We start from the raw sequence: 49622 nt of genomic DNA on the forward strand, positions 1-49622 counted from the left end.
ACATGTAAAAAGAGACCCATCGCTGGGTCCCTCTTACGTTAGCCGACTTGTTTAATTTTGTTAGGCTGTTCTGCTTCTCGCTTATGAAATCCTTTCAGATAATATACTGCAACTAATAAAAGCAAGAAGATTGGACCAATAATAACGGCAATTCTGGTATCAGGACTATAACCCATGATACCAATAACAAATGCTAAAAATGCAAGTGCTAAGTAAGATGAAAAAGGATATAGCGGAAGCTTATATTTCAATACCTTAACCTCAGAAGAATTTAAGCCCTTTCGATATTTAATCTGAGATAAAAGGATAACTCCCCAAGTCCAAATTGCACCAAAGGTTGCAATACTTGATAACCATGTAAATACCTTTTCAGGAACAATGTAATTTAATACAACGCCGACTAATAGAACGACTGAAGAAGCTAAAACAGCTTTTCCAGGAACACCACTTTTTGTTACTTTTCCAAATTCTCGTGGTGCCTCTCCATGCCCTGCTAAGTTAAATAACATACGTGCCGTACTAAAAATGCCGCTATTACATGAAGATAGTGCTGCAGTTAAAACAACAAAGTTAATAATTCCAGCAGCACCCTTAATCCCAATTTGTTCGAATGTTAAAACAAACGGGCTTCCCTTTGTACCAATTTCTTCCCAAGGGTAGATGGACATAATGACAAATAATGCCCCAACATAAAAGATAAGAATACGCCAAAAAACGGTATCAATCGCTCGTGAAAGAGATTTTTCCGGGTTTTTGACCTCACCCGCTGTAACTCCAATCATTTCAAGCCCAAGATAGGCAAACATAACCATTTGTAGGGATAATAATACACCTTTCATTCCGTTAGGGAAGATCCCGCCATGTTCCCATAAGTTAGAAATCCCAGTTGCAATACCGCCATTACCAAAACCAAAGAAGATCATCGCCGCTCCAACAGCAATCATAGCTAGAATCGTAACGATTTTAATGAGGGCAAACCAAAATTCTAATTCGCCATATGCTTTTACTGCAAGGAAATTGATTGTTGCCATAATGACTAATGCTGCAAGTGCCCAAATCCAACGTGGAACGGTTGGAAACCAATATTCCATATAGATTCCAATCGCAGTAATTTCAGCCATACATGTGACAATCCATAAAAACCAATAATTCCATCCCGTAATAAATCCTGCAAGCGGACCTAAATAATCACGAGCATATGCACTAAAAGAACCAGCTACGGGTTTTTGAATAGCCATCTCCCCAAGAGCTCTCATAATAAAAAACATGATTAGACCTGCAACTGCATATCCCACTAAGATACCAGGACCGGCCATCTTAATGGTAGTTGCAGAACCAAGAAATAATCCAACCCCAATGCAAGCCCCTAATGACATTAAAGCAATATGTCTTTCTTCTAAACCACGATGAAGTGTTTCCCCTTTAGTGTTGTTACCCATATATTAATCTCCCCCTTTGATTAATAAGTTCATTTCCCATCCAGACATTTGTTCGTAACCACTATTTTCTCCTATAAAATAAGGGAAAATATTATTAAAGCTTTCTTAGGATAAAAATAATACTTTCAATAATACAACACTTAAAAGTATTTTTCACCTTCCTCCTCTTGTTGTGAGCGCTTTCAAATTAGAATAGTTCAACTTATTCCTTTTTTGAACTTTACATGAAATTATTTTAACATTATTGTGAACAATCTTTTTTTGTTAAAAAACGAGAAATTATTATTTTTTTTTTGTAAAATTAAACAAAGACAAACCTTATAAATTTAATTTTTCTCAAAAATAAACTAAAATAGTTTTATATAGATTGTGGAGGTTATCATTTTGAATGCTAAACAACCAGACCCCTTTAAAACAGCTTTTGAAAGTTTAGATGAATTCGCAGATCTCATTAGTCAGGTATTAAAATGCCCGATTACGATTGAGGATGCCAACCACCGTCTTCTTGCTTACAGTACACATGATGAACGTACCGATCCAGCGAGAATTTCGACAATTATCGGACGAAGGGTGCCGGAAAAGGTCATCAATCAATTATGGAAAGAAGGAACCATTCCAGCACTTTTAAAGGCACGGGAACCGATTCGCGTGAAAAATATGAACGATATTGGTCTAAACCATCGAGTGGCGATTTCCATTTGGAAACAGGATGAGGTACTGGGATTTATTTGGGCAATCGAAATTGATAAAAGATTGACGGATGAAGATTTTGATTTACTAAAAAAAGCGGCAGATGCTGTTAAAAATAAATTGTTGCAGCTGCAAACGAGGAAAAATAAGAAGGAAGAACACTCACAAGAATTCTTCTGGAAACTTTTAACGGGACACATGAAGGATGAAAAGGAAATAATCGACAACTTTCAATCATTGCAGATCCCGCCGGCCTCCTCTTTTGCAGTAGCAGTATTTCAATTTCAGCAAAATATCACCAGTAAAGAGGAGCAGTCCATATCCTATTTGTTAAAAACAAGCCAACGTCTGAAAATAATGCTTTATACAATTGACTGCAATCAACTGATTCTATTAATATCTGCGGCCAATACAGATGACACCTTTCAAGACCTTGACCATTTTGCGCAGACATTTGTTAGTAAAATGAATGAGCGGTACGGAATAACCGATATCATTCCCGTATATAGCAGTATTTATAAGGATTATCAAATAATTGATAAAGCATATAAAGAAACATTGGCGGTATTGTCGATTAAAGAGAAATTCCCATTAGAAACAAAAGAGATTTCCAATTACCAAAAACTAGGGATCTACCAACTGTTTGAGATTATTCTTGAGAAACGACAAAAGGAAGAATATGAAAATTTCTCGTTAAAGAAACTCCATTCTTATGACCAAAAGCATAATAGTAATCTAGTTGAAACCTTAGAGGTATTTTTAAATCTGGATAACAATATTAATGACGCTGCTAAAGAATTAAATGTTCATGCCAACACATTAAATTACCGGTTAAAGCGGATTTCAGAAATTGGGGATGTTAATTTTAAAGATCCGAATCAAAAAATGATGTTATATCTTGATTTAAAGCTGGAAAAATATCAGGGGATTTGAACATTTTGTGAAAATCCCCAAAAACTATAAAAAAATTTCTCCGTTCTTAACAAAGAAATTCTGTGGCAGGCATTTTATACTTTAGCCATAGCAAAACATTACAAAGGTTTGGGGAGGAATTAGGGATATGTTTATTGGTGTACCTAAAGAAATTAAAAACAATGAAAATCGTGTAGCACTTACTCCAGCTGGAGTCGTTTCATTAGTAAAAGCGGGTCATACAGTTTTAGTTGAAACAGAGGCCGGTATTGGAAGCGGTTTCACTAATGAAGATTATTCAAAAGCTGGCGCGGAGATTCTTGAAAGCGCTAACCTTGTGTGGTCTAAAGCAGAAATGATTATGAAGGTTAAAGAACCACTTTCAAGTGAGTATCAATACTTCCGTCCAGGATTAATTTTATTTACCTATTTACACCTTGCAGCTGAGCCTGAGCTGGCACAAGCGCTGAAAGAGAAAGGTGTTATTGCAATTGCTTATGAAACAGTTGCGGTAAACAGAACTCTCCCACTTCTTACGCCAATGAGTGAAGTGGCTGGCCGGATGGCTGCGCAAATTGGCGCACAATTCTTACAAAAGAATAATGGCGGTCAAGGAATTCTGCTTGCTGGTGTACCAGGAGTAAACCGCGGCAAGGTTACCATTATCGGTGGTGGAATTGTTGGTACAAATGCTGCTAAAATGGCAGTTGGTTTAGGTGCTGATGTGACAATCATTGATCTAAGTGCTGACCGTTTGCGCCAACTTGATGATATTTTTGGAAATCAAATCAAAACATTAATGTCTAACCCATTCAACATTGCAGAAGCAACAGCAGAAGCAGACCTTTTAATCGGTGCTGTATTAATCCCTGGTGCAAAGGCTCCTAAGCTTGTTTCAGAGGAAATGGTTAAATCAATGAAGCCTGGTTCTGTTATTGTCGATGTTGCGATTGACCAAGGTGGAGTGGTTGAAACTTCTGACCACGTTACTACACATGACAACCCTACATTTGTAAAACATGGTGTTGTACATTATTCAGTAGCAAACATGCCAGGTGCAGTTCCAAGAACTTCAACAATGGCACTGACAAATGTTACTGTTCCATATGCATTACAAATTGCCAATAAAGGCGTGTTTAAAGCTATTTCTGAAAATGCTGCTTTAAAACTTGGCGTGAACGTTGCTAATGGGGAAATCACTTACGAAGCGGTTGCAAAAGATCTTGGTTATGAGTATGTATCAGTAGAAAACGCTTTAGAAAAAGAACTTGCTGCCCTTTAATCAACAGCTTAAAGAGGATGTTTCCAAAAGGAAACATCCTCTTTTTTAGCCGTTGGAAAATATTACTTTCCCATCCGGTATAAGTGCAACTACGCCTCTGTCTTCGTCCTGACGGGCTCGCCAATCTGCGAGTTTTCTTTATAAATACTTTCTATGAAGGCCCTTTCCGTCATATGAAAACAGCATTTTTCTTTCTTCGATCATCGTTTCAATATGAACCGGTCTGCCCCACAACTGTTGAATATAGGGTAGAACTTTTTCAAGATATTTAACATCCAGCTCAACACCCTCATACCAGTGTTTTAAGTAGAGTTCTCCATTTTTTAAATAGTCTCCGTCATTGACTGTGATATACGGGAATCCGCCGTTTACCCGCATATTAACAAGCTGATCACGGATATGCTCCCATTCTTTATCTACAATTTTATAATCCCGTCCCTGTTTTTGAAAAAGATACATATCTTCTCTCATGACAAGATCCTTATTTAAGTAATTTCGAAGAAAGGAGATATCCGATTCGACTTCCCGTACTTCAAACATTTTCTCCCTGCCGGAACCTGGCTCGACGCCTCGGCGCTTCATTTCATCGGTTGGGTTGTTATATCGTTCTTCAATATCTTCAAAGATTTTTATGCCAAGATAATATGGGTTAATACCTGTTTTCGATGGCTGCACGACCCCGGCATTCAATTTAGCAAATTCGATTGATTCACCGCTTGTCAAATCCATTTCCCGTAAAATGCGTTGATGCCAATAGGATGCCCAGCCTTCATTCATAATCTTTGTTTCCAGCTGTGGCCAAAAATAAAGCATTTCTTCGCGCATCATGGTTAAAATATCCCGTTGCCAATCCTCCAGTTCCCTGCTGTAAGTTTCGATAAATAGTAATAAGTCCTTTTCAGGCCTTGGCGGAAATTTCTTCTTCCTCGGCTGATCGCTTTTCTTTTTGTCTTTTTCGTCCAGTTTCCAAAGGTCATCATATGGCGTTATCACATGATGTTCTTCATTTTCATCCTCTTCATCATCACCGATGGACCAAGAAAGCTTCGGCCTCATAAGCGATGGGTCAATATGTTCATCAATAGCTAACACAGCATCTAGGAAAGTTTCTACTTCCCTTTTCCCATATTGGATTTCATATTGGTGTATCCGATCTGCAGTCGCTGCCATACTTTCAACCATATCCCGCTTTGTATTTTGAAAGCGGACATTGTTTTTAAAGAAATCACAATGGGCCAGGACATGAGCAACGATTAGTTTATTTTGAATAAGGGTATTGGAATCGAGCAAGAAAGCGTAACATGGATTTGAGTTAATGACAAGTTCATATATTTTACTAAGTCCCAGATCATAGTGCAATTTCATCTTATGAAACTGCTTTCCGAAGCTCCAATGGGAAAATCGTGTTGGCATTCCATATGCACCAAAGGTATAAATTATTTCAGCAGGACAGATTTCGTATCGCATCGGATAAAAATCCAAACCAAAGCCGCTTGCGATCTCAGTAATTTCGTTAATGGCATATTCAAGCTGCTTGCGCCCTTCTACATTCATTCACCACTCCCCCTTTTCCTCTTACCACAATGTATGAAGGAAACGCGGGAATGATGAGGAAGAAGCAAAAAAACAGTAACCAATCCTTCGGTGATACGATTATCTTCCCCTTGGGATGCTGCATTATCAACTTATTCAGCCAATTTCTTGGCCTCTTCTGCCAGCTTAAGCCCAACATATTGATTTCGGATCCATTCCTTTTTAAAAATGATCAATGGCGGGCTTGTTTCGCCAACAAGATAGCTCAATTCAATCGTCATCGCCGGTCTGCGATATGTCGTGATAAACCAATCGGTAAATCCTCCACCTACTGCATCCGGATCAGGTTTCGCTAATCTATATCCGGTTAATTTTGCAATCTTTTTAGCAACTTTATAATCACGGCTCAGATGTTTGCCATTTTTATAATTCCAAAAAATCTCTCTTCCAGCTGTATGATAAGCGACAGCAATAGAGGGGTTAATTTCTTTAATAAATTGTGTTAAAGCAATTACCTCTTTAGCTTCCAGGGGTTTTTTTCCTTTAAAAAATTGATAATAAGGTTCGCTTGGTTCCTGATTAAGCCCCTCCCAGCCGGCTGGGTATTGCCTGTTTAAGTCTATACCAAGCCCATTTGCCTTCCACCTTTCAAAATTGGCCAATCCTTCATTCATGCTCAAAAGTCGTTTTTGATGATTGACAGGAAAATATGTAAGGTTATTTTGTTGGATGGCGACTCCGTCAGGATTTAACATCGGCACAAACCAAATTGACACATCATTAAGGATAGAGGTATTTTTAGATCCGAACATTTTCTCCTGTTGATAGGCCTCGGCATAAGTCTCAAGCATCTTCATTAAAAGTATGCTGGTCAGCCATTCACGTCCATGGTGTGACCCAATCAAGACAATATTCTGTTCCCCTCTTCCCAGTTTTACAGCCCATATCGGTTTTCCAAAGTGCGTGGTTCCAATCGATTTCAATTCAATTTGGTCATTATATTTTCGCTGAATTATTTTTAGGTCATGTTCAAGCTGCACCTGTGAATAGGGTTTATCCGTTTTTACTATGTTTGCTTCCGCAGTTGTTTCAAATAAAAGAATTAAAATCAAAAGCACCCAACAATATTTAGCCATCCTACCACCACTTTTTATACAGGTAAATGTTGAAAACAGCGTAGTAGCAAGGTGCCCAACATTTTCTGTGAAAGTTATCTTCAGAATGTCATACAATAATCACAACTCCTAAATAAGGAGGAGAGAAAACAAATGAATAAATTGGATTATGACAGGGCGTTATACTATACGCACCGGTCGGAATGGGATAACTTACTGATCTTAATGGTAAGAACGAAAGACCAATTTTTATCTAAAAAGATTGAACAATTCCTGCATGCCTACAATTTTGAAAAGGACTACACAGTACTTGAAGCGAAACTATATAATCTTCTTCGTTACATCGACCATGCTAACGAAACTGTTGAACCTGATGAAAATGGGATACCGATGTATAGTCTTTCCTGAAAATACAAGCAGATACCGATTTTGTTGAGGAATATTTTACCAACCGGGCCAAAGAATTCCACCAAAAAACGGCTTCCAGATTGGAAGCCGTTTTTCTTATGCAATAGGATATTGTTGTACGAAGGGATGTAAGACGATTTCATCGATCAGCATATGCTTTGGTGCCGATGCCATATATACAACTGCATTTGCGATGTCCTCGACCTTCAGCCAATCCTTTTTCTCCGGTAAGCCTTGAGTTGATTCTGCAAAATACGTATCGACCATGCCAGGATTGATCGTGCCGACGCGAATTCCATATTCACGTACCTCCTGGGCGACTGAGCCGGAAAAACCTTGAACCGCATATTTAGTGGCGGTATACGCAGCACCATTCGGAATCGTATAACGGGCAACATCGGAGGAAATGGTAATAATCGTTCCTGTCTTCCGCTCCTTCATATGTGGAAGGACGGCCTTCGTAGCCAAGAACACCCCTTGGACATTCACCTCAAATACCTTTCTCCACTCTTCTACCGTGACGTCTTCTGTTAATTTAAAGAAACCGACACCTGCATTATTTACAAGAACATCGACTTTACCGTATGCTTCAATCGTTTTCTTAACGACTTCCTGCATGTCCTCTTCTTTCGAAACGTCTGCTTGAACAGGGAGAATATTAGCGTATCCCATCTTCTTTAATTCATCTGCCGTTTCTGATACTTGTGATGAACTGCCTACGATTGTTACTTTCATTCCTTGTTCAGCCAGTTTAATGGCGATTTCTCTCCCAATACCACGAGATGCGCCCGTGACTATAGCAGTTTGTTCATTTAACATATTCTTCCGCTCCTTCGTGATGACATACTAATATGTTTTCAAGGCTATTTTTCCTGAACCATTTTCACTTTCTGATCAACGAGCCCCATAAAGGCCTTTTCAATAGATACAAGCTTCTCTTTACTTTTTGCAAGACTTTCACTATTAACCCCAAAGTAGAATTTTACTTTTGGTTCCGTTCCCGATGGTCTTAAACAAACCCATGAGCCATCTTCAAAAATATATTTTAAGACATTTGATTTTGGTAACTCAATTTTTTCTTCCCAGTTTTGTGTTACCCGAATTCTTGTTAAATAATCTTCTGTTGCAGTCGTTTTTACTTCCCCAAGCTTTACCAACGGCTCATTTCTAAAAGAGGCCAAAAGAAGCTGAATCATTTCCGCTCCTTCTTTGCCTTTTAATGTTAAGGAACGAAGACCTTCTTGGTAAAAACCATACTTTTCAAATACTTGCAGCATTCCATCATAAAGGGTCATGCCCTGTTTTTTATAATATGCGCAGACTTCTGCCGCTAATAAAGCCGCTTGCACTGCATCTTTATCACGGGCAAAGTCGCCAATTAAATAACCGTAGGACTCTTCATAACCAAATAGGAAAGTCCGCTCACCTGATTCTTCATATTGCTTAATTTTTTCAGCAATAAACTTAAATCCGGTTAATACATCAATCGTTTCTAATTGGAAAGCTGAAGCAATTTTCCGCCCTAATTCAGATGTTACGATTGTTTTTAATACAACTCCATTTTGCGGCAGTATGCCTTTCTCCTTTTTCTGAGATAGGAGATAATCAAGTAATAAAGCACCAGTTTGGTTGCCTGTAAGAACAACATATTCACCTTCATGATTTAAAACAGCAATTCCTAAGCGATCGGCATCTGGGTCTGTTGCAATTAAAATGTCAGCTCCCACTTTTTTACCATCGCGTATGGCTAGTTCAAAGGCAGCATGCTCTTCCGGATTTGGACTCTTCACAGTAGAAAATTCCGGATCCGGCTGTTCCTGTTCCTTTACCACCGTTACATTTTGGTACCCTAATGCAGCAAGTGCCGCCCGAACGGGTTTATTGGCCGTTCCATGCAGCGGTGTAAAAACAATGTTAATATCCGTTTTAGCCGCAAGACCGGGATTTACTGAAATAGTTTTTAGATTTTCAATATAAACTTGGTCAATTTCTGATCCAATGGTTTTAATTAACCCTAATTCCCTTAAATGTTCTTCACTGTCGACCTCAATTAATAATTCATTTTCAATTTCGTTTACTTTTGAAATAACCAAATCCGCAGCCTCAGGTGGAAGTTGACCGCCATCTGAACCATATACCTTATACCCGTTATATTCCGGCGGATTATGACTTGCGGTCACGACAATTCCGGAAAAGGCGTTTAGGTGCCTTAAGGCAAAAGAGAGTTCCGGTGTTGGTCTAAGTTCATCAAAGACATATGTTTGAATCCCCTTCGTCGCAAGAGTTTTAGCAGCCTCCAATGCGAATTCGGGAGATTTATGACGTGAATCATAGGCAATGACAACACCACGATCTTTCGCTTCCTTGCCATATTGTTCTATGTAAGCAGCCAGACCTGCCGAAGCTTTACGAACGGTGTAGATATTCATTCTGTTTGTTCCAACACCAATTTCTCCACGCATTCCGCCTGTACCAAACTCTAAATTTTTGTAAAAGGACTCTTCTAGGTGCTTCTCATCCCTCATTAATTCCGATAATTGTTCTTTTAATTCCAAATCCAGTCCATCGAAATCAATCCAACTTTTTGCAATTAACTTCCAATCCATAAGGTGTCCCCTCCAATTTCTGTCTACTATGTATTGTTTCTAAGTTCTAAATAGTTACTCCTGCTAAAATCACGCGAAAAAAGCCGACAATTTCTGCAGAATGTAAGTGAATACAATCACATTCTATCATACAATATATTTCCATCCTTTAAGAGTAAAAAATAGAAAAAAGCCTGAAAAAAAACAGGCTTTCCTTTTTTCCTATATTATCAGTTCATTATCTGCCTTTGTGTATACACTGAGAATTGTGTTTTTCAACCTTTTTGCCTCTGCAAATTGTTCAAATTGAAACGGAAAAAACACCCCAAATTCCTTCAGTGTGGCAGCATTTTTGTTAAATACTGCTTCGTACTGATCATCCAGTTGTGCAGACTCAAGAATCGATATTAATGTTTGCATACAGGTCATCACCTGAAATGCATCTTTTAATGTGCTATAATCCTCAGAAGATCGCAACACCTTTAACTGTTCAAATTCACAGATATCCTCATCGTTAAAATAGACCGGAAAAATATTAGAATAAATATACCTCACCAGTCCATTAATTTCTTGTTCCTGACTTGGTGTCGAGGCAAACACTATTTTCACTTAAAAACCCACCTTTGCCATCGCTTTTTTCTGACGAATTTTATATCATAAGAATACCATAACTACCGGGAAATTTACGGTGGTAATTAGTGGATGACAGAAGGAGTAATTATGTTAAAAACAGTACGTAAAGGTGAATGGTTTCACATAATTGTCCCTATAGAGTGGGAAGGAAAATCGATTGATGAGATATTTCGTTCTGTTTGGGAAGCCCCTAAAAAGATGATTCATCAATTCCGGATGGAGGACAAGGTTCTGGCAGAAAGCAGTCGTGTTAATTGGAATTTGCCCCTCACAGCTGGGGTTCAGCTGCAAGTTAAGCTATTTGAAGAAGAAACACTCCCGGTTACCCCAAATTTCCATGACATTGACATCCTGTTTGAAGATGATCACGTTATAGTGATTAATAAACCGCCATTTATGAACACGCATCCAAATGACCCTTTGACTGAGAGCAATACACTACTTAATGCTGCAGCTTTTTATTTACAATCCAAAGGAGAATATCGAAATATACGTCACATTCACCGCTTAGACCGGGATACATCTGGGGCGATTTTATTTACAAAGCATGCGTTGGCAGGAGCTATTTTAGACAAGATGCTTGAGAGACGCGAAATCAAACGGACCTATATTGCCGCAGTCCATGGATGTTTCAAGCGAAAAAAAGGAACAATCCATCAGCCAATTGGCCGGGACCGGCACCATGCAACAAAAAGAAGAGTTTCACCAACCGGCCAAGATGCCTTAACCCATTATCAGGTGATAATGGAAGATAAAAAGAAGGAGCTCTCATATGTAAAATGCTGGCTTGAAACGGGAAGAACTCATCAAATTAGGGTCCATTTAAGCCATTTCGGGCATCCAATCATTGGAGATACATTATATGGCGGACAGCCAGTGGTCAATAGACAGGCCCTGCATGCCGCCAAACTGGAATTTATTCATCCCATGACGAAAGAAAGTATTGTATGTCATGCGCCTTTTAACGATCTATTAGGTGTTTTTAACAAAATTGACGTTAATTCAATATAACTTCTGACCATTGGAAAAGCCTCCCGAAACGGAGGCTTTTTACATCCAAGATTTTATTTACACGATTTAGTCTGCTTTTCTAAAGGCTCGCATGATGAAGCTTAGCAGAAGAACCAATACGGCTGCACCAATGATTGCTGGTATAATAGCAAAATCGGCCACATGCGGCCCCCAATTACCTAAAACAGCTGTACCGAGCCATGCGCCAACAAAACCAGCAATGATATTACCAATAATGCCACCAGGTATATTCCTTCCAACAATAAGACCTGCTAACCAGCCTATAATTCCACCTACAATTAATGCCCAAATGAAGCTCATTTTAGAACACTCCTTTTTAGTATTCATCATTCATTCATTAGCATTTCCTCAGGCAGTAGTGGAAAGTGCATTTTCTTGCTGCCTGTATCTATAAAGTACCCTTATTTTTTTTTAATACTCCTTTTCGGGCATAAAATATCAAAAAAAGCTTTAAGTTTACATAAATTCTTTATTCTAGGCCAAAGTAAAACAGTAATTGGAACGAAAAATAGTTTTCTGAAAATTCTAATGTTAAGTTTTTGTAAATTTCGTTAAGATTTATATCTTTTTTCGACATTTTTCATATAAAATTATTGAGTTGATTCACAACTTTGGATGAAAAAAATGGGGGTAAAATCAATGGCATTTAAAAAAGTGGATAAATTCTCGGCACTTTTAAGTAAAATTTCCGGAAATTTAAATGAAGGAACAGATTTCTTTACTGAATACAAATTAAAAAACATTAGTGACTTGAAAATTTTTTCAGAGAAAATGAAAGAATATGAAACACAGGGAGATTCTTACGTTCATGAAGTGATAAAAGAACTAAATGATGCCTTCATCACACCGATTGAACGGGAAGATATCCTGCACCTTGCAATGAGCATGGATGATGTTTTAGATGGCCTGGAAGCTACTTCGGCATTATTTGAAATGTATTCGATTACCCAAGCGGATGATTTTATGAAGCAGTTTGTTGCCGCAATTCAAGGAAGTGTCCATGAAATCGAAAAAGCAATTGAACTATTATCAAATAAAAAGCTGCAGCAAATAAGAGAACATGCCATTAAAATTAAGGATTACGAATCAAATTGTGATAACATTTTACGCCAATCTATTAAGAATTTATTTACAGTTGAAAAAGATCCAATCCGGATCATTCAATATAAGGAAATATATGAAAATTTAGAGGATATTGCTGACTATTGCCAAACTGTCGCAAATACTCTTGAAACCATTATCATGAAAAATGCCTAAGGAGCAAATATATGAGCATTCTATTAATACTAACGATATTAATTGTTATTTGTGCCCTTGCATTTGACTTTATTAATGGTTTCCATGATACGGCAAATGCAATCGCAACATCAGTGTCAACAAAAGCATTAAGACCGCGTCAGGCAATTCTTTTAGCTGCTATCATGAACTTTGTCGGTGCGATGACGTTTACAGGGGTTGCCAAAACAATCTCAAAGGATATTGTTGATCCCTTTAATCTTACCAACGGATCAGTTGTAATTCTGGCTGCCTTAATTGCGGCGGTTGCATGGAATTTAATTACCTGGTATTTCGGGATTCCGAGCAGTTCTTCCCATGCCCTTATCGGATCGATCGCCGGAGCAGCAGTTGCTTCTAAAGGTTTAGGTGTACTTAACTACGCCGGATTTATAAAAATTCTTGAAGCCCTTATTCTTTCACCAATTTTAGCGTTTGTAGTTGGATACATTGTTTACAGTATTTTCAAAGTGGTATTTAAGAATTTCAATTTAGCAAAAACAAATCGAAATTTCCGTTATATCCAGATCGCTACTGCTGCATTACAATCTTATTCACACGGAACAAACGATGCCCAGAAATCAATGGGGATTATCACCATGGCTTTAATTGCCAGTGAATATCTTCCCCATAATGCAGATGTGCCATTTTGGGTTCAGTTTTCCTGTGCATTAGCAATGGGGTTAGGTACTTCCGTGGGCGGATGGAAAATCATTAAAACGGTTGGCGGAAAAATTATGAAGATCCGTCCGATCAATGGTGTTGCGGCAGATTTAACAGGTGCCGGGATTATTTTCGGAGCAAGCTTAATTCACCTTCCAGTAAGTACAACACATGTTATTTCTTCCGGAATACTTGGTGTTGGATCTGCACACCGTCTTAAAGGAGTCAAGTGGGGTACGGCCCAACGCATGCTGATTACATGGGTTATTACTCTTCCCATCACTGCATTACTAGCAGCCATTTGTTATTTTGTTTTGAATCTAATCTTTTAAATACTAAACCAGGGAACTCATTTCTCTGGTTTTTCTCTTTCATAATGACAAACCACCAGTTTACAGGCTGGTGGTTTGTTTTTTATCATACTTCCTTTATTCCTTCAAATCGGTTGTCCGGAATGTCTCTGCCATGATTTCATATGATTCCTTTAATCGTTCATGGAATATTGGATGATCCCAGTTTTTCCAGTTAAATAAATAAACATTTTTCTTTTGGAGCCGGCCATTTACTGTTTTTGGAAATGTTTGTTGAACCTTACCGGCTTCTGTCATGACAACGGCAAGCTGAATTCCTTTCGTTTCCACTCCAGTTGATAACCCACTTTTCCACAAATCATCCATTACTTCCTTTAAGCTGGGATCCTTAAAATTCATCAGGAGCCACGGAATTCTACCCTCAATGGCCTTTTTATCGCTGCTCATACTTAGATCAGTTAATGAATCAAAAGTTTCACTTTCTGGATTGGCATTCCCGAACCTTAATAGTCCTGTTTCATAATCCTGAAAGGGGATCGCTGTTTTGGTGACGGGGTCTGTTAGTTTTTTATTAAGAGCCAGCCGGATGGGATGAAACACGCCATTATTCTTTTGCGATGCATGAGGCACTTCAGGAATCATGTGTAAGCGTTTCGCATACATGAAATAGAATGAATCATAATAACTATCAACCATTATTCTGGAATCCGTTTGCCCTGCCAATTTGATGAAAAAATCAATTCCATAATCCGTTTGAATGGTTGTTTGATCATTTAAGGGGATTGTCATTTGTCCTTGATTCTCAATTGTATCCAGCAATAAGTAGACAGCCTGGTTTGTCAGTTCCACCGGACGATTATAGGTAAGCAAAAAATATAAATATCCACTGTTAGATGTGATTCGAAGTTCTTTTATAAGATCCTGATTATTTTGAGATCGATAGCCCATTTTTACACCTGCCATATCCCAGTCATTTGCGGTGCCGTCCACCAGTATCCCCGATGATTTTTGGCCGGGTTCAAAACTAAGCAGTCCAAAATGCTGTTCATTTGTTTGCTGATTATCCCAAAAGGGACGGCGATCAGGATTATCTAAATCCATCGTATTCCAAGTACGCTTAAACCATTCATCCTGCCACGAAAAAACAAGCCCTCCTGCATACCCTTCTGAGACAATCGAATGGTACAAATGACGATCAATTTGCCCCTGTTCTTTTTCTGAATGAAAACCTTGGTTCATCCCAAACGGATTTCTATGCGTTAACCCCCTTGATGATGGCACACCAAATTCGGCAACCAACACAGGCATGTTATGGACCGCTCGGAGCTCCTGGAGGTAACCCGCATAATTGTTTTTCTTACCATTTGCATCGACATAATCAAGATAATTTTGCTCGTAATTCAGAAAGTCAGGGTAGTATGGGTAAATATGATAAGAGGCAAACAGCCCGGCTTGAAAGGAGCTGGCAGCTTGTATATGATTAGGATCAATTGAAACCATATCCTCAGTCTCAAGCAGCTCCGCCGGATGGTTCAACAAATCGGTTGTTACCCAATTCGTAAAGCTCAATGAATGCTGCCAATTATATTGCTTTGCTTCGTAGGCTGTAGCATATTCCATCAGGCCGGCAAGCCAAACCTCAAACGGGCTGCCATCCTTTGTTTTAAAATAATCCCCTTTAAAAGGGGGCATTCCTGCATGCTGTACATTCGTATTCTTCACCATCGCCGGATCCCATTCCGTTCCAATGATCATCCCAAGTACATACTTGGAGATATCATAATGATACACTCCTGATGCATGTCCAGGACGTTTGGTAAGATTGGCATTGCCGTGGATGATATCAATCATACTTTTAATTTCCAGCTTTGCATCATCCACATTCACTTTGGCAAATGCATCCTGTGTCCGGATTAAATTTTCTTCATTTACCCAAGTCCCATGAAACAAATATAAAGGCTTTTTCGCAATTTGATTGTATTCATAAAATGCTTCGTAAAACTGCGGCGGGTGAAGCGTATAAATTCGGAGGGCATTAGCATTCATCGCTCCAATATGCTTGAACCAGCGGAAATACTCTTCTTTCGTAATTGCTGTTTCCCCGGGAAAATACCCCGGCTTCCCAATCCCCATGTTAACTCCCTTGATTAAAAAGTCCTCCCATTTTCCATTCCTTTGAATTTGGATATAAGAATTACCAGTTTTACTATTTGTTTTAATACCGTTTTTTTCAACTGTTTCAACCTTTTCTTGAGTTTTGACATGCTTCAGTCCATTTTTTAAAATATCCTTCATCAGCGGTACATAGGCTTGCCAATAAAAGGAATCCTTTGCACCTAGTGTTCTTTTCCACGTATCAAAGCCCTTTGTTTGATAAATTTCTGGTACTTCCGCTTCATCAGCATAATCCCCGGAGAAATAATAGGAAGAATATTTCACATTCTTATGATAAATAACTGCCGGAAAATGTGTGGGAATCCCGTATCCTTTCAACTTTTCTTTGGCGTCCGCAGAAACCGGCAGAGTATATGATGCCAAAACTTCATTCTTATCTCTTGGGGTGATAAGATCAAACCAATACTGGTACTTTCCTTTTATTTCACGTGTAAAATGCTTCTTTCCCCTATCTGTTAATTGAAATAGAAGTCCATCATCCTTCACATCCTCTTTTCCAATTACCACTATGTAATTATTTCTGCTTATAAAAACAAACCCTTCTCCATTAAAAGTCCATTTCTTGTTTTGCTCCAGATATTTTTCCTTTACCCATTCTGGTACCTCAAGACTGTTAAGATCAGAAAAATATCGGCCGATCCAGCCTGTCCATTCAACATTTAGTAAATTTGAGATAGCCGCCTTTGCCGTCTCTGTCGTTGGGCTTGCAAACGTATTAAATTCCGCAATCAGCGTTTTTCCCTTGGATTCTATAAGTGCTTTTTCCATTTGCTTAACCTCTTGGGATGTAAGGCCGCCATAAATTTTAGCTGACTGTTTACTAGAAGAATTCTTACTATTAAAATCCTTTTTATATACACCATATTGGTCGGTTAAATAAATGACATCATACTGTTTTAAATCCTTTGGTAAGGGGTTAATCGAATATTTCTGTCCTTTTTGAGGTGCAAACCCCTTATAATCTTGTTTCGCCGAATAAGGGATTGTTCCATTTTTAAAGTATTTTTCATTGTTTAATACCCATACCAGCCCTTTATGTTCACGGTAGGTTTGTGTAGGCACCGTTTTATCTACAATTAGCATGTTTAATTTTTTGGAAGGCTGAAACGTCCATAACCAAAAAGGACTGGTCAAAAATAGGATGAATAAACAAGCATAGATGATTAAGTTGGTTTGTTTCTTCATTCTGATACACCTTTTCTCTTCATTTCTCCCCAGCTTGTATCCCCTTTTAACATTTGCCATACTCCCTCACATCGCCAAAGAACAGTCATCGGCCTGTACCATATCGTTTCTGTTAAAGAGTATAAGAAAAGCTTAATGATATCTGAAACCTTTGGATACTTGGTTAAACTCCATTCTTCTAGAAGCACAGCGGCCATCGAAAAAATTGATCCATATAAACAGGATAATAAAAATAATAAAATAGCAAATTCAATATAAATTCCACCGAGAAATAAACAGAGAATCATAAATATGTAACCAGATAATTCGATAATCGGGCCAAGAAATTCAACAATCCAAAAATAGGGAAATGCGAGGAGTCCAATTGAACCGTATTTAGGATTAAAAGTAATTTTTTTATGAATCCATAGGCTTTCGAATAGCCCTCGATGCCATCGTCTTCTCTGTCTTCTTAAAAACTTCATATCTTCCGGGACCTCAGTCCAACATACCGGATCAGGGACATAGACAATTTTCTTCTTTTGGCCTTCTTCCTTTAATAGGCGGTGCATTCTCACCACTAATTCCATATCTTCACCGACCGTATCGGTTCGGTACCCTCCTGCAGCAACTACCCAATACTTTGAAAAAACACCAAAGGCACCGGAGATAATCAACAAGAGGTTATGTCTGCTTAGGCCAATTCTTCCCATCAAAAAGGCTCGTAAATATTCAATAATTTGCATGACCACTAAAGGTTTATCTGATAAGCCTACTTTTAAAATACGTCCATTTTGAATTTGACAGCCATTCGCAATTCGCACACTGCCGCCTGAGGCAATCACTTCCTCATTCGAATCGATAATCGGTTTCATTACCTTTAAAAAAGCATCCTGTTCCAAAACTGAATCTCCATCGAGTGAACAAAAATAAGGATAATGAGAAAAGTTAAGCCCTACATTTAGTGCATCTGCCTTTCCACCATTCTCCTTATCAATAAGAAAGAGCTGTGAGAAAATAGCTGATTGATAAATTTTTTTGATTGGTTTTGTGTGAATTTGTTTTCGAACTACTTTTTTTATTTCTTTCATATCATAATGGTCTATCATTTTATTGAAGGTTTGATCCGTTGAACCGTCATTTACAACAATCACTTCAAATACAGGATAATTAACACTTAAAAGAGAACGAACACTATGAATAATTCCCGCTTCTTCATTAAAAGCCGGAACAATTATTGAAACCGGCTTTGTAAAGACCTCCTCCATGTAATCTTCGTAGACTTGAACCCGATCGAGCTGGTATTCCTTTCGGAGCTGAAACATGGAGATAACCAAAATAACTGTGTAAAACAAAATAACAATCACCATATAAACCGCAATGAAAGAAGCAAAAGCCGTTACAATGTCACCCCACTGAAAAAATGGCATCTCTTAAACCCCTTTATGCAGCCATTCCCAGGCCATATCTTTTGCGAAAGCATCCTTAGATGTTTCTAATACCTTCCGTAAAACATCTTTCCCATTAGCAAATTGGCTAATAGACTGTCCTGCTTGGGAACGAACCCACCACGCCTGATCATGCAGGAGCTCAATTAATCTTGCCAAAGCTTTTTCTTCCTTTAATGATCCAACTAATTTTGCTGCAACCAGTCGTTCCTCCCATTTAGTAGAATATAGGAGGTCTAAATACGGATCAATATTTTTTACATAACCAATTTGCGCAACTGCTTTTAAAGCCCTTAGCTTGATTTCTCCTAAATAGCTGGAAATAATATTTTCAATGAACGGTAGATAGGTTAGCTCTCTTTTAATAGAGATTACTTCAAGAACGGCTTTCTGTAATGAGAGCTCCGCTTTATGGAAATAAAGAACTAATTGATCAAATTGATCAAATTGATGCTCATGTAAACGGAGTAAAATATGACGGTAATCATATTCAGTTAGATGCCGATATTTAGTCGTAAGCAAGTTCAATATTGATTCAAATTTAAATAAAGCCAAAATTCTCAAACTATGTACAAGCTCTTCATGGGAAAGCTGCTTCTTTTTCGTTAACAAATACACATCATCTAATAAAGAAATCATATGGAAATCCTCAATATGATAAAGGGTATTCATTCGTGTACTCCATTTTATGCTATTCAGTCTCTTCCGATAGTAATCAGATAAATACATTGAAGCTAATTCGGATAATCGTTCCTTTTCTTCTACCCCTTCTATTACTTTGATATAGCGGCTGAGAAGCTCTTCAAATGCCTTCTGCTGAAGGCCAGTCTCCGGCTTCAGTTTTCTGGAATAGGTGCCTTCTGTCAACATGCGATAAATATGAGGATTGTAGGTTTCTTTATAGTTTTCAATTTTTTCTCTATTCCTTAAATCGAGTGTTTTCCGTATGATTAAATATTTTAATAAAATAACCAAAATACATAAAATAGTAATAGTTAAGACGGAAAGGCTAAATAACTCATTTTTCAATATGTTTTACCTTCCTAGTACAGCTCTCCATTGCGGCCATAATTGCCCCCCGAAATTGCTTCTCCTCAAGAGTTGCCACTGCCTCTATAGTTGCGCCTCCAGGCGTGCAAACATGATCTTTCAGTTCTCCCGGATGTACACCTGTCTCAAGAACCATTTTCGCTGCACCTAAAACCGCCTGCGCAGCAAGCCGGTAAGCCTTGGCTCTGGGTATTCCCTGACGTACGCCCCCATCAGCCATTGCCTCTATTAACATGTAAACGTATGCCGGAGAGGAACCGCTTATAGAGGGTATGGCATCCATTAATTTTTCCTGCAAACGTTCGGTTTTTCCGAAGCAACTGAATAAAGTCTCCACTTCAGCTATCTCCGCTTCGCTAAGATAATCATTTGCACAAATTGCACTCATCCCTTCGCCAACCAATGAAGGGGTATTTGGCATAGTCCGGACAGCCTTTACTTGAAAGCCAAATGCTTGTTCAATATCCAGTAAGGTAATTCCTGCTGCAATAGTAACAAGGATTGCACTTTGTTTCATATCCTCTTTTATTTCTTCAATGACCGATAGATAAAGCTCCGGTTTCACCGCCAGGATTAAAATGTCTGCAAACCTAACAACATCTTTGTTATGTAAAGTTGTAAAAATCCCGTGGATCCGATCAATTTTATTAATTGTTTCCTCTGTTGCAGCACTTGCCATAATCTTTTCTTTCGGAATCATATTAGATGTTACAATCCCTTCAATCATGGCTTGAGCCATTTTCCCCGCTCCAATAAAACCTATTTTTTTATTCATTTTTGCTCAACACCCTACCTTTTCTACTTATACATTTCATTTTCTAATATAATGACATTTTCCGCAAAGGTTGTCCCCCCTATTTCTTTCGTATTTTCAACTAAACGATAAATATTATCACAGCAGCGTTTGGCACCTTTCACTAATAACGGTACACCAATCACATCAATTTTTAACCCTCTAGAGAAAAATCCCCCCATTGACATGGCAAATGGAACAGTCGGTGAGGTATTGGAAAAAACAATTTTTTCATTGAACTGATGTTTTTCTTGCAGTAATAAAACCATTTCTTTTAATGCTGGAATGACATATTTATTTCGTTTTCGTCCGATGGTGTAAACAGAATTTCCTTTGTCATCAACTCCGTGAAAAATCAACTTCCCAAAGTCTTCTTTTGCTAATTTATTGAAGTATTTCACATTCAATATTTCTTCTCGTGTAAGTTTCCGTTCAGATTGTGGAAGCTGTTTCAAATGATACGCCGCTGCTAATGAAGTAGTATGTGTCCCGCCATAATCATTATAAATATAAATCATAGTATCATTCCTTTTTAAAGATCTTAGTATATTATGTTCGTATATCCTTCCTTCAATTCTTAAGATAATCTCGAGCAGCAAAAGACAATAAAAGAGAAGCTACAATGTTGATAGCTTCTCTTTTTCATTCATATATTTAATTAAATCTTTAGGAAAAAAACTCATAAGGAACGCTTCGCCTAAGTATTAATGCTGGATTAACTTCATAATCCAATCAAGTACGACTCCGCCGAAATACACACCGAACACACCTACTACTGCCGAAAAAACCGGGGGTGCAGGCAATGGCAATTTTAAGAATTTAAACAGCATACCAACAACTAATCCAGCCACTAATGCCAGTAAAACTTCTTTCATTCGAGTTCCCTCACATTTAGATAATTAATAGTTACTTAATGAAAGCTCTCCATTTGCAATCGAAACACCAGAACTTGCACCAATTCGGGTTGCTCCTGCTTCGGCCATTGCCAATGCATCTTCACGGCTGCGAACACCACCCGATGCCTTCACACCAATTTCAGGGCCGACTGTCTGACGCATTAAACGGATATCCTCCACAGTTGCTCCACCTGTTGAAAATCCGGTTGATGTTTTCACAAAATCTGCTCCTGCTTTTACAGAAAGCTCACACGCTCTAACCTTTTCTTCATTCGTTAACAAGCAGGTTTCGATGATGACCTTTACTATTGCCTTGCCCTTTGCGGCTTCGACAACAGCACGGATATCTTTTTCAACTAAATCATCCTGCTGATCCTTTAATGCCGCAATATTAATAACCATATCGATCTCATCTGCGCCGTTTTCAATCGCATTGCTAGTTTCAAATGCCTTCGTTTCCGGTGTAGATGCACCCAATGGAAACCCAATAACAGTACACACTTTTACTTCTTCAGTGTCTTTCAGCATTTCTGCAGCTGTCTTAACCCAAGTTGGATTAACACAAACAGATGCAAATAAATATTGCTTTGCTTCCTCAACAATTTTTACAACTTCTTCACGAGTAGCATCAGCCTTTAATAATGTATGGTCAATCATTCTGACAATGTTTTGTGTCATTTTTAATATCCTCCCCATATAATACAAATTTATAAATTAGATTCAAGCTTCCTTTATCCAATGTAACTATATCAAATAACTTGAACATTTGTAAATACATTTATGAACAAATGTAAAAAACTAATTTAAAAAGTGCTCACTGCTGTGATGCCGGCTATTCCTTTTTATCAAGTAAAAATTTTGCTGTAAATTGATCTGTGATTAGCACATTCGCATATTTACCTTTTAATGCCCCATAAATTCCGTCAATTTTATTGGGTCCGCCTGCAACAACTATCGAATATTCCTTCTTTCTCAATTCATCAAGATTGACACCAAGGGTTCTTTCATTCAAGCTTTCATTACATATTTCACCATTCTTATCAAAAAAACGGGAACAAATATCACCTACTGCTTTTCCCTTAAGGGATTCCAAATCACTCTCAGTAAAATAGCCTAACTGAAATAATAAAGAGTCTGTTTTAATTGAACCAATGGTAAACAAGGCAATATTTGCTTGTCTTCCCAGCTCTAATATGTTTCGAATATGGCGGTCCACCTCCATCGCCTGCTTGACGACAACATGGTCGACAATAGCCGGTAATGGAAGGTGGTTTGGAGTAGTGTTATAGGCCTTGCCAAACAGGTACAATATTTCGGAAGCATATGTGTTCGTTTCGGCATAACTTACGCCTCCCTTTAATTGAACCACCTTCACGTTTTTCACAAATTTCTGTTGTAACTCAATCGCAATATGATAGAGAGTCGTTCCCCATGTCACTCCGATAATATCATCATCTTTCACAATGTCATTAAGGTAATGGGCAGCCTTTTCTCCCAAGTAATTTTTAATAATATGATTTTCATATTGAGGGATGGAAGCGATCACCGCTTTTTTTAAATTGAATTTTTCTTCTAATTGCACAGCCAAATTTTCAGCATCTTCTGTCGGATCCATGATATTAATCTGGACGATGCCGTCACTTTTCGCCTGCTGTAATAATCTTGATACAGTTGGGCGGGAAACCCCCAGCATCTTAGCAATCTCATTTTGGTTATAATCCAATAAATAATATAATTTAGCCGCTTCAATCACCTTGTTTAATTTTTCTCGATCCACTTAATCTCACCTGACATACGTTTATTTTTCTACATTGTATCAAAAAAGGAGCACCAATTCACAATATCTTTACATTTGTAAAATCTAATTTGAACATTTTTACCTTCTTTCCATTCCTTCCGTTAAAGTGAAGTGAATTTTCGTGTTGGATTAGGGGGAAAATTTAACGAATGATACCTCAATTTAGCCTCAAAAATGAAATAGTCACGAAAAAGTTATCCGAATCACTTGCATTCTTCTGTATACTGAAGGAAGGGAATCTGATTTCTTAAAGGAGGGGATATTTTTGGAGAAATTTGGAGGATACATTTACCGAAATCGGAAATGGGTGCTGATGATTTGGGTTATCATCATTTGTTTATGCGGGTTTTTCGCACTGAAATTACCCTCTGTTTTAAGCGGTAATGGCTTCGAATATAAAGGGGAATACAACGAGACAAGAAAACTTCTGGAAGAAAACTTTGGACATGCTAAATCATCAATTATCCTCGTCTTCGAAAAAGATCAATCAGTTAGTAACACTGATTTCAGGAAATTCATTAAGGTTACCATTGAAAAATTAGATGACTTTGATGGTGCAAAAAAAATCACCTCCCCTTTCGAACGGGAAGGAATGATTAAAGATCAAAATGCTTATGGACTCATTACTTTTGATAAAAAGGCAGAAAACCTTAGCAAAGAAATTGAAAAATTAAAGACTCTTCTCAAAAATAAACCTGGCTTAAAAGTCACTATGACCGGAGAGCCCATTATTGTTCAGGACTTAAATGTGGCAAGTCAAGAAGATTTAGCCAAAGCGGAGATGATTGGTCTGCCAATTGCCTTACTAGTTCTCGTCCTGGCTTTTGGCAGTCTTGTCGCGGCATCTCTGCCGCTTGTTATTGGGGTGGTCTCCATACTAGCAACAATGGGGACGGTATATTTTTTTAGTTATAGCGCTGATTTGACCATCTTTATTTTAAATATAGTCCCGATGATTGGCCTTGCGCTAAGCATTGATTTTGCTTTGTTATTTATCAATCGTTACAAAGAGGAGTTACAATCAAAATCAATCCGGGAATCCCTTGAAATTACAGTGGCAACCGCAGGACGGTCCATTATTTTTTCAGGACTTTGCGTATTTATTGGATTATCAGGGCTTTGGTTTATCAAAATTGATATTTTTCAAAATGTTGCTCTTGGCGGGATGATAGTAGTATTGATTTCTGCCTTATGTGCTTTAACCTTCCTTCCTGCCTTACTTGCCATTCTTGGAAAGAAGATTAACAAGCTAAGTGTCCTTAGAATATCTGATAAGCAAACGAGCATATGGCATAAATTTGCTAAGCTTGTGATGCGCCGTCCAGTCATAATGGCTGCCGCGGCACTTGCCATTCTGTTAGTTGGGCTCATACCGGTGAAGCAAATGGTGTTAGCAATTCCCGGAACAGATTCCCTACCTGCTAAATATCCTTCAAGAGTGGCATTAGAAACCTTTCAAGAACATTTTATTGCGGAGGAAAAGCGCGATGCGAAAAAAGTGACGGTTGTCCTCCAAACGAATGGTAAGGTTATTGAAAAAAACAACTTAGAAAAAGTGTCTAAGGTAATTGATAAACTTGAGAACGATCAGCTTGTGAATACAGTTGACTCACCCTTTTCAGCAACAGGGATAACGAATGTTGAACAGCTTTATCAGTTGCTTAATCATGGCAACATGACGATGACTGCTCCAATTACTGACTATTTTATCAGGGACAATCAAATGCTTCTCGAAGTGTATTTAAATACGGACGAACATTCCGCAAAAGCAAGACAGTGGGTTAGTGAATGGTCAGAAAAGGATATCGGAGTAAAGGCATCATTTGGAGGTCCAATTAAATTCGAGCAAGAAATTTTTGCAGAAATTTATCAAAAAGCCCCCTACGGATTATTATTAATTATGGTTTCTACCTTTATCATTCTCATGGCAGCATTCCGGTCCATTCTTATCCCAATAAAAGCTATATTAATGAATGTTTTAAGCCTCGGCTGCACATTCGGGATTGTCGTTTGGATATTCCAACAGGGTCATCTCGGTATAACACCTGTCGATATCGCCTTAATTTTGCCTGTATTTGTGTTCACTCTCGTGTTTGGACTCTCTATGGATTATGAGGTATTTCTTATTTCAAGGATTCAGGAGTTTTATATAAGGACCGGTAATAATAGTGAAGCGACCATTTCTGGTTTAACTTACACGAGTAAAATAATTACCTCTGCGGCGGCCATCATGATTGTGGTTACAGGGGCGTTTGCCTTCACAGGAGTAATGCCTGTCAAACAGCTGGGCGTAGGAATTGCCATCGCCATTTTCATTGATGCAACGATCGTGAGGATGGTTTTGGTTCCTGCTTTAATGAAACTGCTTGGTGATTGGAATTGGTGGTTTTTTGGCTATAAGAATAAACATCAGCAGGATAAAAGAAAGAAGCCGGCCTAATTCATATCAGGCTGGCTTCTTTCTTAAGTGGTTATATATTTTTTGCATATTGTTCGCTTGGGATTTTACTTAACACTACATACAAGCTTAGCGGTTCACTTCCGCTATTTTTAAAGGCCATTTCTTCTTCACTGTTAACATGTATAAGATCTGCTTCAGAAACTTCTGTCTCTAAACCATCAATCATAATCGTTCCGTTTCCTGTCACAACATATAGGTACACCTCTGTACCCGGATGTTTATGTGTTGGAAGCTGCTGCCCCGGTAAGAAGTTTAAGACAAATGCAGTTGTTTCACCTTTTTTATAAATAACTCTTTTTGTAAATTTCTCTTCACTATATTCCATATATGCTTTGACTGAATTTTTTTCCACTCTACATTCCTCCTTTTTTATTATTATGATTTACATACCCCAATTAAAGATGCACCCTTTTCCAGTGCCTGCTTATTAATCTCTAATAAATGATGTTTATCAGCTGATAGAACTTTCTTTAATGACTCAATAATGGACTCATTTGAAACAATTTTTCTGGACTCTAGAAATGCACCTAATAAAATCATATTGGCAACACGGGGATTTCCTAAGTCATTGGCTATGTCGGTTGCACGTATTTCGATTACCTTGATGTCCTTCCGCCCGGTTGCTTTGACAACCAATGAAGAATTGAGAATTAATATTCCTCCTGGTTGAACACGCGGCTCGAACTTATCAAATGAAGGATTATTCAATACAATTGCTGTTGATGGTCTTGATACAAGCGGAGAGCCAACAGGCCCATCACTGACAACAACAGCACAATTGGCTGTACCTCCCCGTTGTTCCGGACCATAGGAGGGAAGCCATGAAACACCCTTTCCTTCAAGCATCCCTGCATAGGCAATCAATTGTCCCATCGACATGACACCTTGCCCGCCGAAACCGGCAATGATTATCTCTTCATGCATCAGCTAGTTCACCCCCTCTTTGTTTTTATAAATACCAAGAGGATAGACAGGGACCATATTGTCCTTTATCCATTCAAGCGACTCCGCCGGGTCTAGTCCCCAGTTTGTTGGACATGTCGAGAGGACTTCAATCAAGGAAAAGCCTAATCCTTTTTTCTGTGTTTCAAATGCCTTTCTGATCGCTTTCTTTGCTTTTTGAACATGCTGAACATCATGGGTGGAAACCCGCTCAATATAGGCAGCACCATCAAGTGTTGCGATCATTTCACATACTTTAATGGGTGAACCTTGTATACCGGCATCCCTGCCGAATGGGGTGGTTGCCGTTTTTTGACCAATCAGTGTCGTAGGGGCCATTTGTCCACCTGTCATCCCATAAATGGCATTATTAACAAAGATAACGGTGATATTCTCCCCTCTTGCCGCAGCATGAATGACTTCACTGATTCCGATTGAAGCGAGGTCCCCGTCCCCTTGGTACGTAAAAACAAAGCGATCAGGCAACACCCGTTTCACTCCTGTTGCGACTGCAGGAGCACGCCCATGTGCTGCCTGTGTCATATCACAATTAAAATACTCATACGATAACACCGAACATCCTACCGATGCGACCCCAATCGAATCTTCTAAAATATCCATTTCTTCTAATACTTCACCAACAAGACGGTGAATCACGCCGTGCGTACAGCCTGGACAATAATGTGTTGGTTTGTCGGTCAGACCGCTAGCTTTTTTAAAGACTGTCTTCATTGTCATACCGTTGCACCCCCGGCGGCAGACATAATCTTATCGTAGATTTCCTCTTGTGCAGGAACAACCCCGCCTGTTCTGCCATAGAAGTCTACAGGTGCGTGCCCATTCACAGCAAGTCTAACATCTTCTACCATTTGGCCTGCGCTCATTTCAACAGATATATAGGACTTAACTTGGTCTCTTGTTTCAATAAAGGGCTTTTCAGGAAATGGCCAAAGGGAAATAGGTCTAATCATTCCAACCTTGATCCCATTCTGTCTTGCTTTAGTAATGGCATTCATAGTGATCCGAGCAACCGTGCCGAAAGCAACCATTATGTAATCTGCATCATCGATTTGATATGTTTCATATCGAACTTCTTTTTCTTTCATCAAAGCAAATTTCTGCTGCAGATGAATGTTTCGCTTTTCTAAACTTTCTGCATCGAGTTCAAGTGAGGTAATAATTTTGGGACCGCCGTCGCCGCGAGTGCCTGTTGTCGCCCATTCCTTCTTCAACCATTCCGTTTCCCGACATACTCCAAATTCCACCGGCTCCATCATTTGCCCCAGCATGCCATCTCCCATTAAAATCACTGGCGTTCTGTAACGGTCTGCAATGTCAAAAGCATCCTGTGTCAATTCCACAATTTCTTGTAAACTTGCCGGCGCTAAAACAGGGATATTGTAATCCCCATGTCCGCCGCCTTTGGTGGCTTGGAAATAATCTGATTGGGCAGGCTGAATATTCCCAAGTCCCGGTCCCCCGCGAACAATATTACAAATCACAGCCGGAAGCTCTGACCCGACTAGATAGGAAATCCCCTCTTGCTTCAAGCTGAACCCAGGGCTTGAGGAGGAAGTCATGACCCTTACTCCGGTACTTGCTGCACCATACACCATATTAATTGCCGCTATTTCACTCTCAGCCTGTAAAAATAATCCTCCAGCTTCAGGAAGTCTTCTTGCCATATAGGCGACAAGTTCACTTTGTGGTGTAATCGGGTAGCCAAAAAAATACTTACACCCTGCATGTACTGCAGCCTCTGCAATGACTTCATTTCCTTTCATTAATACTTTCACCATGAGAATAACTCCCTTCACATTACACTGTTTGCAAAATTTTTACCGGCCTATATACGGCAATTACAGCATCCGGGCAAACTTGGGCACACTTTGCACAACTTATACAATTTTCTTGATTTATAACAGTTGCCGGCCGGTAGCCCTTCCCATTTAAATAATCTGCCAGATAAATTATGTTAGTTGGGCATACATGAACACATAAACTGCATGACTTACAAATCTCTTCATTAAAAATTACTCTTTTCTCCATGTGAATGCTCCTTTTCCCAAGGTAGTTTCATATACCGTTGAATAAAAACAACTTCATGGCGGCTAGAAAAGTTTTCTGCAACTCTCTTCAAATGGCTTGAAATGGTGGTATACAAAACAGGAACTTCCAGCTTTTCTGCCAAGCGGCAGCTCAATTCATACCCTTTTTCAATATCTCTTATGGTTGTCTCCAAGCCAATATTTGCGTTATTAATAATGCCGTTTACCTTTAGACGAGAGACCTTTTCAATCTGTCCGACCGTGTCAAGAGCTCCCTCCAATGTGCTGACATATGGCCGGTTCCCATTTAGAACAAAAAGTAATTCCGGTCTTAAATCCTTCCATTCATGATAGTATTGTCCTAGAGCCGTTGCCCCGTCTTGATCTCCACCGGCATCAATAATGAATCGATATCTACGGTCATGCAGGATACGATAGATTTCACCGGACACGATCGGCAGATCCGCTGCCGCCAAATGATCCTTTGGTGCAATTAATTCAACATCATGTTGCTGCAGAATCCTCGCAATATCCCGTGTACGAAAATATGGGTTTACAATATCTAAATCATTTATGGCTACCTTTTCGTGTGTTAATCTTTCAGTTAATGCAAGATTAATGGCAACTTCCGTTTTTCCACTTCCGAAGTGACCGGTCATGATGGTTATCTTATTTTTCGAATTCAAAATTTTGTCACTTCCCCCTTGTTATGTATGAGTTTCCATGACGCGCTTGAAAATTATTCCACCTCTATTATAAAACACAATGTGTCTATACCGCCTTGAATAAAGTCACACTTCACTGAATTGTAATAAATTATCAAGAATAACAAACACTAAGCTTACCTTGGTTTAAGAATAGGTTGGGGGGTAATCTTAGTGGACAAAAAAAGAATTCCTTTATTACTAATCCTTCTCACACTATTTTGGCTTTCTAGTTCTTTCTTTTCAAATGCAGCAGAAACCATTCCTAAATACGAAGGATTGGTTGATTTACGCATTCTTGAAACAACCGATTTACATGCAGATTTAGTCAATTATGATTATTATCAAACAAAAACAGACAACCGAATTGGCCTTGTCAAAACCGCGGAACTTATACGTGAGGCTAGGAAAGAAGTGAAAAATTCCTTATTGTTTGATGATGGTGATCATTTAAAGGGAAATCCACTCGGGGAATATCTAGCCAGAATTAGGGGCATGCATAAAGGAAAAACACACCCGGTATATCGTGCCTTCAACTACTTACGATATGATGCCATTGCCATTGGAAATCATGAGTTTAACTATGGGTTAGAGTTTTTAAATGCAGCTTTGAAGGGTTTAAAGATGCCGGCATTAAATGCCAATGTATATTCGGTCAAAAAAAATAAACCGTATTTTACTCCTTATGTCATTTTGAGAAGAAATCTGGTGGATCAAAGCGGCAGACTGCACGAACTAAAAATTGGTGTAATTGCGCTCATGCCAACCCAAATAATGAAATGGGATAAAGCAAATCTTGAAGGTAAAGTGATAGCTAAACCTATGGTAGAAACTGCGAAGGAATTTGTACCGTTGATGAAGAAAGAAGGAGCGGATATTATTATTGCCCTTGCCCATACAGGCATTAGCAGCGAAACGTATAACCCTGATACCGAAAATGCGGTCTATTATTTGACAAAAATACCTGAGATTGATGCTATTTTGGCCGGACATTCTCATAGTGTCTTCCCCGGCCCAGTTTACACTAACTTACCAAATACAAAAATGGAAACGGGACAAATCAATGGCAAGCCGGTTGTGATGGCAGGTGCCTTTGGTAACCATCTCGGAATTATTGACCTTCAGCTTTCGGTAACGGAAGGAGAATGGAAGGTTTTAAGAAGCACTTCATTTACAAGGCCAATCGTAGATGAGAATGGCCATTCACTTGTAAAAAAAGACAAGAAATTATATAACCTGATTAAACCCGAGCACGAGGAAACAGTGGATTTTATAAAAAAATTAGGATTATGATGGGCTAAAGCTCTCCTCTGTTTATTTATCGACACAATTTTCAGATTTCCACTTTACATCTCAAGAATAGTCTTATAAAATTAAGTATAAAATACATATGCTGAACATAGGCGGAGTCTGTCAATCGGGCTCCTTTTTTCGATGATATGTATAAAAACTTGGGAGAAGAGGTCGATATATGTCAACACAAGCAATCATCGCAATTGGTGTATTTCTCGTTACCTACGCTTTTATTGTCACGGAAAAGATACACCGTACTATCATCGCAATGGCCGGCGGAATCATGATGGTAATCCTCGGAATTGTCGGTCAAGAAAAAGCATTACACCATATCGATTTTAATACACTGGGTTTGCTGACTGGAATGATGATTATAGTTGCCATCACAGCTGAAACAGGCTTGTTTAAATTCATAGCCATTTGGGCTGCAAAAAAAGTGAAAGGTGATCCCTTAAAAATTTTACTCGTCCTTGGAGTTATTACCGCACTAGGATCAGCTTTTTTAGATAATGTCACAACTGTTCTATTAATGGTGCCTGTAACCTTCAGTATTACAAGGCAATTACGAGTAAACCCAATACCATTTTTAATCACTGAAATCATTGCATCGAATATTGGAGGAACCTCTACACTTATCGGTGACCCACCTAATATCATGCTTGGAAGTGCTGTTAAAGAACTAACCTTTATGGCATTTATCAATAACCTTACTGCTATTTCATTTTTTATCTTATTTGTTAATATCGCAATCCTGGCTTTCATCTATCGGAAGCAGCTCCGGACATCTTCCGAATTAAAAGCAGCATTAATGGACATGGATGAAAAGGAAGAAATTACAGACAAAACTCTCTTAACTAAGTCATTAATTGCTCTTACTATTACCATAGCAGGGTTCTTCCTGCATCAGCTGCTACATATTGAATCGGCGACTGTCGCATTAACTGGAGCATTTCTGTTACTTCTATTAACAGGCGAAGAATATTTGGATAAAGCCTTTTTAAAAGTGGAATGGACAACCATTTTCTTCTTCATTGGGCTATTTGTACTCGTATCCGGATTGATTGAAACCGGTGTCATTTCGTTATTAGCCGATTATTCCGTCCATTTAACTGGTGGAGATGTGACTTCTACATCGCTTCTCATTCTTTGGGTGAGCGCCATTGCATCTGCATTTATTGATAATATACCGTTTGTTGCCACTATGATCCCAATGATCAAAGATATGGGTGAACTAGGCATAAATAATTTAGAACCGCTTTGGTGGAGTCTCTCTCTTGGTGCCTGTCTTGGCGGCAATGGAACTTTAATAGGTGCTAGTGCCAATGTCATCGTTGCAGGGCTTGCCGCAAAAGAAGGACATCATATTTCATTTGGAAAATTCTTGTTAATCGCCTTTCCATTAATGATTCTTTCGATCATCATCTGTACGGTTTATATTTATTTAAGATATTTAATCTAGGGGGGCTATGATGAAGGTCACTTATAAATATGACGAAAATGTTCTAGGGATTAAGGAATCAGCCAACGGGGATGATATTGAATTCTCGATTACATTATTAAATAGTGAGTTAAAGAAAAACATGAAAAAAGTTCGTGATTTTTTTGATGAAAATAAGGTCCTAACCGATATCCATTACTACCTTCACCCTAATAACAAGTACCAGGTGATTGTCAGAAGCGATTTTTATAATGAATTTTTAATCCAATTATTTAAGCAGCAGCTTTTAACAGAAATAGCTTGGGTATAAAAGAATGAGCTGCATAGCATAATGCTAAGCAGCTCATTTTTTTATCATCTTTTATCATCTGTCTGGTTATCTTGTCCCATTGCCTTCCAAACCTGTGCATAGACTTGCTTTAAAGGGATTTTATGATACTCGGCAATCTTTTTACATTCCTCATACTCGGGGGCTCTTTGCACAACTTGCCCTTCAAAAATCCCCTCTTTTATGGTTACCATTCCCCATTCAGTAGGGACTCTTCGAAATATTCTTTCTAAACGATGAACAGTTATCGGATAATAGCGAACACCAAGTGTCGTGGTTTCCTTAAAGAGAATCTCTTTTATTCTATTAATATTTTTCTGAGAGCAAAGCAATTGAAGTAATACAGCCGGTCTATTTTTTTTCATAAAAATGGGCGTATAAAATACATCATTTGCCCCTGCATCAAATAGCAAATCCATGACGTAGCCAAGCCATTCACCTGGTATATCATCTAAATTCACTTCCATTTTGACCATTTGGTCATCGAAATGTTCATGATTAGGAGGATGTGACACCACTTGTAAGGCCCCTTTCATATATTTTATGGAGGGAATACTTATTCACCGATGATAACACGAAGGACATTTGGATGATTTTTAAACGTTTTTGTTCCTGCCCCGTAGCCAATTGACTTAATTCTCATAGATGGTATGGAACAAAATTCTTCTGCGAGTACAGCGACGATTGCTGCACCAGTTGGTGTTGTCAGCTCTGCTTTAACATCGGATTGTTCTATCGGTACCCCTTTTAATATTTCTAGGGTTGCTGGTGCAGGTACCGGATAGAGACCATGGTCAATTTGAATTTTCCCTTTTCCAAGAGGAATCGGCGATGATTTGATGACCTCGACACCTAATTGATCAATCAAGATAGCCGCACCAATAATATCTATGATTGAATCAACAGCACCTACTTCATGAAAATGGACCTTTTCTAACGGAATACCGTGAATATGCCCTTCAGCTTCACCAATTCGTTTAAATATTTTTAAGGCTGTTTCCTTTACTGATTCAGAAAAACCGGCCTCCTCAATCAACGCAACGATATCTTTATAGGCACGATGATCGTGATGATGGTGATGGCCGTGATTGTGGATATGATCATGGCTATGTCCTTGGTTATGTTCATGATGGTGACTATGCTCATGTTCATGGGTATGACTATGCTGGTGTTTATGCTCATGTTCATGCATCTGTTCGTGGTCATGATGGCTATGTATATGAATAGAATCATTAAGCAGATCGACATCAAACTTCGTACTGGTAATACCATTCTTTACAAGCTTTTTCCATTTCAATTCATATTCGTCTTCAATTTGGAGCTTTTTTAGTTCTTCTACTAACCGATTCGGATCGGCTCCTGCATCGATTAGCGCCCCAATGACCATATCTCCGCTAATACCGGAAAAACAATCAAAATAAAGTGTCCTCATTATTTTCCCCCGCCCCTTTTTGTGCTAGTTGATGAATTAAGACCGCGTTATACCCCCCGCCAAAACCATTGTCGATATTAACAACACTAATTCCGGATGCACAAGAGTTTAACATCGTAAGCAACGCAGATAAGCCATTAAAATTCGCGCCATAACCAATGCTTGTTGGAACAGCGATAACTGGATGGGAAACAAGCCCACCCACTACACTTGGAAGAGCTCCCTCCATTCCTGCTACAACAACAGACACAGTTGCATTTTGAATTTCCTCGGCATGACTTAGTAAGCGATGAATCCCAGCAACACCAACGTCATAGATACGATGCACCTTGCTGCCCAAAACTTCTGCAGTCACTGCCGCTTCTTCTGCAACAGGTAAATCAGAGGTACCTGCAGCAACAACGGCAATGTATCCTTCTGAGGTTTTCCTAACTGCGTTCTCCTTCTTCCAAAAAAGAATCCTTGCCGTTTCACTATACGTTAGGTCAGGAAGAGTATTCAGGATATTTTCAGCTTTTTCTTTCGTGACTCTAGTAACAAGGATCTCGTTATTTCGTGCCCTTATAGCCTGAACAATCGAAATGATTTGCGGAGCTGTCTTGCCTTCCCCATACACCACCTCTGCGAAGCCTTGCCTTTTTTTTCGATGGTGGTCAACTTTTGCAAACCCCAAATTTTCAAACGTTGCCAATTGTTCTTTCGCTTCAGTTATACTAAGGGTTCCATTTTGAACTTGCTTCAAAATTTCCTCAAGCATTCGCTCTCCCCCTTTATTTAGAAATAAGAAAGTATAAATTTTGACCTTAAGAAATGTCCAGCTCCAGGCCATACGCCGATGACCATGGCGCTTGCGCTTTTCCTATTAAATAAAATACTTCACCATATCAGCAGCTAAGCTTTCATAGTTCGCATAAATTTTCTTATATTTTTCACTGTTTTCCTTATTCGGAATAGTAGCTTTTCCCATCGGGATATTCTTTTTAATTTCTTCAAATGAATCAACCTTTTTGATGGCCACTAATGCAGTCCAAGCCGCTCCCCATGCTGCACTATGGTGACTTTCTGAAACATAAATTTCTGCTTCAAAAACATCTGCCATCATTTGCAGCCATATTGGCGATCTTGCCAAACCGCCGTTTACATAAACTTTTTGCGGCTCGCCAGCTAACTGCTCCAAAGCCTTTCCAATTTGATAGAGATTAAATGTAACTCCTTCAAGTACAGCACGAATAAAATGTTCTTTTTTATGTGTAATGGACACACCATAAAAATTTCCTTTTGCTTTTTGGTTCCAAATTGGAGCTCTTTCTCCATTTATATACGGAAGAAAAAGCAACCCATCTGAACCTGGAGCAGCCTGGTCTGCGTCAGAAAGAAATTCTGTAAAACTTCTTTGGTCGTTCAGAAGATCCTTTAACCATTGCAGGGCAATGCCACCATTATTTGTCGGTCCTCCAATAATGGAAGATTCCTCGGTAAAGGAATAACAAAACGTTTCCTGTTTCTCGCTTATCTTAACACCCTGTGTAACTTGCCTTATGGCACCGCTTGTCCCTACTGAAACAGCCACTTCACCGGGAAGAATCGCTCCATTTCCCAAATTCGCCAATTGGCCATCTGCCGCACCAATCACTACTGGCATGTCCGGGTTAATACCCATTGCTTCCGCTATCTCATGGTTAATTCCTGTTAATATTTTTGTAGGAGGAACAATTTCGGAAAGCTGATTTTCTGTTATACCCGTAAGTTCTAACAATTCTTGCTCCCACTTGTGTGTTGTTGGATTAAATAATCCTGTTGCAGATGCCATCGAATAATCAATGACTCTTTGGTTAAACCAGCAATGGATTAAATACTCCTTAATGGACATAAAATAGGCTGCCCGTTTATAAGGTTCATACTCAACCTCTTTCATCCACAAAAGTTTAACAAACGGTGTCATGGGGTGGATCGGTGTTCCTGTCTTGCTGTAAACTCTGGTTCCGATTGTATTTATGATTTCTTCAGACTGTTTAAAGCTTCGCCCGTCAGCCCAAATAAGTGCAGGGGAAATTGGCATACCCTCTTCATTAACACATAGAAGGGAATGCATCGCAGCAGAAAAACCAAGTGAAACTATTTCATCCTTTCCAGCAGCTGCATTGTCTATGGCTTCCCTAATCGCTATGATTGCAGACTGTTCAATTTCCATAGGATTCTGCTCCACCCACCCCTGCTGCGGGTATTCTGAAGTAATCATCTTCTCTACGTCTGCTACTAATTTCCCATGTAAATCAAATATGCATGCTTTAACGCTTGTTGTACCAACATCAAGCCCGATTACTAACTCTCTTGCCATCCTTCATCTTCCTTTTCAGATAACTATATGTAATGTTGTCATTATGATTATCTTTTTTTGCGTTTTCTAATCTTTAAACAAAAAGGCTTTGGAGCATTCCAAAGCCTTTTCGTTTATCAAGGACTAAATTATTATCTATTTTGATAGTACCTTATTCATACTGCCGCTCTGATATCCTATTAAATCTAGTGTTATATATTTATATCCATATTCTTGAAGCTCTTTTACTATCGAATCATGATTTTCTAAAATAATCCCCATATCACATGGTTCAACTTCAATTCGGGCAATTTCCTCATGTGTTCTGACTCGAACTTGGCGAATATGAAGCGATTTTAAATAATCCTCAGCTCTTTCAACTTTTGATAGTTTTTCTTTTGTAATAAACTCACCGTATGCAATCCGAGATGAAAGACAGGCTAATGATGGTTTATCCCAAGTTGGCAAACCCATTGTTCGAGAGAGTTCCCTGATTTCATTTTTAAACAAATCCGCCTCCTGCAGAGGACCTCGGATCCCCTTTTCCTTTGCGGCCTGCATTCCGGGACGAAATTCATTCATATCATCGGCAATCACACCATATATGACATTTTGAAAGCCCAGCTCTTCCATAACTGGGATTAAATGATCAAACAAACTGCTTTTACAGAAATAGCATCTGTTTTTATTATTCTCTGAATATCCAGGAATGGCCAGTTCTGATGTTTCAATAACCTGGTGCCTGGCACCTATTTGTTCCGCAAGGATTTTGGCCTCTTTAAGCTCACTTGAGGGATAACTTTCAGAGTCCGCTGTTATTGCCAACACATGATCTTTCCCTAGTGTGTCCAATGCAGCCTTAAGCAAAAACGTACTGTCTACTCCTCCTGAGAATGCCACAACGACCGAGTCCATGTCACGGAGAATAGACTGTAATTTTTCATATTTCTCTGTCAGCATTGTCCTTTTTCCCCTCCACCAACAAAATCAAATCTAAGCCGCCATTTTAACATATTTCATAGGGCTAGGAATTATGTGAATCCTTTTTATTAATATCCCGCTTCAGCACGCGGTTGCTGGAACTTTTCTTTTTAAATTGTCATGCTGCCGAAACCGCCGTCAACACGGATCAAGGCTCCGGTTACAAAGCTTGATGCCTTTTCTGAAGCGAGCCAAACCGTTGCCCCTTGAAGCTCCTCCGCTTCCCCAAAACGGTTCATAGGTGTATGTCTCATAATACTTTCAATTCTCTCTTTATCTAATATTTTGCGATTTTGTTCAGCTGGGAAGAATCCTGGGATAATCGCATTGACACGAATACCATTTGGTGCAAATTCCCGAGCTAAAAATTGTGTCACGCTATTGATTCCGGCTTTTGATACAGAATACGTAAATACACGTGAAAGCGGTGTTGTTGATGAAACAGAAGAAATATTAATAATGCTTCCTTTACGTTCCTGATCGATCATTCTCTTTCCAAAAATCTGGCACGCTAAGACGATTCCTTTTAGGTTAATTTCCATAATTTTATCATATTCATCCATGCCTAGTTCAAAAAATGGTGTAGAGCTATTTGTTCCAGGTGCATTTAACAGAATATCACACCCGCCAGACCATTGTTCAATTTCATCAGCAAGTCGGTTTAAAGAGTCCTCAGAACTTACATCCGCTTGAAACGCTTTGGCCTCTCCGCCCGTTTTCACTATTTCATTTACCACTTCTTCTGCTTTTTCTAAATTGCGGCCGACAATAGCAACTTTAGCCCCGTGATCTGCCAATCCCTTTGCCATTGCTGAACCTAATACACCATTCCCGCCAATCGCCACTGCAGTTTTTCCTGCTAAATCAAATAATTGTTTCATTTCTCTGCACTCCCCTATTAAAATAAATTGCCGTTTTCATCGAATGGAAAATCGTAAAGATCTGAGATCTGCTCCATATTTGGATGGTTTTTTATAAATCTTAACAGCGGCTCGGAAACTTCAATCTCACTTAACTTTAAAGTGTTTTTTATCCGAACCAATTTAACATTTCTAAAATCTAAAATATTGCATGTTTTTATGGCCGCTTGAAGCGCCTGTTTATCGTTGGGTAATGTTGTTGCAATTTTGGTTGGAGCTACTACGGTTGAAGTTAAACCATTTGCATAGGTTCCTTCTAAGTCCATTTTGTCCAAGAGTCTCTTCGTGGTAAAATCAGCCGTTCCAACTCCATTGGCATTCCCCTCAGAAGCAAGTGTTACATCAAGCACCACCATTTTGTTTACATCCGGACCGCCAGTAGCGTATGGGGTTGGATAACGACCGGTAATATTTGGGTCCATCCCATCCCCGCTGATATTTTTCCCAATTTCGTCAATCACTAAGACATCCAATTGATCGAAAAATAACTTTGGTAATAATGCTTTGGCTTTTATTTGTAAATCAGGTTCTTTTTCAATAATCTCTTCTGGGGTTAATACATCTACAATCGCCACTTTATCAAATGCATTCTCAACCGTAGCAACCCCGAAAAGGAATGGTGTTTTTTCCATAATGATTTTTGCCATTGCCGGTACATTTTCTGCCATATATTTAAAACCCATTTGATGGCATGCCTCGGCTCCTTTTTGTTTCCCCAGGCCAATACTAATCATCTTCATAATGCCGCTTTCTACAGGTCCCCGAAAAGCTGTATGGGGCTTCACCCGATTGATGACGACAATGCCGTCTGCATCTGAAGCATATTTATCGACATAAACCGGTAACCCATTAGGCAGTTCACTAATCTTTACTACTTCCATTGATGAGCGAATCTCACAACCAGCACTTTCCTCTGTAACACCAAGATGTGCTAACACCTCACGCTGACCTTCCGCTGTTGCTCCTCCATGACTCCCCATGCTTGGGACGATAAATGGCTTTGCACCTAACTCTTTTAAAAACTGTACAGTTTCAGCCGTTAATTCTACGATACGGTCAAGTCCCCTGCTGCCAACAGCGATGGCGATCTCCATGCCAGGCTTAACTGTTTTCCTAATATGTTCTTGCTGCAATTTCTCCTTTAAAACTGCACCAAGGTCCGCTATTTCCTTGTCATCAAACTTTACTCTAATCTTTGCCATTTTTGGTACTGGAATATCTTTTAGTAATTCTTGAAGTATACCCACGGACAACACACTCCTTTTCATTATGTAAGTGTTCCTCATTGGAAAAATTCCATGTAAGAAATAAGAAGATTACCTAAAAACATTCTCACTTGTAATCCCTCTCAATATTCAAGCTTAAAAAAGGTTGTGAAGTTATTTTAAATTAATTTGTTTACCAAACAAACTAATTACATGTATAATATCATTATGCTTACTTTCCGTCAATAAATATGTAGCATTATCTACGAAATTTTAAAAAAGGAGCGATTTAATGATTACTGGCGATGCTGCATACATTAAAAAAATCAACCGTTCGTTAATCGTAAGCAAAATTATTGAGCACGGGATGATATCCAGAGCCGATTTAGCGAAAATTACTGGGTTAAACAAAGCAACCATCTCTGTTCAAGCTGCTGATTTATTAGCGGAAGATTTACTTATTGAAACACAGCAGGATCATAAAAACCTTGGAAGAAGGCCCATCATGCTTTCGATCAATCAACAAGCCGGTTTTGTTTTAGGAATTGACCTCGATAAGAATTCGATTACCTTTGCCCTATCTAGTATAAGCGGATCTCTTATTCAGATCGATACGATTGAACTCGAGACTGTTGATTATAATGCTATTTTAGCATTACTGATTAACCATATTAAGGGTTACAAACGGCAATGTTCCCGCACCCGGTATGGCCTTGCGGCTGTGGTGATTGGAATTCATGGTATTGTAAATAATGATGAGATGATTTATTTTGTTCCGCAGCACCACTGGCATAACAAAAACTTAAAAGATGATTTACAAAATGATATTGGAATCCATGTTTATATCGAAAATAATGCTAATTTATGCTCTTTTGCTGAAAAGGTGTACAAACATCATCAATGTGAAAACTTGTTATCGATTAGTTTGTATTCCGGAATTGGGCTTGGGATCATGGTGAATGGTGAAGCTATGAAAGGGTATCACGGCTATGCAGGTGAGATTGGCCATATGATTGTCGTACCTGATGGAGTACCTTGCAGCTGTGGAAATCTCGGCTGCTGGGAGCAATATGCATCGGAGTCAAACTTTATCAAACAATTAGCTCAAAATCTGAACAAACCCAATTTAAGCTATCATGATATTCAACAATTAATCTTGGAGCAAGACCCTGTGATATCTCAGCAAATGCAGCAGTATATAAAGTATTTATCCATTGGACTTAATAATATTATCAATCTGTATAATCCAGAGATTTTAGTCATTAACAGTGAATTGTTACAACTCTATCCCAATGCTGTATCATTAATAAAATCCAATCTGAATTCCACTATTAGCCATTATTGCGAGTTGCTTGTCTCAGACCTTGGAACCCGGGCATGTGCTATGGGAGCTTGTTCCTTTGGGATTAAAAACTTTTTGGAAGTTTCAAAGATCTGTTTAACTATTAATGAGTAGATGGAAGAGAAGAGGCAGCTGTTTCAACAGCTGCCTCTTCTTTAAAACCACTCAGAATATCCTAATTCTCTTAAATGCTTAGCAGAGATGTCTAGGCAATCAAATGGGTCGCGTCCATATGTGTCATCTTGTTCAACTAAGAAATACTGCGCCCCGCTTTCAAGTCCAGCTTCTACAATTGCTTTGATATTAAGATTACCTTCTCCAAGCTCAGCAAATTCAATTGTATTCGTAAAGATATCAAAGAATTTAGACATGTCTTTAAAGTCAACGTTACTTAAATCCATCTGTCCGATACGATAATCTTTTAAGTGCAATAATGAAATCCGGCCTGCATATTGTTTAACAAACTCGACTGGATTTTCACCAGCTCTTTGGATCCAGTGAACATCAAGTTCAAAGCCAAGCTTAGATGTGTTATTTTTAATGAGGTCCAAAAGATAGACACCATCGTATTTTTGGAATTCAAGGTGATGAGTATGGTAGTATAATTCGATACCGTGATCAGCTAATTTATGTGCCATAGCTTCTGCTTTTTCAATAAATTCCATGATTTTATCTTTATGGCCCATAACGGTTAATGGCAGCATCCCGATACGCAGGAAGTTACAATCAAGCGTCTTACAATCACTCACAATTTTATCAAAATCATTCGTTAAGGTCTCACCAGGTGCACCAGGAAGCATTGGCTCTAAAGCGGCAGACATAGCAGCAATTTTAATATCAAAATCTACACTTGCTCTTCTTAATTCTGCCACATTTTCTGGAGTCATCGGAATTTGCGAAACTTCTACCGCATGATAGCCAAGTTCACTTACTTTTCTCATTGTTTCATAGGCACCTAGTTCTTCCACTTTGCCTTTTAACATCATCATTTGGACACCAATTTTACCTTTTTTCACTGCTTATCCCTCCATTTGAATTGATTGTCTTGTTTCAGAAGATTTACGTATAACATCAATCATTTGAATCGCTACTGCTGCTTCTCTAGCATGAACATAGTTGTCAGTATCCTCTTCAATACATTGATGGAATAGGTGAATTAGCTTTTTATGGCTTGCTCCATAATAAAATTTAGTACCAGGAACTTTTGCATCCTCAACTAATTCTTCTTTCTTTCCATCTTCATTTACCCTAGTTAATATACTATCCTTAATGGTAAATTTACCATTTTCTAAAATTACTTGAAGTTCCACACTTGAATTCACGGCATTTGCATTTGTAGCAAAGAATAAACCAGTGGCACCGCTTTCAAATTGCATTCGTGCAGACGCTGTGTCTTCCACTTCAATTCCGTAGTCAAGCAACTGATCCACATTACCTCGGATTGATTCAATCTTTCCGCCTAGCAATTGCATTAAATCTATTGTATGAAGGGCTTGATTGATCATCACACCGCCGCCGGCATATTTCATTTGCCCGCGCCAAGGCTTCGCGTCATAATAGGATTTTGGCCGATACCATGCAACAAGCCCCTTAATTCCCACAATCCTGCCATACTCGCCGCTCTCAACGATTTCTTGCAGCATTTCAAACGACTCATTATATCTATTTTGAAAGCAAACACAAATCTTTATATCGGGATGTTTTTGCTCCAATTCCACAAGCTCCAGTGCTTCTTTCGTATTTAACCCAAGCGGCTTTTCAAGAAATACATGGATACCTTTTTCGACACATGCCTTTGTTACAGGATTGTGCAGATAATGCGGCAGACAGATATGAACGACATTTAATGCTTCTGATTCCAACATTTCTTGATAGTCGGTATAAAAGCGTGCTTCCGGAACAATGTCTCGTGCACCTTTGTCCAAATCACAAACTGCAGTCAGTTCCACATTCGGGTTTGCTTTTATGGCTGGCAGATGGATGGCTGAAATATCTCCGAGACCAATTAATGCTGCTTTTAACATAAGCTTGTCCCCTTTTTAAAACGAACTCAGGCGCCTTATTTAGCGCCCAGAGTTCGTTTCATGTGTTTGATTACTTTCTAACCGGATATTTACCTTCTTCTACAATACGTTTATTTAATTCTTCTAAGAATAATTCCTCATCAAATGGTACTTCAACTTCTTTTCCTAACCAGCTTGACAGGTGCATGGCATTTGCTAGTCTAACCCCATTAATGCCGTCGCTGCCAGGAGCTAATAATGGTGTGCCTTCCACAATCGCAGAAGCAAAATCTTCTAATACAGCAATGTGCTGACCGCCCCAAACGCTTTCAAATTCAATTACTTCCTCAGTGAAAATATCACCTTGCCCGCCGCCCATAAAGATACTCATCACATCTTGCATGCTCATGGTTGCGCTCATTTCATTTTCAGGCTTATTTAGGCGTTTGATAGTGATTTTCTTACTATCATCAACCACGATTTTTCCTTTATCGCCATGGATTTCTAAACGGTCTGTCCCTACTACATCGTGTGTCTTAGTTACAAATACACCAGTAGCACCATTTCCATAATCAAAAACAGCCGTTACATCGTCCTCAACCACAATATCTCTTTGATAGCCAAAGTTTAATTTTGCATAAACCTTTTTCGGCATGCCGCAGATCCATTGAAGCAGATCAATTTGGTGTGGCGCTTGGTTTACAAGGACACCGCCCCCTTCTCCGCCCCAAGTTGCTCTCCATTCACTTTGATTGTAGTAGCCTTGAGGTCTCCACCAAGTAGTAATAATCCAGTTGGTACTGCGAATGCTGCCAATCTCACCATTATCAATAAGTTCTTTTAGTTTTTTATAAAGTGGATTTGTACGCTGGTTAAAGAAGATGGCAAACTTAAGTTCAGGTTTTGTTGCTGCAAAGTCGTTTAACTCTTTCACTTGTTTTGTATAAACACCAGCTGGTTTTTCCACTAATGCATGAATGTTTCTTTTTAGTGATTCGATTCCCATTTCAGGATGCAGATAATGCGGAACAGTTGTAACAACTGCATCAACATCACCACTTTCAAGCATATCGATATAATTTTCGTAGAAAGGAACACCAGGATATTTCTCTTCTGCTACTTGTTTTTTAGCAGGATCATTATCACAAATCGCACCAATCACCATGTTTTTAACTTTGCCTTCAGCGATGAAATTAGCGTACATACCACCTTCTGCACCTAATCCAATAATCCCTAATCTTACATCTGCCATAATTAAATTCCCTCGCTTTCAATTTTGTTAAGAATTTCTAATAATGCTTCATATTGAAGCTTGTAGCCGCCGGCTCCGTCTAGCCCTTTGTTGTCCTTAATAATGTCTGTTGCATTTTCAAGCTCTAAATCCTTTAATGAATCAAAAAGGACCAAATGTGGCTCAAGTGTTAAAAAGCCTTTATAGCCTGCAGTAATAAATTGAGAGAGAAGTTCGGGAATTTTCCCTTCCCCGGTTCCGCAAACAACATTTTGATTATCAGTCGTTACAGCATCTTTAATGTGGATATACACTACTTCATCTTTTAGTAAATCGTAGCATTCCTGGGTATCCTCACCACATTGTACAAAGTTCGCAAAGTCAAAAATTGCTTTAAAGGACGGTGATTTTACCTCTGTTAAAATCTCGTGACAGCGTCTAGCAATATCGCCATATATATCCTTTTCGTTTTCATGCAATAAAATGATATTGTATTTTTCAGCAATCGCGGCATATTCCTTGATCTTGCGAATGACATCATCACGATACATATCAGGGTTGTCACCCTTTGGAATATAGAAGCTGAAAATACGAATATATTTACAATCTAACAGGTTGCTAATTTGGCATAGGGTTTCAAGCATTTCCTTTTGTTTTGAGAATCCCTCTTCATCATTGATAAATACCTTACCAATTGGCGAGCCAATTGAGGAAACACCAATACCCGCTTTTTGCAAACGCGGCTGAACATTTTCTCTTATATCCTCAACTGTAAAGTCTCCAATGTTTTTCCCATCTATGCCGCGTAATGATAGATACCGCATGCCGAGGTTCGAAACAACCTCAAGCTGTATATCAAAATCAGACGAGATTTCATCTGAAAAACCAGAAATCAATAAATCTTGATTCATTTATAGGGAATCCTCCTTCTGTTTAGACATGCTGGATGAAAGTTTATTTTTTCGGTAACGAGATGGTGTTACTCCTACTTTTTCCTTAAAATAACGGCTGAAATGGGCAATACTTTCAAATCCTGCTGCACTTGATACTTCAGACAAGGTAAGATTTGGTTCCATTTCTAACAAAAACTTTACCTGATTTAGCCGGCAGCCCATTACATATTCCATCACAGTAAAACCTGTTACCTCTTTAAAAACATGTGAAGTATAATATTTGCTTAAATTAAGCTCAGTCGAAATCCGGTCTAAATTAACTTTTTCAGCATAATGGTCTTTTATCCATGAGGCAATCGCCTCGGCATGAACTTCCTTTTCAGTCTTTTTACTGGTTACATGAGCTAATTCTTGTTGGCTCATTTTATAAATTCTCAAGAGCAATTGTACTAACTCAAGCTTGACTTCAGCCTCTAACAGGTCATTCTTTATGCCTGTCCGCTGCATTTCTTCATCCTCATGTGCCAGCAATCCGGCAATTTTTTTCATCTGGCCGTCAATATACTGGCCTGATTCATTGTATCCTGTTCGTAATAGAAAATTGTTGAGCTTTTTAAATGGATCCAATAAATCAGGGATACCAAGTACAGAGGCGATTTCAGCCATCCATGCTGGTGAAAAGTGCAGCATACTCCTTGTATAAGTGCTCTCTATGTTCGGGTTCGGTTTATGCAATGTCATGCCATCTAAAAGGATAATATCACCAGGATGCAATTCATAAATCCGATTACTGATTAAATACTTACAATCCCCTCCGCAAAAGAAATAAATTTCATATTCATGATGGGAATGAAATTGAATGGAATAGGAATCTACGCCTTGGACCCTGTACAATGCTGTGATCCAGTTATTCATCATTACTTGATTCATAACACCACCCCTTCTAAGTAAGCGTTATCAAATCTTAATATAATTTTAATCCCTCTATACTTAAAAAGCATTCTCCCTAAATGCTTATTTTATAAATAAATTTGACTGATATTGCTTTTTACAATGAAATCTAAGACAACTTTTTCAAAAAAAAGAGACAAAACCAGTCCATTCATGGAAAGTTTTGTCTCTAATAAGGAAAAACATGTGAAGCTTACTCCATCCAGTTAGTATGGAATACCCCTTCCTTGTCAACACGTTGGTACGTATGTGCACCGAAATAGTCACGCTGTGCTTGCAAAAGGTTTGCAGGAAGTGTTTCCGTACGATAACTGTCATAATATGCGATTGCACTTGCAAACGATGGAACTGGAATCCCACGCTCAATGGCCACTGCAAGAACTTGACGCAGTGCAGATTGATAGCCTTCAACGATTTCCTTAAAGTATGGATCTAATAATAGATTCGCTAATTCTGAATCGCGGTCGTATGCCTCTTTAATTTTTTGTAAGAATTGTGCGCGAATGATACACCCGCCGCGGAAAATCATTGCGATATCTCCGTAGCGAAGATTCCAATCATATTCTTCAGATGCTGCACGCATTTGGGCAAAACCTTGTGCATAAGAACAAATTTTGCTCATATATAATGCTTTTCGAACGGCTTCAATTAACTCTTCTTTATTCCCATCAAATGGTTTTACAGCTGGACCATTTAACACTTGACTAGCTTTAACACGTTCTTCTTTCATTGCTGAGATAAAACGGGCAAAAACCGATTCTGTGATAATTGGAAGCGGCACACCTAAATCTAAAGCGTTTTGGCTTGTCCATTTACCGGTACCCTTTTGTCCGGCAGTATCGAGAATCAAGTCAACCATTGGTTTACCTGTTTCTTCATCCACTTTTGTAAAAATATCTGCAGTAATTTCAATTAAATAGCTGTCTAGCTCTCCCTTATTCCACTCAGCAAACACATCATGAAGTTCTTCTGTGCTTAAACCAAGGACATTCTTCAAAATAAAGTAAGCTTCACAAATTAATTGCATATCCCCATATTCAATTCCGTTATGAACCATTTTCACATAATGACCTGCACCGTTTGGTCCAATATATGTACAACATGGATCTCCTTCAACTTTTGCAGAAATCGCCTCTAAAATTGGCTTTACTAAATCATATGCTTCTTTGTTACCGCCAGGCATAATGGATGGCCCTTTTAATGCCCCTTCTTCCCCGCCGGAAACACCAGTGCCGATAAAATGGAAACCAGCATTTGCTAGTTCTTTATTACGTCTAATTGTATCTTGGAAGAAGGTATTCCCTCCATCTATTAGGATATCTCCTTCTTCAAGAAATGGTTTTAATGAATCGATCGTTCCATCTGTTGCATTACCAGCTTTAACCATTAATAAGATTTTGCGTGGTTTTTCTAATGAATTAACAAATTCTTCAACGGTACGAGCACCGACAAAGTTTTTACCTTCTGCCTCATTCTTCAAAAACGCTTCTGTTTTATCATATGAACGGTTAAAGACTGCAACCGAATAGCCGCGGCTTTCAATATTTAAAGCAAGGTTTTTCCCCATTACCGCTAGACCAACTACACCAATTTGTTGTTTTGACATATTAAATCCCTTTCCTTTCTAAAAATCAGTATGATCCTATTCTATCCTATTTTTGTTCCTAACTCCTATAATTAAACACTTATTTTACATATGTAATCAAGGAAGAGACCTCAGGTGAGCTCTCCCTTTGCGAATCAATTATCTTTCTAAAAAGAATTTTTCAGCATTAGAATAGCAAATATTCCGTACCATTTGTTCCATATGCTTCATGTTGTTCGGAGCCAAGCCATGCTCAACCCAGTCGCCTAGAATATTACAAAGTATACGGCGGAAATAGTCATGACGGGCGTAGGACAGGAAACTGCGGGAGTCCGTCAGCATACCAATAAAATGGCTAAGTACGCCAACGTTAGCATAGTCCTTCATTTGTCTTTCCATTCCATCGATATGATCTAGGAACCACCAGCCAGAACCTAGTTGAACTTTTCCAGGAATACCTTCTTCATAGAAGTTCCCCATCATACCAGCTAATACAACATTATCTTTTTGATTTAGGTTAAACAAAACTGTTCTTGGTAAGGCATTTTCCTTATCAAGCGCATCTAGGAAGCGGGACAAGCCTTCCGCCATATTCGCTTCACCAACAGAATCAAATCCTGTGTCCGGTCCAATAAGCTCTTTCATTTTTGTGTTGTTGTTTCTCATTGCGCCCATATGGAGCTGCATGACCCATTGTTTTTCAGCATACATTTTTCCTAATTCTTTTAAAACGAAAATTCGATAAGCAACGATTTCTTCGTTTGTAAGTTGCTCCCCGCTTATACGTTTATTGAAAATGGCTTCAACCTGATCCTTGGTTGTTTCCACATACTCCATTTTTTGAATATCATGATCGGAAGCACGGCCACCGTTTTCATGGAAATATTCAACCCGCTGTTTAAGTGCCGCTAAAAATCCATCGAATGAATCTGCCTTAATACCTGAAACCTCAGCTAATTTTTCAATCCAGCTAGTGAAAGTAGGACGATCAATGAATAGCGCACCATCAGGACGGAACGTTGGAGCAATAATCGTTTTAAAAGAATCGTCATTTTTTAAAAGTTGATGATATTCAAGGCTTGAAATCGGATCATCTGTTGTGCCAATAAACTTTACATTAGACTTTTCAATGAACGCTCTTGCGCTATATTCTGGTTTCTGTAACTTTTCATTACATTTATCCCAAATCTCACGCGCAGTTTCCGGACTTAGCAATGTATCAATGCCGAAATACATTTTCAATTCTGAATTGTGCCCAATGATAAACAGGATTTCCGATTAAATGAGGCATTGTTTCTGCCCAAGCTTCGAATTTCTCCCAATCAGAAGCATCACCGGTAATGTATTTTTCCGATACGCCATGCATCCGCATTGTCCGCCATTTATAATGGTCTCCCCCAAGCCATATTTGAGTAATATTTTCATATGACTTATTTTCCCATACTTCTTGAGGATTTAAGTGACAATGGAAATCAAAGATTGGTGCTTTTGATGCTGCATTTTCATATAGTTTTACGGCTGTCTCCGAATTTAACAAAAAGTGTTGGTCCATAAATGCTTTCAAAGTATTCCTCTCCTTTTTCTTCGTTAATTATTATTTACAGCAGTGACTGTAACCCCTTACAGAAACAGGATAAAATATTTTTTAAATTTAATTTTATTTAATTTGTTTATTAAACAAATTAATAATACAATTACCATATCATGATTAGTTTGCTTCGTCAATTGACAATTTATGAATTAATTTAAATATGCTAAACCATGCTTGCCATTAGCTGTTATAATAGTAGTAGATTGTTTGAAAGGGAAACGCCGATTGGCGTGTCCCTGGGATAGGATAGTATCCTTTCCTATCCGTTTAGAAATGGAGGATAAGAATGGTTACCGGTGATGCGGCTTATATAAAAAAAATTAATCGCTCCTTAATTATCCGAGAAATTGTAAAAGAAGGAATGATTTCAAGAGCAGACTTATCGAAGGTTACTGCTCTAACACGAGCAACGATCTCAGCACAAGTAGCAGACTTACTAGATGAAGGATTAATTGTCGAAACACAACTAGAGCATAATCATGTCGGCCGGAAGCCAATCATGCTATCTTTAAACGGACAAGCTGGGTATGCACTTGGAATTGACTTGGATTATGGTCAACTTATCTTTTACCCTATCTAATCTTCTAGGTCAGCCTATTTCTTCCACTACTATTGAAATAGATACTACAGACTACTATGAGATTCTGGATGAGCGGTGCATGAAAACGCGAAAGCGTTTCACGATAAATGCGAAAACGCCTATCTAGGTTTGTTGGGTTTGTGGTTATATTGGCTTACTGAACCAAGTACAGGAC

At 38.7% G+C, this 49622-nt stretch carries 46 protein-coding genes and 1 pseudogene; 12 read left to right on the forward strand and 35 right to left on the reverse strand.

Annotation, left to right across the window (positions count from 1 at the left end; genetic code table 11):
- Positions 1 to 38 precede the first annotated feature (38 nt).
- On the reverse strand, positions 39 to 1439 hold the full coding sequence (locus ACO1D1_RS23325) for an amino acid permease (protein WP_149869169.1): 1401 nt from the start codon (positions 1437 to 1439) through the stop codon (positions 39 to 41).
- 384 nt (positions 1440 to 1823) lie between these two features.
- On the opposite strand from ACO1D1_RS23325, the gene ACO1D1_RS23330 reads away from it, so the two are divergent.
- Complete coding sequence (locus ACO1D1_RS23330; RefSeq protein WP_149869168.1) at positions 1824 to 3062, forward strand: PucR family transcriptional regulator; 1239 nt, start codon at positions 1824 to 1826, stop codon at positions 3060 to 3062.
- Positions 3063 to 3189: 127 nt separating this feature from the next.
- Positions 3190 to 4323: an alanine dehydrogenase gene (gene ald, locus ACO1D1_RS23335; protein ID WP_149869167.1), complete on the forward strand. Its 1134-nt coding sequence runs from the start codon at positions 3190 to 3192 to the stop codon at positions 4321 to 4323.
- 138 nt (positions 4324 to 4461) lie between these two features.
- On the opposite strand, the gene ACO1D1_RS23340 is transcribed toward ald, so the two are convergent.
- Together ACO1D1_RS23340 and ACO1D1_RS23345 are read right to left on the reverse strand one after the other, a co-directional pair.
- Positions 4462 to 5877: a SpoVR family protein gene (locus ACO1D1_RS23340; protein WP_149869166.1), complete on the reverse strand. Its 1416-nt coding sequence runs from the start codon at positions 5875 to 5877 to the stop codon at positions 4462 to 4464.
- A 131-nt stretch (positions 5878 to 6008) separates the two neighbouring features.
- A complete protein-coding gene (locus ACO1D1_RS23345; RefSeq protein ID WP_149869165.1) occupies positions 6009 to 6992 on the reverse strand; it encodes a M14 family zinc carboxypeptidase in 984 nt (327 codons plus the stop codon).
- 132 nt (positions 6993 to 7124) lie between these two features.
- Between ACO1D1_RS23345 and ACO1D1_RS23350 the strand changes: the two genes are divergently transcribed.
- Positions 7125 to 7379, forward strand: a complete 255-nt coding sequence (locus ACO1D1_RS23350; RefSeq protein WP_149869164.1) for a YhdB family protein — start codon at positions 7125 to 7127, stop codon at positions 7377 to 7379.
- A 96-nt stretch (positions 7380 to 7475) separates the two neighbouring features.
- Here the strand turns inward: ACO1D1_RS23350 and ACO1D1_RS23355 are convergent, their stop codons facing one another.
- The 3 genes from ACO1D1_RS23355 to ACO1D1_RS23365 form a co-directional block, all read right to left on the reverse strand.
- A complete protein-coding gene (locus tag ACO1D1_RS23355; protein ID WP_149869163.1) occupies positions 7476 to 8198 on the reverse strand; it encodes an SDR family oxidoreductase in 723 nt (240 codons plus the stop codon).
- Between the two features lie 44 nt (positions 8199 to 8242).
- Positions 8243 to 9985 (reverse strand): phospho-sugar mutase, encoded by a 1743-nt coding sequence (locus ACO1D1_RS23360; protein WP_423337325.1) that lies wholly within the window; start codon positions 9983 to 9985, stop codon positions 8243 to 8245.
- 201 nt (positions 9986 to 10186) lie between these two features.
- Complete coding sequence (locus tag ACO1D1_RS23365) at positions 10187 to 10573, reverse strand: YhcU family protein (protein WP_149869161.1); 387 nt, start codon at positions 10571 to 10573, stop codon at positions 10187 to 10189.
- Between the two features lie 111 nt (positions 10574 to 10684).
- On the opposite strand from ACO1D1_RS23365, the gene ACO1D1_RS23370 reads away from it, so the two are divergent.
- Positions 10685 to 11608, forward strand: a complete 924-nt coding sequence (locus tag ACO1D1_RS23370; protein WP_223820915.1) for an RluA family pseudouridine synthase — start codon at positions 10685 to 10687, stop codon at positions 11606 to 11608.
- Positions 11609 to 11674: 66 nt separating this feature from the next.
- Here the strand turns inward: ACO1D1_RS23370 and ACO1D1_RS23375 are convergent, their stop codons facing one another.
- Complete coding sequence (locus ACO1D1_RS23375) at positions 11675 to 11929, reverse strand: GlsB/YeaQ/YmgE family stress response membrane protein (protein WP_149869159.1); 255 nt, start codon at positions 11927 to 11929, stop codon at positions 11675 to 11677.
- Between the two features lie 339 nt (positions 11930 to 12268).
- Here ACO1D1_RS23375 and ACO1D1_RS23380 point away from each other — a divergent pair, with 339 nt between their 5' ends.
- The gene (locus tag ACO1D1_RS23380; RefSeq protein WP_149869158.1) at positions 12269 to 12886 is read left to right on the forward strand and encodes a DUF47 domain-containing protein; all 618 of its coding nucleotides are present in this window, start codon (positions 12269 to 12271) and stop codon (positions 12884 to 12886) included.
- An 11-nt stretch (positions 12887 to 12897) separates the two neighbouring features.
- Positions 12898 to 13899: an inorganic phosphate transporter gene (locus tag ACO1D1_RS23385; protein ID WP_149869157.1), complete on the forward strand. Its 1002-nt coding sequence runs from the start codon at positions 12898 to 12900 to the stop codon at positions 13897 to 13899.
- Between the two features lie 96 nt (positions 13900 to 13995).
- Here ACO1D1_RS23385 and ACO1D1_RS23390 read toward each other — a convergent pair whose 3' ends face one another.
- From ACO1D1_RS23390 to ACO1D1_RS23425, 8 genes are all read right to left on the reverse strand, one after another.
- Entirely contained in the window at positions 13996 to 17238 is a 3243-nt protein-coding gene (locus ACO1D1_RS23390) for a hypothetical protein (RefSeq protein WP_423337326.1), read from the reverse strand.
- Positions 17235 to 18647 (reverse strand): glycosyltransferase family 2 protein, encoded by a 1413-nt coding sequence (locus ACO1D1_RS23395; protein WP_149869155.1) that lies wholly within the window; start codon positions 18645 to 18647, stop codon positions 17235 to 17237. Before ACO1D1_RS23395 ends, ACO1D1_RS23390 begins: the two co-directional genes overlap by 4 nt.
- A 3-nt stretch (positions 18648 to 18650) precedes the next feature.
- Positions 18651 to 19694, reverse strand: a complete 1044-nt coding sequence (locus ACO1D1_RS23400) for a HEAT repeat domain-containing protein (RefSeq protein WP_423337327.1) — start codon at positions 19692 to 19694, stop codon at positions 18651 to 18653.
- Positions 19684 to 20490, reverse strand: coding sequence for a pyrroline-5-carboxylate reductase (proC, locus tag ACO1D1_RS23405; protein ID WP_149869153.1), 807 nt, complete (start codon positions 20488 to 20490; stop codon positions 19684 to 19686). Before proC ends, ACO1D1_RS23400 begins: the two co-directional genes overlap by 11 nt.
- Positions 20491 to 20513: 23 nt before the next feature.
- A complete protein-coding gene (locus ACO1D1_RS23410; RefSeq protein WP_149869152.1) occupies positions 20514 to 21026 on the reverse strand; it encodes a DUF3189 family protein in 513 nt (170 codons plus the stop codon).
- Between the two features lie 186 nt (positions 21027 to 21212).
- Positions 21213 to 21383 (reverse strand): XapX domain-containing protein, encoded by a 171-nt coding sequence (locus ACO1D1_RS23415; RefSeq protein WP_149869151.1) that lies wholly within the window; start codon positions 21381 to 21383, stop codon positions 21213 to 21215.
- A 24-nt stretch (positions 21384 to 21407) separates the two neighbouring features.
- On the reverse strand, positions 21408 to 22082 hold the full coding sequence (gene deoC, locus ACO1D1_RS23420; RefSeq protein ID WP_149869150.1) for a deoxyribose-phosphate aldolase: 675 nt from the start codon (positions 22080 to 22082) through the stop codon (positions 21408 to 21410).
- A gap of 154 nt (positions 22083 to 22236) precedes the next feature.
- Positions 22237 to 23181, reverse strand: a complete 945-nt coding sequence (locus ACO1D1_RS23425; RefSeq protein WP_149869149.1) for a sugar-binding transcriptional regulator — start codon at positions 23179 to 23181, stop codon at positions 22237 to 22239.
- 286 nt (positions 23182 to 23467) lie between these two features.
- Between ACO1D1_RS23425 and ACO1D1_RS23430 the strand changes: the two genes are divergently transcribed.
- Entirely contained in the window at positions 23468 to 25642 is a 2175-nt protein-coding gene (locus ACO1D1_RS23430) for an MMPL family transporter (RefSeq protein WP_423337328.1), read from the forward strand.
- Positions 25643 to 25673: 31 nt separating this feature from the next.
- Here ACO1D1_RS23430 and ACO1D1_RS23435 read toward each other — a convergent pair whose 3' ends face one another.
- Genes ACO1D1_RS23435 through ACO1D1_RS23460 form a run of 6 tightly spaced genes read right to left on the reverse strand, consistent with a single transcriptional unit; the run spans position 25674 to position 29339 of the window.
- Entirely contained in the window at positions 25674 to 26015 is a 342-nt protein-coding gene (locus tag ACO1D1_RS23435; RefSeq protein WP_423337329.1) for a cupin domain-containing protein, read from the reverse strand.
- 23 nt (positions 26016 to 26038) lie between these two features.
- Positions 26039 to 26587, reverse strand: coding sequence for a 2-oxoacid:acceptor oxidoreductase family protein (locus ACO1D1_RS23440; protein ID WP_149869146.1), 549 nt, complete (start codon positions 26585 to 26587; stop codon positions 26039 to 26041).
- A 3-nt stretch (positions 26588 to 26590) separates the two neighbouring features.
- On the reverse strand, positions 26591 to 27343 hold the full coding sequence (locus tag ACO1D1_RS23445) for a thiamine pyrophosphate-dependent enzyme (RefSeq protein WP_423337330.1): 753 nt from the start codon (positions 27341 to 27343) through the stop codon (positions 26591 to 26593).
- Positions 27340 to 28404 carry a 3-methyl-2-oxobutanoate dehydrogenase subunit VorB gene (locus ACO1D1_RS23450; protein WP_423337331.1) on the reverse strand — a complete coding sequence of 355 codons (1065 nt, stop codon included), beginning with the start codon at positions 28402 to 28404 and terminating at the stop codon, positions 27340 to 27342. The genes ACO1D1_RS23445 and ACO1D1_RS23450 overlap by 4 nt, the downstream gene beginning before the upstream one ends.
- 19 nt (positions 28405 to 28423) lie before the next feature.
- Entirely contained in the window at positions 28424 to 28654 is a 231-nt protein-coding gene (locus tag ACO1D1_RS23455) for a 4Fe-4S binding protein (protein ID WP_149869143.1), read from the reverse strand.
- Positions 28632 to 29339, reverse strand: a complete 708-nt coding sequence (locus ACO1D1_RS23460) for a hypothetical protein (protein ID WP_423337332.1) — start codon at positions 29337 to 29339, stop codon at positions 28632 to 28634. Before ACO1D1_RS23460 ends, ACO1D1_RS23455 begins: the two co-directional genes overlap by 23 nt.
- A gap of 192 nt (positions 29340 to 29531) precedes the next feature.
- On the opposite strand from ACO1D1_RS23460, the gene ACO1D1_RS23465 reads away from it, so the two are divergent.
- From ACO1D1_RS23465 to ACO1D1_RS23475, 3 genes are all read left to right on the forward strand, one after another.
- A complete protein-coding gene (locus tag ACO1D1_RS23465) occupies positions 29532 to 30650 on the forward strand; it encodes a metallophosphoesterase (RefSeq protein WP_190284839.1) in 1119 nt (372 codons plus the stop codon).
- A 178-nt stretch (positions 30651 to 30828) separates the two neighbouring features.
- Positions 30829 to 32109 (forward strand): ArsB/NhaD family transporter, encoded by a 1281-nt coding sequence (locus ACO1D1_RS23470; RefSeq protein WP_423337333.1) that lies wholly within the window; start codon positions 30829 to 30831, stop codon positions 32107 to 32109.
- A gap of 7 nt (positions 32110 to 32116) precedes the next feature.
- The gene (locus ACO1D1_RS23475; RefSeq protein WP_423337334.1) at positions 32117 to 32398 is read left to right on the forward strand and encodes a hypothetical protein; all 282 of its coding nucleotides are present in this window, start codon (positions 32117 to 32119) and stop codon (positions 32396 to 32398) included.
- A 44-nt stretch (positions 32399 to 32442) separates the two neighbouring features.
- Here ACO1D1_RS23475 and larC read toward each other — a convergent pair whose 3' ends face one another.
- The 7 genes from larC to ACO1D1_RS23510 form a co-directional block, all read right to left on the reverse strand.
- Positions 32443 to 32934, reverse strand: coding sequence for a nickel insertion protein (gene larC, locus ACO1D1_RS23480; RefSeq protein WP_423337335.1), 492 nt, complete (start codon positions 32932 to 32934; stop codon positions 32443 to 32445).
- Between the two features lie 38 nt (positions 32935 to 32972).
- Positions 32973 to 33848, reverse strand: a complete 876-nt coding sequence (locus ACO1D1_RS23485; RefSeq protein WP_423337336.1) for a LarC family nickel insertion protein — start codon at positions 33846 to 33848, stop codon at positions 32973 to 32975.
- Positions 33829 to 34605: a nickel pincer cofactor biosynthesis protein LarB gene (gene larB / locus ACO1D1_RS23490; protein ID WP_423337337.1), complete on the reverse strand. Its 777-nt coding sequence runs from the start codon at positions 34603 to 34605 to the stop codon at positions 33829 to 33831. The genes ACO1D1_RS23485 and larB overlap by 20 nt, the downstream gene beginning before the upstream one ends.
- Before the next feature lie 105 nt (positions 34606 to 34710).
- On the reverse strand, positions 34711 to 36186 hold the full coding sequence (locus tag ACO1D1_RS23495) for a gluconokinase (RefSeq protein WP_149869137.1): 1476 nt from the start codon (positions 36184 to 36186) through the stop codon (positions 34711 to 34713).
- Between the two features lie 135 nt (positions 36187 to 36321).
- On the reverse strand, positions 36322 to 37125 hold the full coding sequence (larE, locus tag ACO1D1_RS23500) for an ATP-dependent sacrificial sulfur transferase LarE (RefSeq protein ID WP_149869136.1): 804 nt from the start codon (positions 37123 to 37125) through the stop codon (positions 36322 to 36324).
- A 131-nt stretch (positions 37126 to 37256) separates the two neighbouring features.
- Complete coding sequence (locus ACO1D1_RS23505) at positions 37257 to 38027, reverse strand: SDR family oxidoreductase (protein ID WP_149869135.1); 771 nt, start codon at positions 38025 to 38027, stop codon at positions 37257 to 37259.
- A 17-nt stretch (positions 38028 to 38044) separates the two neighbouring features.
- Positions 38045 to 39313, reverse strand: a complete 1269-nt coding sequence (locus ACO1D1_RS23510) for a lactate racemase domain-containing protein (RefSeq protein WP_149869134.1) — start codon at positions 39311 to 39313, stop codon at positions 38045 to 38047.
- Between the two features lie 250 nt (positions 39314 to 39563).
- Between ACO1D1_RS23510 and ACO1D1_RS23515 the strand changes: the two genes are divergently transcribed.
- Entirely contained in the window at positions 39564 to 40727 is a 1164-nt protein-coding gene (locus ACO1D1_RS23515) for an ROK family transcriptional regulator (RefSeq protein ID WP_149869133.1), read from the forward strand.
- Positions 40728 to 40768: 41 nt separating this feature from the next.
- On the opposite strand, the gene ACO1D1_RS23520 is transcribed toward ACO1D1_RS23515, so the two are convergent.
- The 7 genes and pseudogenes from ACO1D1_RS23520 to uxaC form a co-directional block, all read right to left on the reverse strand.
- On the reverse strand, positions 40769 to 41629 hold the full coding sequence (locus tag ACO1D1_RS23520) for a sugar phosphate isomerase/epimerase family protein (protein WP_149869132.1): 861 nt from the start codon (positions 41627 to 41629) through the stop codon (positions 40769 to 40771).
- 3 nt (positions 41630 to 41632) lie between these two features.
- Complete coding sequence (locus tag ACO1D1_RS23525) at positions 41633 to 42637, reverse strand: Gfo/Idh/MocA family protein (protein ID WP_423337338.1); 1005 nt, start codon at positions 42635 to 42637, stop codon at positions 41633 to 41635.
- 70 nt (positions 42638 to 42707) lie between these two features.
- Positions 42708 to 43868: a Gfo/Idh/MocA family protein gene (locus ACO1D1_RS23530; protein ID WP_423337339.1), complete on the reverse strand. Its 1161-nt coding sequence runs from the start codon at positions 43866 to 43868 to the stop codon at positions 42708 to 42710.
- Positions 43869 to 43870: 2 nt separating this feature from the next.
- Positions 43871 to 44758 carry a sugar phosphate isomerase/epimerase family protein gene (locus ACO1D1_RS23535; protein ID WP_423337340.1) on the reverse strand — a complete coding sequence of 296 codons (888 nt, stop codon included), beginning with the start codon at positions 44756 to 44758 and terminating at the stop codon, positions 43871 to 43873.
- A complete protein-coding gene (locus tag ACO1D1_RS23540) occupies positions 44759 to 45670 on the reverse strand; it encodes an AraC family transcriptional regulator (protein ID WP_149869131.1) in 912 nt (303 codons plus the stop codon).
- A 214-nt stretch (positions 45671 to 45884) separates the two neighbouring features.
- Positions 45885 to 47297 carry an NADP-dependent phosphogluconate dehydrogenase gene (gene gndA, locus ACO1D1_RS23545; RefSeq protein WP_423337341.1) on the reverse strand — a complete coding sequence of 471 codons (1413 nt, stop codon included), beginning with the start codon at positions 47295 to 47297 and terminating at the stop codon, positions 45885 to 45887.
- A gap of 138 nt (positions 47298 to 47435) precedes the next feature.
- A pseudogene (gene uxaC / locus ACO1D1_RS23550) lies at positions 47436 to 48840 on the reverse strand (glucuronate isomerase).
- 313 nt (positions 48841 to 49153) lie between these two features.
- On the opposite strand from uxaC, the gene ACO1D1_RS23555 reads away from it, so the two are divergent.
- Positions 49154 to 49447, forward strand: coding sequence for a winged helix-turn-helix transcriptional regulator (locus tag ACO1D1_RS23555; RefSeq protein WP_423337342.1), 294 nt, complete (start codon positions 49154 to 49156; stop codon positions 49445 to 49447).
- Positions 49448 to 49622 lie beyond the last annotated feature (175 nt).

The organism is Neobacillus sp. 19 (genome assembly GCF_049463095.1).
Classification (GTDB): Bacteria; Bacillota; Bacilli; order Bacillales; family Cytobacillaceae; genus Neobacillus.

What these genes read in the sequence shown, in the direction of transcription:
- ACO1D1_RS23385 (WP_149869157.1), top strand. Translation starts at nt 12,898, where the DNA reads ATGAGCATTCTATTAATACTAACGATATTAATTGTTATTTGTGCCCTT.
- ACO1D1_RS23340 (WP_149869166.1), bottom strand. Translation starts at nt 5,877, where the DNA reads ATGAATGTAGAAGGGCGCAAGCAGCTTGAATATGCCATTAACGAAATT.
- ACO1D1_RS23475 (WP_423337334.1), top strand. Translation starts at nt 32,117, where the DNA reads ATGATGAAGGTCACTTATAAATATGACGAAAATGTTCTAGGGATTAAG.
- ACO1D1_RS23370 (WP_223820915.1), top strand. Translation starts at nt 10,685, where the DNA reads ATGTTAAAAACAGTACGTAAAGGTGAATGGTTTCACATAATTGTCCCT.
- ACO1D1_RS23390 (WP_423337326.1), bottom strand. Translation starts at nt 17,238, where the DNA reads ATGAAGAAACAAACCAACTTAATCATCTATGCTTGTTTATTCATCCTA.
- larB (WP_423337337.1), bottom strand. Translation starts at nt 34,605, where the DNA reads ATGCTTGAGGAAATTTTGAAGCAAGTTCAAAATGGAACCCTTAGTATA.
- ACO1D1_RS23530 (WP_423337339.1), bottom strand. Translation starts at nt 43,868, where the DNA reads ATGGCAGATGTAAGATTAGGGATTATTGGATTAGGTGCAGAAGGTGGT.
- ACO1D1_RS23380 (WP_149869158.1), top strand. Translation starts at nt 12,269, where the DNA reads ATGGCATTTAAAAAAGTGGATAAATTCTCGGCACTTTTAAGTAAAATT.
- proC (WP_149869153.1), bottom strand. Translation starts at nt 20,490, where the DNA reads ATGAATAAAAAAATAGGTTTTATTGGAGCGGGGAAAATGGCTCAAGCC.
- ACO1D1_RS23325 (WP_149869169.1), bottom strand. Translation starts at nt 1,439, where the DNA reads ATGGGTAACAACACTAAAGGGGAAACACTTCATCGTGGTTTAGAAGAA.
- ACO1D1_RS23470 (WP_423337333.1), top strand. Translation starts at nt 30,829, where the DNA reads ATGTCAACACAAGCAATCATCGCAATTGGTGTATTTCTCGTTACCTAC.
- ald (WP_149869167.1), top strand. Translation starts at nt 3,190, where the DNA reads ATGTTTATTGGTGTACCTAAAGAAATTAAAAACAATGAAAATCGTGTA.
- ACO1D1_RS23375 (WP_149869159.1), bottom strand. Translation starts at nt 11,929, where the DNA reads ATGAGCTTCATTTGGGCATTAATTGTAGGTGGAATTATAGGCTGGTTA.
- deoC (WP_149869150.1), bottom strand. Translation starts at nt 22,082, where the DNA reads ATGACACAAAACATTGTCAGAATGATTGACCATACATTATTAAAGGCT.
- gndA (WP_423337341.1), bottom strand. Translation starts at nt 47,297, where the DNA reads ATGTCAAAACAACAAATTGGTGTAGTTGGTCTAGCGGTAATGGGGAAA.
- larE (WP_149869136.1), bottom strand. Translation starts at nt 37,125, where the DNA reads ATGCTGACAGAGAAATATGAAAAATTACAGTCTATTCTCCGTGACATG.
- ACO1D1_RS23455 (WP_149869143.1), bottom strand. Translation starts at nt 28,654, where the DNA reads ATGGAGAAAAGAGTAATTTTTAATGAAGAGATTTGTAAGTCATGCAGT.
- ACO1D1_RS23345 (WP_149869165.1), bottom strand. Translation starts at nt 6,992, where the DNA reads ATGGCTAAATATTGTTGGGTGCTTTTGATTTTAATTCTTTTATTTGAA.
- ACO1D1_RS23540 (WP_149869131.1), bottom strand. Translation starts at nt 45,670, where the DNA reads ATGAATCAAGTAATGATGAATAACTGGATCACAGCATTGTACAGGGTC.
- ACO1D1_RS23440 (WP_149869146.1), bottom strand. Translation starts at nt 26,587, where the DNA reads ATGCATGAAGAGATAATCATTGCCGGTTTCGGCGGGCAAGGTGTCATG.
- ACO1D1_RS23505 (WP_149869135.1), bottom strand. Translation starts at nt 38,027, where the DNA reads ATGAAACAATTATTTGATTTAGCAGGAAAAACTGCAGTGGCGATTGGC.
- ACO1D1_RS23450 (WP_423337331.1), bottom strand. Translation starts at nt 28,404, where the DNA reads ATGGTGAAAGTATTAATGAAAGGAAATGAAGTCATTGCAGAGGCTGCA.
- ACO1D1_RS23350 (WP_149869164.1), top strand. Translation starts at nt 7,125, where the DNA reads ATGAATAAATTGGATTATGACAGGGCGTTATACTATACGCACCGGTCG.
- ACO1D1_RS23495 (WP_149869137.1), bottom strand. Translation starts at nt 36,186, where the DNA reads ATGGCAAGAGAGTTAGTAATCGGGCTTGATGTTGGTACAACAAGCGTT.
- ACO1D1_RS23410 (WP_149869152.1), bottom strand. Translation starts at nt 21,026, where the DNA reads ATGATTTATATTTATAATGATTATGGCGGGACACATACTACTTCATTA.
- ACO1D1_RS23485 (WP_423337336.1), bottom strand. Translation starts at nt 33,848, where the DNA reads ATGAGGACACTTTATTTTGATTGTTTTTCCGGTATTAGCGGAGATATG.
- ACO1D1_RS23360 (WP_423337325.1), bottom strand. Translation starts at nt 9,985, where the DNA reads ATGGATTGGAAGTTAATTGCAAAAAGTTGGATTGATTTCGATGGACTG.
- ACO1D1_RS23525 (WP_423337338.1), bottom strand. Translation starts at nt 42,637, where the DNA reads ATGTTAAAAGCAGCATTAATTGGTCTCGGAGATATTTCAGCCATCCAT.
- ACO1D1_RS23395 (WP_149869155.1), bottom strand. Translation starts at nt 18,647, where the DNA reads ATGCCATTTTTTCAGTGGGGTGACATTGTAACGGCTTTTGCTTCTTTC.
- ACO1D1_RS23535 (WP_423337340.1), bottom strand. Translation starts at nt 44,758, where the DNA reads ATGAATCAAGATTTATTGATTTCTGGTTTTTCAGATGAAATCTCGTCT.
- ACO1D1_RS23555 (WP_423337342.1), top strand. Translation starts at nt 49,154, where the DNA reads ATGGTTACCGGTGATGCGGCTTATATAAAAAAAATTAATCGCTCCTTA.
- ACO1D1_RS23515 (WP_149869133.1), top strand. Translation starts at nt 39,564, where the DNA reads ATGATTACTGGCGATGCTGCATACATTAAAAAAATCAACCGTTCGTTA.
- ACO1D1_RS23355 (WP_149869163.1), bottom strand. Translation starts at nt 8,198, where the DNA reads ATGTTAAATGAACAAACTGCTATAGTCACGGGCGCATCTCGTGGTATT.
- ACO1D1_RS23415 (WP_149869151.1), bottom strand. Translation starts at nt 21,383, where the DNA reads ATGAAAGAAGTTTTACTGGCATTAGTGGCTGGATTAGTTGTTGGTATG.
- ACO1D1_RS23445 (WP_423337330.1), bottom strand. Translation starts at nt 27,343, where the DNA reads ATGACAATGAAGACAGTCTTTAAAAAAGCTAGCGGTCTGACCGACAAA.